This is a genomic window from Sphingomonas faeni (genome assembly GCF_024273235.1).
GTDB classification, from domain to species: Bacteria; Pseudomonadota; Alphaproteobacteria; order Sphingomonadales; family Sphingomonadaceae; genus Sphingomonas; species Sphingomonas faeni_A.
Window position 1 is genome coordinate 56,602 of the sequence record NZ_JANBVH010000016.1, and the last position, 49,827, is coordinate 106,428.

At 66.5% G+C, this 49,827-nt stretch carries 47 protein-coding genes (1 of these 47 only partly in view); 19 read left to right on the top strand and 28 right to left on the bottom strand.

The window, feature by feature from the left end; translation table 11 throughout:
• From NLI89_RS10595 to NLI89_RS10605, 3 genes are all read left to right on the top strand, one after another.
• Positions 1-1,559, top strand: partial view of a transglycosylase domain-containing protein gene (locus NLI89_RS10595; protein WP_254687030.1) — the 3' portion only. It extends 601 nt beyond the left edge of the window; 1,559 of the gene's 2,160 nt are visible here — the last part of the coding sequence; the start codon falls outside the window, past its left edge; it ends in the stop codon at positions 1,557-1,559.
• Between the two features lie 177 nt (positions 1,560-1,736).
• Positions 1,737-2,738 (top strand): threonine aldolase family protein, encoded by a 1,002-nt coding sequence (locus NLI89_RS10600; RefSeq protein ID WP_254687031.1) that lies wholly within the window; start codon positions 1,737-1,739, stop codon positions 2,736-2,738.
• The gene (locus NLI89_RS10605) at positions 2,735-3,667 is read left to right on the top strand and encodes a DMT family transporter (RefSeq protein WP_254687032.1); all 933 of its coding nucleotides are present in this window, start codon (positions 2,735-2,737) and stop codon (positions 3,665-3,667) included. Before NLI89_RS10600 ends, NLI89_RS10605 begins: the two co-directional genes overlap by 4 nt.
• On the opposite strand, the gene NLI89_RS10610 is transcribed toward NLI89_RS10605, so the two are convergent.
• Positions 3,580-4,416 (bottom strand): NAD(P)-dependent oxidoreductase, encoded by an 837-nt coding sequence (locus NLI89_RS10610; RefSeq protein ID WP_254687033.1) that lies wholly within the window; start codon positions 4,414-4,416, stop codon positions 3,580-3,582. The two genes, NLI89_RS10605 and NLI89_RS10610, sit on opposite strands and share 88 nt — an antisense overlap.
• Positions 4,417-4,420: 4 nt before the next feature.
• Positions 4,421-6,139: a M28 family metallopeptidase gene (locus NLI89_RS10615; RefSeq protein ID WP_254687034.1), complete on the bottom strand. Its 1,719-nt coding sequence runs from the start codon at positions 6,137-6,139 to the stop codon at positions 4,421-4,423.
• A gap of 106 nt (positions 6,140-6,245) precedes the next feature.
• On the opposite strand from NLI89_RS10615, the gene pepN reads away from it, so the two are divergent.
• The gene (gene pepN / locus NLI89_RS10620; protein WP_254687035.1) at positions 6,246-8,834 is read left to right on the top strand and encodes an aminopeptidase N; all 2,589 of its coding nucleotides are present in this window, start codon (positions 6,246-6,248) and stop codon (positions 8,832-8,834) included.
• Positions 8,835-8,973: 139 nt separating this feature from the next.
• On the opposite strand, the gene NLI89_RS10625 is transcribed toward pepN, so the two are convergent.
• Positions 8,974-9,423 (bottom strand): nucleoside deaminase, encoded by a 450-nt coding sequence (locus NLI89_RS10625; protein ID WP_254687036.1) that lies wholly within the window; start codon positions 9,421-9,423, stop codon positions 8,974-8,976.
• Positions 9,424-9,462: 39 nt separating this feature from the next.
• Positions 9,463-9,681 carry a hypothetical protein gene (locus tag NLI89_RS10630; RefSeq protein WP_055874129.1) on the bottom strand — a complete coding sequence of 73 codons (219 nt, stop codon included), beginning with the start codon at positions 9,679-9,681 and terminating at the stop codon, positions 9,463-9,465.
• Positions 9,682-9,841: 160 nt separating this feature from the next.
• Here NLI89_RS10630 and rpmB point away from each other — a divergent pair, with 160 nt between their 5' ends.
• Complete coding sequence (gene rpmB / locus NLI89_RS10635; RefSeq protein ID WP_055874131.1) at positions 9,842-10,141, top strand: 50S ribosomal protein L28; 300 nt, start codon at positions 9,842-9,844, stop codon at positions 10,139-10,141.
• 324 nt (positions 10,142-10,465) lie between these two features.
• On the opposite strand, the gene NLI89_RS10640 is transcribed toward rpmB, so the two are convergent.
• Positions 10,466-11,491, bottom strand: coding sequence for an esterase-like activity of phytase family protein (locus tag NLI89_RS10640; RefSeq protein WP_254687037.1), 1,026 nt, complete (start codon positions 11,489-11,491; stop codon positions 10,466-10,468).
• A 155-nt stretch (positions 11,492-11,646) separates the two neighbouring features.
• On the opposite strand from NLI89_RS10640, the gene NLI89_RS10645 reads away from it, so the two are divergent.
• Positions 11,647-12,033 carry a glycine zipper 2TM domain-containing protein gene (locus NLI89_RS10645; RefSeq protein ID WP_254687038.1) on the top strand — a complete coding sequence of 129 codons (387 nt, stop codon included), beginning with the start codon at positions 11,647-11,649 and terminating at the stop codon, positions 12,031-12,033.
• 291 nt (positions 12,034-12,324) lie between these two features.
• On the opposite strand, the gene NLI89_RS10650 is transcribed toward NLI89_RS10645, so the two are convergent.
• The 6 genes from NLI89_RS10650 to lgt form a co-directional block, all read right to left on the bottom strand.
• Positions 12,325-12,843, bottom strand: coding sequence for a phosphoribosyltransferase (locus NLI89_RS10650; protein ID WP_254687039.1), 519 nt, complete (start codon positions 12,841-12,843; stop codon positions 12,325-12,327).
• Positions 12,844-12,963: 120 nt separating this feature from the next.
• Positions 12,964-14,310, bottom strand: a complete 1,347-nt coding sequence (locus NLI89_RS10655) for a cystathionine gamma-synthase family protein (RefSeq protein WP_248522490.1) — start codon at positions 14,308-14,310, stop codon at positions 12,964-12,966.
• A 76-nt stretch (positions 14,311-14,386) separates the two neighbouring features.
• A complete protein-coding gene (gene pgeF, locus NLI89_RS10660; protein WP_254687040.1) occupies positions 14,387-15,145 on the bottom strand; it encodes a peptidoglycan editing factor PgeF in 759 nt (252 codons plus the stop codon).
• Positions 15,146-15,322: 177 nt separating this feature from the next.
• Positions 15,323-15,835 (bottom strand): GNAT family N-acetyltransferase, encoded by a 513-nt coding sequence (locus tag NLI89_RS10665; RefSeq protein WP_254687041.1) that lies wholly within the window; start codon positions 15,833-15,835, stop codon positions 15,323-15,325.
• Positions 15,832-16,878, bottom strand: a complete 1,047-nt coding sequence (locus NLI89_RS10670) for a class I SAM-dependent methyltransferase (RefSeq protein WP_254687042.1) — start codon at positions 16,876-16,878, stop codon at positions 15,832-15,834. The genes NLI89_RS10665 and NLI89_RS10670 overlap by 4 nt, the downstream gene beginning before the upstream one ends.
• A 143-nt stretch (positions 16,879-17,021) precedes the next feature.
• The gene (lgt, locus tag NLI89_RS10675; protein ID WP_439144506.1) at positions 17,022-17,957 is read right to left on the bottom strand and encodes a prolipoprotein diacylglyceryl transferase; all 936 of its coding nucleotides are present in this window, start codon (positions 17,955-17,957) and stop codon (positions 17,022-17,024) included.
• Between the two features lie 37 nt (positions 17,958-17,994).
• Here lgt and NLI89_RS10680 point away from each other — a divergent pair, with 37 nt between their 5' ends.
• From NLI89_RS10680 to phbB, 4 genes are all read left to right on the top strand, one after another.
• Positions 17,995-19,698 (top strand): class I adenylate-forming enzyme family protein, encoded by a 1,704-nt coding sequence (locus tag NLI89_RS10680; protein ID WP_254687044.1) that lies wholly within the window; start codon positions 17,995-17,997, stop codon positions 19,696-19,698.
• 158 nt (positions 19,699-19,856) lie between these two features.
• Positions 19,857-22,046 (top strand): xanthine dehydrogenase family protein molybdopterin-binding subunit, encoded by a 2,190-nt coding sequence (locus tag NLI89_RS10685; RefSeq protein WP_254687045.1) that lies wholly within the window; start codon positions 19,857-19,859, stop codon positions 22,044-22,046.
• Positions 22,043-23,050 (top strand): ferrochelatase, encoded by a 1,008-nt coding sequence (hemH, locus tag NLI89_RS10690; RefSeq protein ID WP_254687046.1) that lies wholly within the window; start codon positions 22,043-22,045, stop codon positions 23,048-23,050. Before NLI89_RS10685 ends, hemH begins: the two co-directional genes overlap by 4 nt.
• Positions 23,051-23,083: 33 nt before the next feature.
• On the top strand, positions 23,084-23,806 hold the full coding sequence (gene phbB, locus NLI89_RS10695) for an acetoacetyl-CoA reductase (protein ID WP_128454995.1): 723 nt from the start codon (positions 23,084-23,086) through the stop codon (positions 23,804-23,806).
• A gap of 404 nt (positions 23,807-24,210) precedes the next feature.
• Here the strand turns inward: phbB and murA are convergent, their stop codons facing one another.
• Positions 24,211-25,494, bottom strand: coding sequence for a UDP-N-acetylglucosamine 1-carboxyvinyltransferase (murA, locus tag NLI89_RS10700; protein WP_254687047.1), 1,284 nt, complete (start codon positions 25,492-25,494; stop codon positions 24,211-24,213).
• 228 nt (positions 25,495-25,722) lie between these two features.
• On the opposite strand from murA, the gene NLI89_RS10705 reads away from it, so the two are divergent.
• On the top strand, positions 25,723-26,406 hold the full coding sequence (locus tag NLI89_RS10705; protein WP_254687072.1) for a Crp/Fnr family transcriptional regulator: 684 nt from the start codon (positions 25,723-25,725) through the stop codon (positions 26,404-26,406).
• A 150-nt stretch (positions 26,407-26,556) separates the two neighbouring features.
• Here the strand turns inward: NLI89_RS10705 and clpS are convergent, their stop codons facing one another.
• The 3 genes from clpS to NLI89_RS10720 form a co-directional block, all read right to left on the bottom strand.
• Positions 26,557-26,895: an ATP-dependent Clp protease adapter ClpS gene (clpS, locus tag NLI89_RS10710; RefSeq protein ID WP_254687073.1), complete on the bottom strand. Its 339-nt coding sequence runs from the start codon at positions 26,893-26,895 to the stop codon at positions 26,557-26,559.
• Positions 26,896-27,085: 190 nt separating this feature from the next.
• Entirely contained in the window at positions 27,086-27,535 is a 450-nt protein-coding gene (locus NLI89_RS10715; RefSeq protein WP_254687048.1) for a phasin family protein, read from the bottom strand.
• Between the two features lie 384 nt (positions 27,536-27,919).
• On the bottom strand, positions 27,920-29,632 hold the full coding sequence (locus NLI89_RS10720; protein WP_254687049.1) for a PHA/PHB synthase family protein: 1,713 nt from the start codon (positions 29,630-29,632) through the stop codon (positions 27,920-27,922).
• A gap of 220 nt (positions 29,633-29,852) precedes the next feature.
• Here NLI89_RS10720 and NLI89_RS10725 point away from each other — a divergent pair, with 220 nt between their 5' ends.
• Genes NLI89_RS10725 through NLI89_RS10735 form a run of 3 tightly spaced genes read left to right on the top strand, consistent with a single transcriptional unit; the run spans position 29,853 to position 32,270 of the window.
• Positions 29,853-31,061 carry an LL-diaminopimelate aminotransferase gene (locus tag NLI89_RS10725; RefSeq protein WP_254687050.1) on the top strand — a complete coding sequence of 403 codons (1,209 nt, stop codon included), beginning with the start codon at positions 29,853-29,855 and terminating at the stop codon, positions 31,059-31,061.
• Between the two features lie 7 nt (positions 31,062-31,068).
• A complete protein-coding gene (locus tag NLI89_RS10730; protein WP_254687051.1) occupies positions 31,069-31,845 on the top strand; it encodes a sulfite exporter TauE/SafE family protein in 777 nt (258 codons plus the stop codon).
• Entirely contained in the window at positions 31,845-32,270 is a 426-nt protein-coding gene (locus tag NLI89_RS10735) for an acyl-CoA thioesterase (RefSeq protein ID WP_254687052.1), read from the top strand. Before NLI89_RS10730 ends, NLI89_RS10735 begins: the two co-directional genes overlap by 1 nt.
• A gap of 127 nt (positions 32,271-32,397) precedes the next feature.
• On the opposite strand, the gene NLI89_RS10740 is transcribed toward NLI89_RS10735, so the two are convergent.
• On the bottom strand, positions 32,398-32,889 hold the full coding sequence (locus tag NLI89_RS10740) for a winged helix-turn-helix transcriptional regulator (protein ID WP_254687053.1): 492 nt from the start codon (positions 32,887-32,889) through the stop codon (positions 32,398-32,400).
• Between the two features lie 197 nt (positions 32,890-33,086).
• Here NLI89_RS10740 and NLI89_RS10745 point away from each other — a divergent pair, with 197 nt between their 5' ends.
• Positions 33,087-35,192: a RelA/SpoT family protein gene (locus tag NLI89_RS10745; protein WP_254687054.1), complete on the top strand. Its 2,106-nt coding sequence runs from the start codon at positions 33,087-33,089 to the stop codon at positions 35,190-35,192.
• Positions 35,193-35,239: 47 nt separating this feature from the next.
• On the top strand, positions 35,240-36,262 hold the full coding sequence (locus tag NLI89_RS10750) for a glycosyltransferase family 2 protein (protein ID WP_254687055.1): 1,023 nt from the start codon (positions 35,240-35,242) through the stop codon (positions 36,260-36,262).
• Between the two features lie 308 nt (positions 36,263-36,570).
• Here NLI89_RS10750 and NLI89_RS10755 read toward each other — a convergent pair whose 3' ends face one another.
• Together NLI89_RS10755 and NLI89_RS10760 are read right to left on the bottom strand one after the other, a co-directional pair.
• Positions 36,571-37,299, bottom strand: coding sequence for a class I SAM-dependent methyltransferase (locus tag NLI89_RS10755; RefSeq protein ID WP_254687056.1), 729 nt, complete (start codon positions 37,297-37,299; stop codon positions 36,571-36,573).
• Between the two features lie 15 nt (positions 37,300-37,314).
• A complete protein-coding gene (locus NLI89_RS10760) occupies positions 37,315-37,764 on the bottom strand; it encodes a GtrA family protein (protein WP_439144507.1) in 450 nt (149 codons plus the stop codon).
• 66 nt (positions 37,765-37,830) lie between these two features.
• Between NLI89_RS10760 and NLI89_RS10765 the strand changes: the two genes are divergently transcribed.
• On the top strand, positions 37,831-39,621 hold the full coding sequence (locus tag NLI89_RS10765; protein WP_254687057.1) for an AcrB/AcrD/AcrF family protein: 1,791 nt from the start codon (positions 37,831-37,833) through the stop codon (positions 39,619-39,621).
• 90 nt (positions 39,622-39,711) lie between these two features.
• Here NLI89_RS10765 and NLI89_RS10770 read toward each other — a convergent pair whose 3' ends face one another.
• The 6 genes from NLI89_RS10770 to NLI89_RS10795 form a co-directional block, all read right to left on the bottom strand.
• Positions 39,712-40,332 carry a MarC family protein gene (locus NLI89_RS10770; protein ID WP_254687058.1) on the bottom strand — a complete coding sequence of 207 codons (621 nt, stop codon included), beginning with the start codon at positions 40,330-40,332 and terminating at the stop codon, positions 39,712-39,714.
• Positions 40,329-41,204, bottom strand: coding sequence for a bifunctional methylenetetrahydrofolate dehydrogenase/methenyltetrahydrofolate cyclohydrolase FolD (gene folD / locus NLI89_RS10775; RefSeq protein ID WP_254687059.1), 876 nt, complete (start codon positions 41,202-41,204; stop codon positions 40,329-40,331). The genes NLI89_RS10770 and folD overlap by 4 nt, the downstream gene beginning before the upstream one ends.
• Positions 41,205-41,215: 11 nt before the next feature.
• Positions 41,216-41,512 (bottom strand): DUF167 domain-containing protein, encoded by a 297-nt coding sequence (locus NLI89_RS10780; protein ID WP_254687060.1) that lies wholly within the window; start codon positions 41,510-41,512, stop codon positions 41,216-41,218.
• Positions 41,509-41,811, bottom strand: a complete 303-nt coding sequence (locus NLI89_RS10785) for a YggT family protein (protein ID WP_093398362.1) — start codon at positions 41,809-41,811, stop codon at positions 41,509-41,511. Before NLI89_RS10785 ends, NLI89_RS10780 begins: the two co-directional genes overlap by 4 nt.
• A gap of 293 nt (positions 41,812-42,104) precedes the next feature.
• Positions 42,105-43,022 (bottom strand): acetylglutamate kinase, encoded by a 918-nt coding sequence (gene argB, locus NLI89_RS10790; RefSeq protein ID WP_187503857.1) that lies wholly within the window; start codon positions 43,020-43,022, stop codon positions 42,105-42,107.
• A 353-nt stretch (positions 43,023-43,375) separates the two neighbouring features.
• Entirely contained in the window at positions 43,376-44,035 is a 660-nt protein-coding gene (locus NLI89_RS10795; protein ID WP_254687061.1) for a queuosine precursor transporter, read from the bottom strand.
• 139 nt (positions 44,036-44,174) lie between these two features.
• Here NLI89_RS10795 and NLI89_RS10800 point away from each other — a divergent pair, with 139 nt between their 5' ends.
• Positions 44,175-45,440 (top strand): NupC/NupG family nucleoside CNT transporter, encoded by a 1,266-nt coding sequence (locus NLI89_RS10800; protein WP_254687062.1) that lies wholly within the window; start codon positions 44,175-44,177, stop codon positions 45,438-45,440.
• A gap of 223 nt (positions 45,441-45,663) precedes the next feature.
• Here the strand turns inward: NLI89_RS10800 and NLI89_RS10805 are convergent, their stop codons facing one another.
• The 3 genes from NLI89_RS10805 to NLI89_RS10815 form a co-directional block, all read right to left on the bottom strand.
• Complete coding sequence (locus tag NLI89_RS10805) at positions 45,664-46,218, bottom strand: fasciclin domain-containing protein (protein WP_254687063.1); 555 nt, start codon at positions 46,216-46,218, stop codon at positions 45,664-45,666.
• 83 nt (positions 46,219-46,301) lie between these two features.
• Complete coding sequence (gene dapF, locus NLI89_RS10810; RefSeq protein WP_254687064.1) at positions 46,302-47,240, bottom strand: diaminopimelate epimerase; 939 nt, start codon at positions 47,238-47,240, stop codon at positions 46,302-46,304.
• Between the two features lie 270 nt (positions 47,241-47,510).
• Positions 47,511-47,975, bottom strand: a complete 465-nt coding sequence (locus tag NLI89_RS10815) for a DUF6456 domain-containing protein (protein WP_254687065.1) — start codon at positions 47,973-47,975, stop codon at positions 47,511-47,513.
• Between the two features lie 98 nt (positions 47,976-48,073).
• On the opposite strand from NLI89_RS10815, the gene NLI89_RS10820 reads away from it, so the two are divergent.
• Positions 48,074-48,637 (top strand): helix-turn-helix domain-containing protein, encoded by a 564-nt coding sequence (locus NLI89_RS10820; protein ID WP_254687066.1) that lies wholly within the window; start codon positions 48,074-48,076, stop codon positions 48,635-48,637.
• A gap of 709 nt (positions 48,638-49,346) precedes the next feature.
• Here NLI89_RS10820 and NLI89_RS10825 read toward each other — a convergent pair.
• Positions 49,347-49,766 (bottom strand): globin domain-containing protein, encoded by a 420-nt coding sequence (locus NLI89_RS10825; RefSeq protein WP_254687067.1) that lies wholly within the window; start codon positions 49,764-49,766, stop codon positions 49,347-49,349.
• Positions 49,767-49,827: the final 61 nt, after the last annotated feature.

Genomic DNA, 49,827 nt, shown 5'->3' on the forward strand with positions numbered 1-49,827 from the left:
CGACGCGAAAGATCCGCGAGGCGATGATCGCCTTCTGGCTCGAGGCCTGGCTGTCGAAGGACGAGATCCTCTCGCGCTATCTTTCGAACGTCTATTTCGGCGACAACACCTACGGGATCAGCGCGGCGGCCAAGCATTATTTCGGCCGTACCCCCGACAAGCTGAACGTCGGCCAAGCGGCGATGCTCGCCGGGTTGGTCAAGGCCCCGTCACGACTGGCGCCGACCTCGAACCTCGAAGGCGCGCGCAAGCGGCAGGCCGTGGTGGTCGGCGCAATGGTCGATGCGGGCTTCCTCACCAAGGCCGAGGGCGATGCCGTCCGGCCGCAGCGCGTACTCGGCAGCCGCCCCTCGCAACTTCCCAACGGCACCTATTTCGCCGACTGGATCCTGCCCGAGGCGCGCGACCAGGCGGGCGAGGTAAAGACCGAGACGACCGTCCAGACTACGCTCGATCCCCGGCTGCAACGCGCCGCTGAGCGGACCGTCGCGCGCGCGGGCCTGCGACAAGCGCAGGTCGCTTTGGTGGCGATGCGTCCCGACGGCCGTGTCGTCGCGATGGTCGGCGGCAAGAATTACCGAAAGAGCCCGTTCAACCGCGCGACCCAGGCGCGCCGCCAGCCTGGCTCGACCTTCAAGCTGTTCGTCTACCTCGCGGCGATGCGCCAGGGGATGACCCCCGATTCGACCATCGAGGACAGCCCGGTGACGATCGGCGACTGGTCGCCCAAGAATAGCGACGGTCGCTATCAGGGGACGATCACGTTGCGCCAGGCGTTCGCGCGCTCGTCCAACGTCGCCGCCGCGCGGCTCACGCAACAAGTCGGCGTCAAGGCGGTGATCAAGGCGGCGCGCGATCTCGGTATCTCGACGCCGATCCCGAACGAAGCGACGATCGGGCTCGGTACCTCGACCGTGTCGCTGCTCGAACTCACCGCCGCTTATGCCGCGATCGCGCGCGAGCAATATCCGGTCCAGCCGCGCGGCCTTGCCGACGTCCGCGAGAAGGGCTGGTACCAGTCGCTGACCGGCGGCGCGACCGAGATGCCGTCGAAGATCCACGACGAGATGCTCGACCTGCTCGCCGCGTCGATCCGCGACGGCACCGGGCGGCAGGCCAACCTGACCGTCGACGCGTTCGGCAAGACCGGCACGACGTCGGACAACAAGGACGCGCTGTTCGTCGGCTTCGCCCGCGATCTGGTGGTCGGCGTATGGGTCGGCAACGACGACAATTCCTCCAACCCGGGGCTGTCGGGCGGCGGCATCCCGGCGCGGATCTGGCGCGACTTCATGCAAAGCGCGCTGGGGATCGCACCGGTTGCCGCGCCGCCACCGCCGGTCGAGGAGATCGACCCGGATGCGTTGCCGTCAGGGGATGAGGACAATGCGATATTGCCGCTGGGCGGCGAGATCGAGGGTCTCGGTTTCAACCTGAAGATGGGCGAGGACGGCACGATCTCGGTCGGCCCCTCCCGCCGCGACCGGGAAGAGGGCCCGCCCCCACGCGACGACCGCCGGCCTCCGGAGGAAGAGCCGGGGCCTTACGAGGGGCAATAGCGCTCTCCGTTGATCAAGATAGCGGTTCCCCCGCGAAAGCGGGGGCCCAGGATCACGAACGCTACCCCCTGTAACCCTGGGCTCCCGCCTTCGCGGGAGAACAAGAACGCGAGCGCTATCGTCCGAGTGACGGAAGCCCCCGTTGACGCCACCACCGCATCGCAGCATGTCTCACCCATGCGCTTCTTCTCCGACAACGCCGCCACGATCCACCCGCAGGTCATGGCCGCGATCGCCGCCGCCGACACGCTCGACACCGCCTATGCCGGCGACGCGTGGAGCCAGCAGCTCGACGGCCGCCTGTCCGACCTGTTCGAGACCCCAGTCGCGGTGCTCTGGGTCCCCACCGGCACCGCCGCCAACTGCCTCGCCCTCGCCGCCCTCTGCCCCCCGCACGGCGGCATCGTCTGCCACCGCGACGCGCACATCCAGAACGACGAGGGCGGCGCGCCCGAATTCTACACGCACGGCGCGAAGCTCTTCCTCGCCGACGGCGACGGCGCGAAGCTGACCCCCGACACGATCCGCACCGTCATCGACGCGATCCCCGACGACGTCCACCGCGTCCAGCCGCACGCGATCTCGATCACCAACGCCACCGAATATGGCCGCGTCTACCTGCCGCACGAAGTCGCCGCGATCGGCGCGCTGGCAAAGGAGCGCGGGCTCGGCTTTCACATGGACGGCGCGCGGTTCGCCAACGCGATGGCGCGGGTCGGATGCTCCCCCGCCGACATGACGTGGCGCGCGGGCGTCGACGCGCTGAGCTTCGGCTTCGTCAAGAACGGCGCGATGAGCGCGGAGGCGCTGGTCTTCTTCAAGCCCGACCTCGCCGCCGTCACGCAATATCGCCGCAAGCGCGCCGGCCTGTTGCTGTCGAAGGGGCGGTATCTCGCCGCGCAGATCATCGCCATGCTCGACGACGACCTCTGGCTCGCCAACGCCAGGGCCGCCAACGACGCCGCTGCCAAATTGGCCGCCGCCGCTGGCGACCGCCTCGTCCACCCGGTCGAAGCGAACGAAGTCTTCCTCCGCGCCACCCCCGAGGAAGCCGCAGCCCTCCGGGCGAAGGGCTTCGACTTCTACGACTGGGCTGCCGGCGAGATCCGCCTCGTCACCGCGTGGGACAGCCCGGCGGACGCGGTCGCCCTGCTCGCAGACGCCATCCGCGAGCTGTGACCGGCCCCACCGACCCACCCCAGTCGACGATCCAGTCGACCCGCGCGGCCGTGCTGATTCCGTTCGGCATCGTCACGCTGATCTGGGGCTCGACCTGGCTCGTCATCCGCGACCAGATCGCGGTGGTGCCGGCGAGCTGGTCGATCAGCTACCGCTTCCTCGTCGCCGGCATCGCGATGGCGATCTATGCGGGCGTAAAGCGCGAGAGCTTCCGATTCGATGCCCGCGGCTACGCGTTCGCGGCGGTGATCGGCATCGCGTTGTTCACGTTCAATTTCAACTTCGTCTACCGCGCCGAGCAATACGTCACCTCGGGACTGGTCGCGGTCGTGTTCGCGCTCCTGCTGGTCCCCAACGCGATCTTCGGCCGCATCTTCCTCAAGCAACGGCTCGGACGGCAGCTGATGTTCGGATGCGCGGTGGCGATGGCGGGGGTCGCATTGCTGTTCGTCAACGAGGCGCGGGTCGATCCGCACGGGCCACGCTCCGCGACTATCGGCATCGTGCTGACGCTATGCGGCGTGATGGCCGCGTCGGTCGCCAACGTCATCCAGGGCAGCGCGTTCGCCAAACGCTATCCGATGGCGCCGACGCTGGCGATGGCGATGCTGATCGGCGCGTGCCTCGACGCCGCCTTCGCCTGGATCACCACCGGGCCACCGGTGTTCGAGCCGCGCTTCGGCTATGTCGCCGGCATCCTCTATCTCGGCGTGTTCGCGTCGGCGCTCGCCTTCCCGCTCTATTTCAACGTCATCCGCGCGATCGGCCCGGCCAAGGCGGCCTATTCGGGCGTGATCGTGCCCGTCATCGCGATGCTGTTATCGACGATCTTCGAGCGCTATCACTGGTCGACCCTCGCGGTCGCCGGCGCCGTGCTGTCGGGCATCGGACTCGTCATCGCACTCAGCGCGCGCAGGCCGGCGCGGTAGTCGGGCCAAGCGGGCGTCCAGCCGAGCACCCGCTTCGCCTTGCCGTTCGCCACCCGCCGGTTCTCGTTATAAAAGCCGCGCCCCATCGCCGAGAGTTCCTCGAGCGTCACGAACGGCGGCGCGGGCATCCCGAGCAGCATCGCCGCGAACGCCACCACGTCGTTCTGCGATGCGGGCACGTCGTCCGCGATGTTGTACGCCCCCGCCGGCGCGTCGAACCCGGCGATCACGCCCGAGACGATGTCGTCGACATGCGCGCGGCTGAACACCTGCCCGGGACGATCGATCCGGTGCGCCTTCCCGTCGCGCACCCGATCGAGCGGCGAGCGGCCGGGGCCATAGATTCCCGGCAACCGGAACGTCCGCGCGCCAATCGCAAGCCAGTCCGCATCCGCCGCCGCCCGCGCGCTCCGGCGGCCACCGCCAATCGGCGCCGTCTCGTCCACCCACGCGCCTTGCGCATCGCCGTACACGCCAGTCGACGACAGATAGCCGAGCCAAGCGCGCGTCCGCAGCAACAGCGAACCGTAGCGGCCGAGCACCGGGTCCGCCTCATGCTCGGGCGGCACCGACGACAGGATATGCGTCGCCGCGGCAATCTCCGCCGTCACCGCATCCGTATCGTCGAACCGGATCGTATCGCCGCGACCGTCGCGCGTCGTACCGACGACATGCCAGCCATCCGCCGCCAGCCGCTCCGCGATCCGCGACGCGGTGTACCCCAGCCCGAAGATCAGCAGCCGGCTCATACGATCAGTTCCCCGTTCCGGTAGGTGCCATCGGCCCCTTGTAGAGCGTCCCGAAATAATCGCCCGCATTCCACACCGGCCGCTGCGCCCCGTCGGCGATCTCGCGCGCGATCCGGTAGTTCGCATCGACGAACCGCACGCCCTGATCCCACAGGATCGGCTGCGTCAGGTCGTCCGACGGCTTGTGGTAATTGTTCGCCATGAAATAGGCGACGGCGGCCTTGCCCGGCCCCTTCTGACCCGGCCACAGGAAGACCGCCGGGATGCCCTTCTGGACGAAGCGGAAATGGTCGGAACGGACGAAGATGCCCTCCTCCGGCATCGGATCGGGCGACAGGCCGACTCCGATCGTCGCCACCGCCTTCTGCACGATCGGGCCGATCGTCGAACGCTCGGCGCCAAATACCACCATGTCCTCGAACTTGTAGGTCAGGATCGGCATGTCGAGGTTCACGTCCGCGACGATCGAGGTCAGCGGCACGGTCGGGTGGTTGGTGAAATAATCGCTGCCGACCAGCCCCTTCTCCTCGCCGGTGACAGCCAGGAACATGATCGTCCGCTTCGGCGCCTGCCCGCTGGCCGTGAAGCGCTTGGCCTCCTCGATCAGGCTGGCGATGCCGATCGCGTTGTCGAGCGCGCCATTGTTGAGCGCGTCGCCCTTCACAGGCTTGGTGATGCCGATGTGATCGAGATGCGCCGACAGCACGACGACCTCCTTGCCGACCACCGGATCGCTGCCGGGGATCACGCCGACCACGTTGCTGCTCGCGGCGGGCACGAAGCCCGTCTTGGTCGCAACCGTCAGCGTGCCAAGCAATGGCATCGACTTGAACTTGGCGTTGTCGCTGTCCGCATGCTTGACGATCCGGCTCCACGGCGTCTTCGCACCGGCGAAAAGCTTGGCCGCGCCCACCATGCTGACCGTGCCGAGCGACGGCGCACCGGGCGCATCGACCCTACCGGTCCCATCCGGGTTCGCCCACGTCATCCGCGGCGTTGCATAAGAGTCCGCCAGCTTGGCGAAGGTCCGCACCTTGGCCGAGCGCGGGCTCTCCAGCGTAATCACGCCGACCGCGCCCTTGGCCTGCGCGATCGCCGCCTTGGTGCCGCCCGACCCGAAGAACGCGCGCTCCTCGCCACCGAACCGCGCGGGCGAGCCGCCGAAATAGGCGACGATCTTGCCGCGCACGTCGACGCCCTTGTAATCGTCCTGGCCATATTGCGGCGCATCGATGCCATAGCCGACGAACACCACCGGCGCCGACACGCTCGTCTCTGCCTTCGCGCCGTTTGCGGCGGGCACATAGTCCTCACCGAAGACCAGCGGCTGCGCGGCCCCGCGACCGGTCCAGACGAAATCGCCCTTGCTCGCCGCCTTGTACGACACCAGCGGCACTTTCTGGAGATAGCCGCCCTGATCGCCACCGGGACGAAGGCCTGCCGCATAGAATTGCGCGGCGACATATTGCGCGGCAATGTCGAACTCGGGGCTGCCAGCCTCGCGCCCCTTCATCGCATCCGACGCGAGGAACAGCACATGCGCCTTCATCGCCGCCTGGTCGGCCGGCAGTGGGGCCGCAAGCTTTGCGTTCAGTTCGGCAGCGTTCGAAGCCATTGCCGGCGCGGCCTGAGGTGCAGGCGCGGGCGCAGTCTGGGGCGCGGTCTGCGCCAGGGCGGACGTAGAAAGCGCGAGCAACGCGAGCGCGCCGAGAGGACGATACATCCGGAAATCCTTGCAAAGGGAACGTGTTGCCCGGGCGTAGCATCCACCGTCACCCGCGCAAGCTTTGGCTGGCGATAGGCGGCCGCGGCCCTATATTCGCCAGCATATGCTCGACATCCAGAACAGTCTCGCCCACCCGCTCGTCATTCGTCGCGAGGAGTATACCCCGCCGGAATGGCTGGTCCCCGAGACGAAGCTGGATTTCGACCTCGATCCGGCGACCACGCGGGTTACTGCGACCTTGTCCGTCACGCGCAACGGCGATCACACCGCGCCGCTGCGGCTCGACGGCGCAGGACAAAAGCCGCTCTCGGTCACGGTCGACGGCGTCGCGATCAACGACTGGCGGATCGATGGCGAACAGCTCGTCATCCCCCTCGCCGGCACCGCGCATATCGTCGAGACGCAAGTCGAGATCGCCCCCGATCGCAACACGCAACTGATGGGGCTCTACGCCTCGGGCGGCAATCTCTGCACGCAGTGCGAGGCGGAAGGCTTCCGCCGTATCACCTATTTCCCCGACCGCCCCGACGTGCTCAGCGTCTATTCGGTCCAGATGACCGCCGACAGGAAGCACTTCCCGGTACTGCTCGCGAACGGCGATCCGGTCGCGCAGGGCGATCTCGACGACGGTCGCCACTGGGCGACGTGGCATGACCCGTTCCCCAAACCCTCCTATTTGTTCGCGCTAGTCGCCGGCGATCTAGCCGTGAACCGCAGCAGCTTCACGACGATGTCGGGGCGCAAGGTCTCGCTCGGGATCTGGGTGCGCGAGGCCGACCTCCCCAAGACCGACCACGCGTTGAAGGCGCTCGAACTCGCGATGGCGTGGGACGAGACGACCTATGGCCGCGAGTACGATCTGGACGTGTTCAACATCGTCGCGGTCGACGACTTCAACTTCGGTGCGATGGAGAACAAGGGCCTCAACATCTTCAACTCGCGCTACATCCTGGCCGACCCGGATACCGCGACCGATTATGATTACGACGCGATCGCCGCGGTCGTCGCGCACGAATATTTCCACAATTGGTCGGGCAACCGGATCACCTGCCGCGACTGGTTCCAGCTGTCGTTGAAGGAAGGCTTCACCGTCTACCGCGACCAGGGTTTCTCCGCCGACCAGGGCTCGCGCGCGGTCAAGCGGATCGAGGACGTCCGGGGCCTGCGCGCCTCGCAATTTCCCGAGGATTCCGGGCCTCTGGCACATCCGGTGCGCCCTGAATCGTACCAGGAGATCTCGAACTTCTACACCGCGACGATCTACAACAAGGGCGCCGAGCTGATCCGGATGATGGCCGCGATCCTCGGACCGCAGGGCTTCCGCGCGGGCACCGACCTGTATTTCGATCGCTACGACGGCACGGCGGCGACCTGCGAGGATTTCGTCACCTCGATGGAAGAAGGCGGTAACGTCGACCTCACCCAGTTCCGCCTCTGGTATTCGCAGGCCGGCACGCCACGCGTCTCCGCCAGCCTTTCACAGGACGGCGGTCGCGCGACGTTGCGCCTCGCCCAGCAAGTCCCCGCGACGCCGGGCCAGCCGGTGAAGTCGCCGATGGTGCTACCGTTGCGGATCAAGCTGTTCGGGGCGGACTCCGGTGCGGCGCTGACCGACGAACGCCTCGTCCTGTTCGACGACACGCTCGACACGATCGCGTTCGAAGGCCTCGCCGAGCGCGCGGTTCTCTCCATCAATCGTGGCTTCTCCGCACCGGTGGTGGTCGAGAGCGACCGCACCGCCGCCGAACTCGCCTTCCTCAGCGCGCACGACGACGATCCGTTCGCGCGCTACGAGGCGATGCAGCAACTTATGCTCGATACGCTCGTCGCGTCGGTCGAAGGCCGCGCGGACCATGAGAGCGTGATCGCCGCCGTCGCCAACACGCTCGATAATCCGGACCTCGATCTGGCGTTCGTCGCAGAGGCCGTGTTGCTGCCGTCGGAGAGCTTCATCGGCGACCAGATGGCCGTCGTCGATCCCGACGCGATCTTCCGCGCCCGCGAGGCGCTGCGTCGCGATCTCGGCACGCGGCTCGAAGAGCAATGGCGGCAGGCTTACGCGCGTGGCGAGGGTCAGCCCTATGCCTATACGCCAGAGGGCAAGGGTCTCCGTCGCCTGCGGACGGTAGCGCTCGGCTATATCTCCGCGAGCGGCGCGGACGATGCGGCCGACCTAGCCTTCGCCCAGTTCGATTCGGCGGACAACATGACCGACCGGATGGGCGCCCTGACGACGCTCGTCAGCAGCGCGTCCGACCTCCGCACCACCGCGCTCGACATTTTCTACAGCCAATATTGCGACAATCCGCTCGTCCTCGACAAATGGTTCCAGGCGCAGGCGCAGTCGTCGCGCGACGATACCGGCGCGGTCGTCGCCGGGCTGGCCGAGCATGCCGACTTCACGCTGACCAACCCCAACCGCGCCCGCTCGCTGATCGGCGCGTTCGGCGCGAACCAGCGCGCGTTCAATACCGCGGACGGGAGCGGGTACAGGTTCCTCGCGGACCAGCTGATCGCGCTCGACCGGCTGAACCCGCAGACCGCGGCGAAACTCCTGCCACCGCTGGGTCGGTGGCGTCGGTTCGATGCGGCGCGCGCCGGGTTGATGCGCGCGGAACTGGAGCGGATCGTGCGGACGCCGGGGCTTTCGAAGGACCTGTTCGAACAGGCGTCCAAGAGTTTGGAAGGCTGAACTGAATCTGATCCTCCCCTGCAAGGGGAGGTGGCGCGAAGCGACGGAGGGGTGACACCCTATCGACGGCGCGTCACCCCTCCGTCAGCGCAATGCGCTGCCACCTCCCCCTAGCGGGGGAGGATCATCGGCACTGCCCCTACCGACGACTCGCAAAGAACTCCCGCAGGATGCCCGCCGCCTCGGTCTCGGCGATCCCCGCATAAACCTCAGGCCGGTGATGACACGTCGACTGGCCGAAAAACCGCGGGCCATGCTCGACCGCCCCGCCCTTCGCATCCGCCGCCCCATAATAGAGCCGCGCGATCCGGGCATGCGCGATCGCCCCCGCGCACATCGCGCAAGGCTCCAGCGTCACCCAAAGATCGCACCCCTCGAGCCGGTCACTCCCCAGCGCCAGAGCCGCCGCGCGAATCGCCTGGATCTCGGCATGCGCGGTCGGATCGGACAGTGCTCGCGGCGCATTGGCGCCCACCGCGATAACCACCCCATCCTTCACGACGACGGCGCCGACCGGGACTTCCCCGGCCAGCGCCGCATCACGGGCCGCGTCGAGCGCGCGGCGCATGGGTTCGGGGACGGGGAACATGGCCTCAGGCCCTGCCCCGCCGTCCGCGTCGCGTAAAGCTCAGTTCGGCGCCTGGCTGTTGGCCGGCTTCTCGACGTTGATCGTCGGCACCGCCACGGTCTTGTTCTCGGTGCCGAGCGTGACCTTGGCGACGTCGGCCTGGAACTTCGGTGCCTGGACGACGCCCTGGCGGGTCTGGTCGATGTTGATGATCCCGAAATACATCAGGCCGACCACGACCAGCACGACGATCGCGACGAGTGACAAGAGCGTACGCATGAGACATCCCCTTTTTTCGAACAGTTCGATAGCGTAACAACGTCGCCGAGCGCTGCCGGTTGCACAACGTGTTTTACGCGCAATCGGTTGACGAAAGCCGGCGTGCCAGCTATCCGCGCGCCTTTCCGGGGTTCGTCCCGACACTTGAATAGGTAATCACATGTCGCGCATTTGCGAACTGACCGGCAAGGGCCGGATGGTCGGGAACAACGTCTCCCACGCCAACAACAAGACCAAGCGCACGTTCCTGCCGAACCTGCAGAACGTCACGTTGCTCTCCGATTCGCTCGAGAAGGGCGTCAAGCTGCGCGTCTCGACGCACGGCCTGCGCACCGTCGAGCATAACGGTGGCCTCGACAACTGGCTGGTGAAGACCTCGGACGACAAGCTGTCGCTCCGCGTTCGCCGCCTGAAGCGCGAAGTCGTCAAGAAGATCGCAGCCTCGGCCGTCGCCGCCTAACAGCGACGATTGAAGCTTGCCGCTGTATAGCGGCGGGCAAGACGATCGCCGCGGCCCGCCCTGCACACCGCAGGGCGGGCCGTCGGCGTTTGTGGGTGCTGGGATTGCTGGGATTAGCGCGTGATCTCCAATCCGTACCTCCCCTCGGCCGCCCCCCTCTGCCGCCCCCGCCCCCACCCGTCACCCCAGCGAAAGCTGGGGTATCCCAATTGACACGCGCCGCGACCCGAACGGGGAGATCCCAGCTTTCGCTGGGATGACGGCTGAGGGGCGGGGACGACCGGTAATGTGGCAGGACTGGCGGCAGCTGACACTGGCTCGTCGCTACCGATCCAACCGAAACTTCAGCAGCAACGTCCGCTGGAGAAACATCTGGTTGTCATCCGACACGATCCACACGATCGTCGCGCCGTTCTCCTCCGTCGTGTCGATCCCCTCGAAATTGTCGTGGATCAGCGGCGCATCGATCGTCGCGATCAGGCGTCCGCGCGCGATTCGCCCCGCCGCCACATCCCGCGCCGCCACCCGCGATATCCGCGCCGAGAACGTGAACGGCAGGCGAAACCCACGATCGAGCACCAGCAGGTCACCATTCGGCAACGCGGTCACGTCCGAAGGATCATACCGGCCATAAGGCTCGTAGGCGAAACGCGGAGGCGGCGCGGCACCAGTCGGATCGCCCGCGAAGATCAACGCCTGCCGCGTCTGCAGTCGCGCCTTCTCCGACCCGGTCCAGTCCGATCGACGGACATGCGTCTCCTCGCTGATCACGACGAATCGGCCATCCGGCAGCCGCGCCATCGATTCCGGCCCCCCGTTCGCCGGCCATTTGCGCATCGCGTCCGGCGCCACCCGCGCCTCGTACCGCACGAACCCCGGCGCATAACGCCAGATCGTGTTGCCATCCTCGAACCCGACCCAGACCCTGCCCGTCGCCGGATCGATCGCCATCGATTCGCTGTCGCGGTCGCGCTTTTCCCAGCCGATGCCCGGCCCGGCGGGCAGGTTGGCCAAGACGATGCGGTGCGGGCGCCAGTCCTGCCCCATGTCGAACTGCACGACATTGCCGCCGTCGCTGAGCAGCGTGAAGCGATTCCCGGTGACCGCGGCGGCGACGTCGAGCGACGAGAACCCGCCGAACGCCCGGTCGCGGCTGGCTAGCGCCACGCCACCGAGATAGGTCAGCCCCCCGACCCGCACGTGCCGCGGATTAGTACGGTCTAGCATCACGCGCGTTGCGGTGAGCTGCGCGCGATCACCGAGCAGGTCGAGCCGCGCCTCGCCCGACCAGGTCGGCACGACCACGCAGACGCTCACACACACGAACAACAAGGTGAGCAAGAGCCGCATCGGGTCCTCATAGGGCGTCCGGCGATCCGCGGAAGCATGAACCGCGGATAACGGAGGCATTCAGGCTCGGCTCAATGCGAATCACCCATAAGCGTCTCATCGAGGATGGAAGCACGGCAGACGCCGCCGCCGAAATCCCCAACGGGAGACGCACGATGTTCAAGACTTTTACCCTCGCCGCCAGTGCCCTCGCATTGGGTGCGACCGCCCTCGTTCCCGCCACGGCCGATGCGCAGCGCTGGGGCTCGCGCTACGAGCGTGGCTACGATGGCTATCAGGGTGGCTACCGCGACAATGGCTACGATCGTGGCTATCGCCAGTATCGCGGCAACGATCGCCGCTACAACTACAACCCCCGCAATCGTCGCGGTTGCGACAACAGCGGTGGCACGATCGTCGGCGCACTCGCCGGCGGCCTGCTCGGCCACACCATCGCCGGTCGCGGTGACCGGACGCTCGGCGCAGTGCTAGGCGCAGCGGGCGGTGGCCTCGCCGGCAATGCGATCGATAGGTCGGATAACCCGCGATATTGCCGGCGCTAAGCCCGGCAACGGGCCGGTGCTCGCCGCAAAGCGGCCGAGCACCCGCCGGCCCGGACGGCGGGCAGGCCCAGCCCGGCCCGACCGACGACGGCTTCGCCGACGTCGCGCCCGCTCAGGCCACCACACCAGTTTCCCAGTTCCCTCGCGTAGCGTATCGAGGGCGAGGGCCGGCTTCCCGTTCGGAAGCCGGCCCTTTGTTCGTCCACTGTTTTCCTGCGAACGCAGGAATCCAGGATTACTCGGCCCAGCGCCCGCAACCCTGGGCTCCTGCGTGCGCAGGAGAACGAGACGTCAGGCGATCCGCTCAGGCACCTCCGCCGCATCCTCGGCAATCGCGGCAGCCGGCGCGACCGCCTCCCAAGGGAACACGAACCAGTCCTTGGTCACCGCCCGGTCGATAATCCGCGCGCTATACTCGATCCGCTCCGCCGAACTGAGGTTATCGATCAGCATAGCGAACCGCACCGCGCCCTCGACCGCCCCCGCCGCAGCCAGCGCCCCACGTAAATGCGTGATCGTCCGCCCGGAATCATTGATATCGTCGAGAAACAGCAGCCGCTCGCCATTGCGCGTGCGCGCGGCCAGCTTCACCAGCGGCTCGTCGGCAAAGTCCTTCACCTGGCTGGAATAATCGACCGACAGCGTCGGCAACCCGATCGCGTGGCTGAGGAACACCGCCGGCACGAGCCCGCCGCGACCGATCCCGATGATGAAATCGGGTTTCCAGTCGGTATCCTCGGCCAGCTTGGCAGCGAGGATGTGGATCGCGGCGACGAACTCGTCCTGCGGGATAGGGGTGAAAATCGGCATTCTTAGGTGTTACCGGCTTGCCGTTGCGAGAGCTAGCCGTTCTCCTGCGAAAGCAGGAGCCCAGGGTTAAAGGTGCAGCGATCGTAACCCTGAACTCCCGCGTTCGTGGGAGAACGCTACTCAGATCGTCTCCAGCGCCTGCTCGAAATCGGCGATCAGATCGTCCGGATCCTCCACCCCGATCGAAATCCGGACGAGGTTATCCGTAATCCCCAGCGCCTGCTTCCGCGCATCGGGCACCGACAGATGCGTCATCCCCGCCGGATGGCTCGCCAGAGTCTCGGTCCCGCCGAGCGACACCGCGAGCTTGGCGATCTTCAAGGCGTCGAGGAACGCGAAACTCTCGCGCTCGCCGCCCTTGAGGTACAGCGAGAAGGTCGAGCCACCGCCGGTGCAATGCCGGCGATAGATGTCCGCCTGCCGCTCCATGCCGGGCTCGTCCTCTAGGAAGCCGAGATACGCGACCCGCTCGACCTTCGGATGATGCCGCAGGAAGCCGCAGACCTTCGCAGCGTTCTCGCCCGCCCGGCTCATCCGCAGTTCGAGCGTCTCCAACGACCGCAACAGCATCCACGCGGTGTTCGGATCGGTGATCGTGCCGATCGTATTCCGCATCGTCCGGATCGTGTTGATATGCTCCTTCGTGCCGAGCACGCCGCCCGCCACCAGATCCGAATGCCCGCCGACATACTTCGTCAGCGAATACACGACGATATCTGCGCCATGCTTGAGCGGCTGGAACCAGAGCGGCCCGAGGAAGGTGTTGTCGATCGCGATCGGCGGTTTCTCGCCCTTGAAAATGGCGTCACGGCTGGCCGCGACCGCCTCGACATCGACCAGCGCATTCGTGGGGTTCGCAGGGCTTTCGAGGTAGATCAGCGCGACGTTGCCGGTCGCCGCCTCGGTCATCACCGCATCGATCTCCTCGCGCGTCGCGCCCGCCGGGAAGTCGAGCCACTTCACGCCGAACTTACCGAGCACGCGGCCGATCAGCGTCTCGGTCGCGGCATAAAGCGGCCCCGAATGGACGATCGTATCGCCCGGCTTGACCATAGCGAGGAACAGCGTGGCGATCGCCGACATGCCCGACGAGAAAGCAAGCGCGTCCTCCGCCTCTTCCCAGACGCCGAGGCGATCCTCGAGGATCTCCTGGTTCGGCCCGTTGAAGCGCGAATAGACGAGTCCCTCCGCACCGCCCGGACGCTTGCCGGTGACGCCTTCGAAGTGACGCTTGCCCGCCGCCGCGTTGGGGAAGACGAAGGTCGAGGTGAGGAAGATCGGTGGCTTCAGCGAGCCTTCGGACAGCGCGGGGTCGTAGCCGTGGCCCATCATCAGCGTCGACGGCTTCAGCTTGCGCCCACCGATCTTCTCGACCTCGGGCTTCGGCGCGACGCGTGCCGCTACGCCGGTCAGGTCGGCTTCGGTTTCGGCGGGGATGGCGCCGGCGTTATTCGGGGTATCGGACATCATATGCTCCTGCGTGGCCCGTCTGGCGCGGGCCGATGTGCCGAGCCTAAACGAGCCATGCGGGATTTGGGACCCGCTACAGGCCGATGATGCTGATCTGGCGACCGTAGGAGGGCTCGCCGCGATGGGTCGCGCGGCGATAGCTGAAGAAGCGATCCGCGTCGGTATAGGTATCGAGCCCGAGCGCTTCGATCCGCCCGATCCCCGCCACCGCGAGCCGGCTGACGACATAGGCCTCCAGGTCGAACTGGTAATGATCCGCACGGCCATCCGCAAAAAAGCGCTCGTTCTCCGGATCCGATTCGCAGAACCGGCGAATGAACGCCTCGTCGACCTCGTAACTCGCGCGCGAGATGCACGGCCCGACCGCGGCGACGATCCGGTCGCGGTGCGCACCGATCGCTTCCATCGCGAGGATCGTCGCATCGGTCACGCCGCCCAGTGCGCCTTTCCAGCCGGCATGCGCTGCGGCGACGACGCCGGCCTCGCGGTCGGCGAACAGTACCGGTGCGCAGTCCGCGGTGAGAATTCCGAGCGCGAGGCCGGGCCGGTTGGTCACCAGCGCATCGGCGTGCGGGCGGATCGCGTCGTCGAACGGCTCGATCACGGTGACGGCGTCGGCGGAATGGACTTGATAGAGCCCGACGAGTTTCGCGCCCGGCAGGACGGCTTCGGTCGCGCGACGGCGGTTCTCGGCGATGTTCGCCGGATCGTCGTCCGAGCCGATGCCGACGTTGAGGCTTGCATACGCCCCGGTCGACACGCCGCCGCGACGGCCGAGAAAGCCGTGGGGCACATCCCCAAGCGCCTTCGCGCGGATGACGTCGATGGTCATATCATATTACCCAACATCAAACATAATCCCCACCCCGGCGGAGGCCGGGGCCCAGTTGGGAAACGTTGCTGACGACAGACAGCAAGCTGTTACTGCGACCTTTCCAACTGGGCCCCGGCCCCCGCCGGGGTGGTGTAGTCTGCCCAATGTCGTCGCATTCCCATGCGCTACCAACCATCACAACACGAGCCGCATGATCCGATCATCGTCGGGCTGCTTCCCGACCATGAACACATACCGCCCGATCTCGACGAAGCCGTAGCGTTCATAGAACCGGATCGCGCGCGCGTTATCCACATACACGCTGAGGATCATCTCGGTCCGCGCGTCGGCACGTGCGACATCGATCGCCCAGCCCATCAACGCCGGGCCGACGCCCGCGCCATGCTGGTCGCTACGGACATATAGCTGGTGGAGTTCGATCGCGGTCGCGGGCCATTCGCCGGGAAAAACGACCGGTCCGATCTTGGCGAATCCGACGATCTTGCCCGCCTCGTCCACCGCGACTCGCACCGTGAAGGCAGGGTCGGACAGTTGCGCCGGCAGCCCCGTCTCGCCGAACGTCTGGTCGAGGAACGCGGCGAGGTCTTCGGGGCGATACAGCGTGCCGAACGTATCCCTGAACGACCGCTTCGCCATCGCGCCGAGCTCTGGCCCGTCCGCCGGCACGGCATCCCGGTAAACGATCACGCGAACGCCGCCGGGGTCGGCCAAGACGGCGCGGTGACCGCAAGCGCTTTGAAGAGCGTCCCCATGTCGTCCATCAACCGCCGCCGATCCACCCCCAGCGCTTCCGCACGATCGGGCGATGCCTTGGCGAGCGCCGACGTCCGCGAATCAATGCCGAGCGCACCGAGCAGATCGCGCTGTGTCACCGGCCCCCACGCGAGCGCGCCCTCGGTCTGCGCGGCGGCGGCGAGCGTGGTGAAGTCGACATGCGCGGTCAGGTCGTGCTCGCCGGGCGCCTCGAACGGATTGGCGAAGGCGTGTCCGCGCACCGCCTGCAACGTGTCGCCGAGCGCCGGCCCCTCATAGCCATAGTCGACCGCGATCAGCGCCCCGCCCTGCGCCGCGATCCGCTTAGCAAGGCCGCGGATGATCGTGACGGCGGCAGGCGAGGTTTCGAGAATCGAACCGGCGGGGGCCTCGCGAAACGGCTCGGGAATCACCGCGTCGGGCAGCGGCTTGCCCGCGATCGGCAGGAACAGCAGGTCCTGCGCGGCGACGAGACGCTCGTGCCACTGCTCGCGCTTGACGAGCTGGCGGATCGGCAGCGCGTCGAAGAACTCGTTGGCGACGACGATCAGCGGCCCATCGGTGGGGAGCGTGTCGATCGTATCGTGCCACGTCGCGGCGGGAACGCGCTCGGCCTGGGCCTTGCGGAGCGCCGGGCTGGTCTCGACGAAGTGCACGAGCGGCGCGAGACCCGCCTTCGCCATCGCCCGCAAGGCGTCGGCAGCCAGCGTGCCGCGGCCCGGCCCGAGTTCGACCCACGCCACGTCCGGCCGCCCGGCGCGGTCCCAAAGGTCGGCACACCACAGCCCGACAAGCTCGCCGAACATCTGACTGATCTCAGGCGCAGTGGTGAAGTCACCCGCCACCCCCAACGGATCACGCGTCGCGTAATAATGCGCGTTCGCGGCGGCCATATATTGCGCGACGGGTATCGGACCCGCGAGCGCGATCGCTCGGGCAAGGCGTTCCGGGAGGGCTGCTTCGGGCGTGTCGACCATCGTGAAAACTCTCTACCACCCCGGCGGAGGCCGGGGCCCAATTGGGAAGGTCGATGTAACGACGCGCAGCGCATGTCACCACGGACGTTCCACTTGGGCCCCGGCCTTCGCCGGGGTGGTGCTTCTATGCGAAGTACGCTGTCCTAAGCGACGCTCTGCGACCCGGCGATCGACTCGACCCGCACGCGGCGTTTAGCCGACGTCGCCACCAGATAGGCGCCACCGATAATCATCGGCACGCACAGCCACTGCCCCATATGCAGCCCGGTCGACTCGGCAAACGCCCGCAACTGCGAATCGGGCTCTCGGAAGAACTCCGCCGTGAACCGGGCGAGGCCGTAGCCCAGGACGAACAGCCCGACGAGCTTGCCCGGGTCATAGCGCGCCTTGGTCTTCCAGAACGCGAACCATAGCAGCGCGAACAGGACTATGCCCTCCAGCCCCGCCTCGTACAGCTGGCTCGGATGCCGCGCCGGCTCGACCATCCCGAACGGCACGGTGCGCTCGAAGATGATCCCCCACGCGACGTCGGTCGGCTTGCCCCACAGCTCGCCATTCACGAAGTTCGCCAGCCGCCCGAAGAATAGTCCGAAGGGGACGCAGCACGCGATATAATCGTGGACGCGCAACCAGTTGAGCTGGTGCTTCCGCGCGAACAGGATCAGCCCGATCGACGTGCCGATCACCCCGCCGTGGAACGACATGCCGCCGTCCCAGAGCCGGAAGATGCGCAGCGGATGGAGGAACATCTCGGGCGCGTAGAAGATCACATACCCCAGCCGCCCGCCGAGGATGATGCCGAGCGTCGCGTAGAATACCAGGTCGTCGGCATGGCGCCGCGCCATCGGTGCGCCAGGCTGTGCGAGCAGCTTCAGCAGATACCACCAGCCGAGCAGGATCCCGCCGATATAGGCCAGGCTGTACCAGCGCAGCGTGAAGAAGCCGATCGAGAAGACGTCGGGGTGCAACCCCAGATCCTCGAAGCGGATGTGACTGCCGACGGCAGGCGCTACGGCACCCGCAGCGGCGGTGATGGTCGACAGGATCAAAGGCTTTTCCCCACGCGTTCGCCCCTGCATAAAGGCCGATAACGATAAGACCAAGTAGGAGAGCGATATGCGGACCGAGCTGGACCTGGCTATGGATTCGACGATGGCCGCGCTGACTGCGCCCGACGGCATGCTGGCGCTCGGTTCGGTCGAGCGGTTCGGGGTAAAGCTGCCGACGATCGCCGCCGCCCCGCCCGCGCTCAGCTATTATTTCGCGCACTACGCCAACGAGCACCGCGACGCCGTCTTCCTCGTCTCCGGCGACGAACGGCTGACCTTCGGCGAGGTCTACGCCGCGGCCGAGAGCACCGCCCGCGCCCTCGTCGGCGGGTACGGCATCGCGAAGGGCGACCGAGTCGGCATCGCGATGCGCAATTCGCCGTCGTGGATCGTCCTCTACATGGGCATCGTCATGGCCGGCGGCGTCGCGACGTTGCTCAACGGCTGGTGGCAGTCGGAGGAACTGGAAACGGCGATCGGCGAGGTCGATTGCTCCCTCGTATTCGCCGATCCGCCCCGCGTGAAGCGACTCGCGCAGATCGCGGGCCTGCGCGCACCGGTGGTCGAGATCGACGATTCGCGCCCGCTCGACGCTGCCCTCGCAGCCGTGTTCGCAAAGGACGATCACGCCGCAGACCTCCCGCCGCTCGGGCCGGAGGATCATGCGACGATCCTGTTCACCAGCGGCTCGACCGGCCAGTCGAAGGGCGCACTCTCAGAACACCGCGCGGTCGTCCAGGGCATCTTCAACTATCTCGGCCAGGCGATGATGATGCTCGGCATCGCCACCGCACAAGGCAATCCCCCGGTCGGCCAGCCGGTCACGCTGCTGACGATCCCGCTGTTCCACATCACCGGCGAAGTCCCCGTATTCCTCCAGAGCTTCGCGATGGGCCGCAAACTCGTGCTGATGCCGAAATGGGATGCGGGCGAGGCGATGCGGCTGATCGAGGCGGAGGGCGTCACCTATTTCGTCGGCGTGCCCTTGATGAGCTTCGAAATCCTCAACCATCCGGACCGCGCCAAATACGACCTGTCGACCGTCACCGATTTCGCCGCCGGTGGCGCGCCGCGCCCGGTCGATCACGTCCGCCGCATCGACGCGGAAATGGGCGGCCCGGATGGCAAGGGGGGCGCACCGTTGATCGGCTACGGCCTGACCGAGACCAACGCGGTCGGCACCGGCAACTGGCGCAGCAACTACCTCGCCAAGCCCAATTCCGCCGGCCGCCCCAGCGCGCCTTTGGTCGATCTCGCCATCCTCGACGATGCCGGCCACCCGGTCGGCCAGGGCCAGCGCGGCGAGGTCTGCATCCGCTCGATCTGCAACTTCAAGGAATATTGGAACCGCCCGGACGCGACCGCCGCCGCGTTCACGTCGGACGGCTATTTCCGCACCGGCGACATCGGCTATCTCGACGAGGACGGCTATCTGTTCATCGTCGACCGCAAGAAGGACATCATCATCCGCGGCGGCGAGAACATCTCGTGCCAGGAGGTCGAGGCGGCGCTGTACGAGCATCCTTCAGTCGCGGAGGCGGCGGTGTTCGGGTTGGCGGACGAGCGGTTCGGCGAAGTCCCCGGTGCGGTGGTCGTGCCGCAGGACGGCGAGGCGCTAACGGCGGACGAACTATGCGCGTTCCTCCACCAGCACATCGCCGCGTTCAAGGTGCCGCAGCGGATCTGGATCTCGGACGCGCCGCTGCCGAGGCTCGGGACGGAGAAGATCGACAAGGTCTCGCTGAAAGCCACGTACCGAGCGCTGGCCTAACGTCCCTCGCCCCTACGGGGAGAGGGAGGGAGGAGCCGTAGGCGACGGAAGGGAGAGGGGAGTGAGACTCCCGGCACGGTCCCGGAGACCCTCTCCCCCTCATCCGACGCTGCCGCGCCACCTTCTCCCCGCAGGGGAGAAGGATTAGAGGCCAAGGCATGACGATCAACAGGCGTGGCCTACTCATCAGCGGTGGCGCGGGGATCGGCCTCGTCGTCGCCTGGGGCCTCTGGCCACGAACCTACGCCCCCAACCTCGTCGCCAACCCCGGCGAAACCCCGTTCGGCGCCTGGCTCAAGATCGGCACCGACGGCCATATCACCGTCGCGGTCCCGCAGGTCGAGCACGGTCAGGGCGTCTACACGACCCTCCCCCAGATCGTCGCCGACGAACTCGGCGCGGACTGGCGCACGATCGGCGTCGAGCCCGCCCCCCTCAACCCGCTCTACGCCAACACGGTCGGCACGCACGACCTGTTCGAAGGCCTGCTCGACCGCCTCCCGCAAGCCACGACGCAGCCACCGATGCTGACCGGCGGGTCCAGTTCGATCCGGATGTTCGAGCAAGCCTGCCGAGAGGCCGGCGCAGGCGCCCGCGCACTGCTCTGCATGGCGGCGGCCAAACGCTGGGACGCCGATTGGACCCAGGTCAACGTCGAGGCCGGCTTTTGCACATACCAAGCCAAGCGCATCCGCTTCGCCGAACTCGCCGAGGACGCCACGAAGTTCACGCTCCCCGATCCCCTCCCGCTCGGCATCCAGGGCGCGGGCAAGCTGGTCGGCAAGTCGGTCCCCCGTCTCGACACCCCCTCGAAGGTCGACGGTTCGGCCAACTTCGCCGGTGACGTCCGCCTCGCCGACATGGTCCACGCCGCGATCCGCCAGGGTCCGGTCGGCAGTCGCTTGGTCAAGGTCGACCGCGCCGCCGCCGACCGTATCCGCGGCGTATTGTCGGTCGTCGAGAACCCACGCTGGGTAGCGGCCGTCGCGACGACAGGGTGGGCCGCACAAAAGGCGCTCGACGCGCTCGCGCCACGGTTCGAGAACGACGCTCCGCTCCCCGATACCAGGTCGATCGACGCAGCCCTGGACGCTGCGCTCGCGCGTCCCGGCATGCGGATGGCGGAGACCGGAGACGTCGCCGCGACGTTCCAGAGCGCCAAACTCGTCACCGCGACCTACCGCGCCGGTCTCGGCCTGCACGCAGCGATCGAGACCCGCAGCGCGACCGCCTCCTTCTCCAACGGCCGCCTCGAACTCTGGCTCGCAACGCAAGCGCCGGGGCTTGCGCGAGCGGCGGCGGCGCGCGCGGCGAACCTCAGCGAGGAGGCGGTCGTCGTCCACCCCATGCTGATCGGCGGATCGTTCGGTGCCGCACTCGAACACGACGTCGCCGAACAGGCTGCGGTGTTGGCGGTGAAACTTAGGCGCCCGGTCAGCCTCGTCCGGTCGCGCGGCGAGGACTCGCTCCACGACCACTACCGCGCACCCGCAGTCGCGAAGATGGCCGCCCGCCTCGCCCCCAACGGCGCGATCATGGGCTGGAGCGCAAACATCGCAGCCCCCTCCACCGGCGCCGAGATGGCACGCCGCATGATACCGGGCCTCGCGACCGAAGCCGCGCTGATCGGCACCAAAGGCGACCGCTACGCCGTGGCAGGCGCATCGCCCGTCTATCGCATCCCCGCCTATGCGATCGACCACCACCCCGCCGAGATCGGCATCCCGACCGGCCACCTCCGCGGCGGCGCGCACGGCTACACCGCGTTCTTCACCGAATGCTTCCTCGACGAACTCGCGCGCGCGGCCCAGTCCGAACCGATGTCGTTCCGCATCGGCATGCTCGGCGGCGAACCACGACTCGCCCGCTGCCTGTCGACCGCGGCGGCGCTCGGCGGCTGGAACGGCGGCGTCGCGGGCAGCGGCCAGGGCATCGCAGCCCACGCCTTCCGAGGCAGCTACATCGCCGTCATGGCCGAGGCGCACATGGGCGCGGACCAGCGCCCGGTGGTCGACCGGCTCGTCGCCGCGGTCGATTGCGGCGCGCTGATCAACCCCGACATCGTCCGCCAGCAGATCGAGGGCGGTCTGATCTTCGGCATGGCCTCCGCACTCGGCGCCTCGACCGGCTTCACCCGCGGCCTTGCCGACGCACGCGGGTTCGACACGATCGCCCTGCCGCGCCTCGCCGACACCCCCGACATCACCGTCGAGTTGATCCGCAGCGAGGAAGCCCCCGGCGGCGTCGGCGAACTCGGCGTCCCCGCGGTCGCGCCCGCGATCGCCAACGCGCTCTATGCGTCAACAGGCTTCCGCATCCGCAATTTGCCTTTAAGACCAGCGTCATGACCCTGCCCCCCGATCACCCCCCGATTCCCAAGCCCAAGATCGGCGTGTTGCTGATGAACCTCGGCACGCCCGATGGCCCCGATGCCAAATCGGTGAAGCGCTATCTCGGCGAGTTCCTGTCCGATTCGCGCGTCGTCGAAATCCCGCAGATCGCGTGGCAGCCGATCCTGCGCGGCATCATCCTCAACACCCGCCCGAAAAAATCCGCGCACGCCTATGCGCAGGTCTGGCGCGACGATGGCTCGCCGCTCGCCGCGATCACGCGGTTGCAGGCGGCAGCGCTGAAGGATGCGTTCGGACCGGAAGTGCTGGTCGATTGGGCGATGCGCTACGGCAATCCATCGATCGCGGACCGGCTAACGGCGATGAAGGCGGCGGGCTGCGAACGCATTCTACTCGCGCCGCTCTACCCGCAATATTGCGCAGCAACGACCGCCACCGCGAACGACAAGGCGTTCAAGCATCTCGCCGGGCTTCGCTGGCAGCCGGCGGTTCGCACGCTGCCGCCATACTATGACGACACGCTCTATATCGACGCACTGAAGGACTCGCTCGAAGCGGGCCTCTCGGCGCTCGACTTCACCCCCGACGCAATCGTCGCCAGCTTCCACGGGATGCCGAAGCGGACGTTGCAGCAGGGCGATCCGTATCATTGCCACTGCCAGAAGACCGCACGGCTACTCGGCGAGCGTATGGGCCGCGACCTGACGATCGCGTTCCAGTCGCGGTTCGGGCCGCAGAAGTGGCTGGGGCCGGCGACCGACGAGACGCTGGTGGCGCTCGCCAAGGCCGGCAAGACCAAGATCGCGATCTTCGCACCGGGCTTCTCCGCCGACTGTCTCGAGACGCTGGAGGAATTGTCGATCCGCGGGCGTGAGAGCTTCGAGGAAGCGGGCGGCACGCATTTCGCCTATCTCCCCTGCCTCAACGACAGCCCCGTCGGCGTGGAAATGTTGCGCAGCATTTTGGCGCGCGAGCTTGAAGGATGGGTGCGGGCTGGCTAGCCTCCGGCAAAAGGCTGAACCTAGGAGAGACTGATGGCACGGGTCGCAATTGTAACCGGTGGTACGCGCGGAATCGGCGAAGCGATCAGCCTCGCATTGCAGGAGATGGGCCTGACCGTAGCGGCAACCTATGCCGGCAACGACGAACGAGCCCGCGAATTCACCGAGCGCACCGGGATCAAGGCGTACAAGTGGGACGTCGCCGATTACGACGCGTGCCAGGCGGGTTGCGCGCAGGTCGCCGCCGATCTGGGCGATGTCGATATCGTCGTGAACAACGCCGGCATCACCCGCGACGGCACGATCCTGAAGATGACGTACCAGGATTGGAAAGAGGTGATGGACACCAATCTCGGCGGGTGTTTCAACATGGCCAAGGCCGTCTTCCCCGGCATGCGCACGCGCAAATGGGGGCGGATCGTCAACATCGGCTCGATCAACGGACAGGCCGGGCAATACGGCCAGGTGAACTATGCCGCGGCGAAATCGGGCATCCACGGCTTCACGAAAGCCTTGGCGCAGGAGGGCGCGCGCGCAGGCGTGACGGTGAACGCAATCGCGCCGGGGTATATCGATACGGACATGGTGGCGGCGGTGCCCGCCGACGTGCTGGAGAAGATCGTCGCGAAGATCCCGGTCGGGCGACTGGGCCAGGCGACCGAGATCGCGCGCGGCGTGGCGTTCCTGTGCTCGGAAGAGGGCGGGTTCGTTACCGGCTCGACGCTGAGCATCAATGGCGGGCAGCACATGTACTGACGGGCGCAGGCAGCGCAAAGCGCAGCCGATGCCCGCAAGCAAAGCGAAGCGGGCAGCGCCCGGCACGGCCGGCGGGTCGGCAAGGCCGAACCCGTCCGACGGCGGCTTTGCCGGCGGCGCTGAGTAGATGTCTACCGGATTACCAAGGACGGTCTTGCTTGATCCTGGGCCCCCGCCTTCGCGGGGGAAGTAGGAAGGGAAGCGCTGCTCAAACCGAAGCCAAGAGCTCCCGCTACAAACAAACATGCCACCACAAAACGCCCGGCAACCTACTCCCTCTCCCCTCCGGGGACAGGGTCGGGGTGAGGGGCAGCCAAGCAGTGCATCGCCCGGAACAGCCCCTCACCCAACCGTCTCCCCGGAGGGGAGAGGGCTACCCCGGCTCAAATCAAGACAGCGAGCCGTTACCCGTCGCTAGCACGCTCGATATCCGCCCCAACCGCGCTCAGCTTTTCCTCCAACCGCTCGTACCCCCGGTCGAGGTGATACACCCGGCCAACCGACGTCTCGCCATCCGCCGCCAACCCGGCCAAGATCAAGCTCATCGACGCCCGCAGGTCGGTCGCCATCACCGGCGCCCCCACCAGCTTGTCGACCCCGCGCACCACCGCGGTCCGCCCGCGCACCTGGATATCCGCCCCCATCCGCGCCAGTTCGGGCACGTGCATGTAGCGGTTCTCGAAGATCGTCTCGGTCAGCACGCTGGCGCCGTCCGCCTTGCACAGCATCGCCATGAACTGCGCCTGCATGTCGGTTGCGAACCCGGGGTATGGCGCGGTCGACAGCGTCAGCGGCTTCAGCACGCCATCGGATGCGACACGCACACCGTCCTTGGTCGGCGTCACCGACACGCCCGCCTCGACCAGCGCGTCGATCGTCGCGCCCATGTCCGGGATCGCCACGCCGACCAGTTCCAGGTCGCCGCCGGTAATCGCCGCCGCGCACGCGTAACTGCCCGCCTCGATGCGGTCGGGCATCACCGCATAGGTCGCGCCATGGAGCCGGTCGCGGCCTTCGATCGTCAGCGTCTCGGTGCCGATCCCGTCGATCGACGCGCCCATCGCGACGAGGCAGTTGCAGAGGTCGACGATCTCGGGCTCGCGCGCGGCGTTCTCGATCACCGACGTCCCCTTGGCGAGCACTGCCGCCATCACGACGTTCTCGGTCGCGCCGACCGACACGATCGGGAAGCGGAAGCGTCCGCCCGGCAATCGTCCACCCGGCGCGATCGCCTTCACATAGCCAGCCGCCATCTCGAGCTCGGCACCGATCGCCTCGAGCGCGCGCAGATGCAGATCGATCGGCCGGTTGCCGATCGCGCAGCCGCCCGGCAGCGACACCGTCGCCTCGCCGCCACGCCCGAGCAGCGGCCCGAGCACCAGGATCGACGCACGCATCTTCCGCACGATATCGTACGGCGCCTCGGTCGAGGTGAGGTTACCTGCGCGGATCGTCATCACCCGGCCGAAATCCTCCGGCCGCGTACCCTGGATCGCGGTCGACGCGCCAAGCTGGTTGAGCAGATGGCCGAAGCCGTCGACGTCCGCCAGCCGCGGCAGGTTGCGCAGCGTCAGCGGTTCTTCGGTCAGCAACGCGCACGGCATCAGCGTGAGCGCGGCGTTCTTCGCACCGGAAATGGGCAGGCGCCCGGACAGGCGATTGCCGCCACGAATGAGAATACGGTCCATCCCGGGTGTCTATCGCGGCTGGCGGTCCGCGCAAGGGGCCCGCACGCCGCGACATGCCGGGAGGCGACGAGCGGAGCCAAAGTCCGGGTCGCGCTAATGCTCGCGCTTGATCGACTTTAATGCGCGGGAATCATAGCTTTGCTCTGTGTCTCCACCAACATGGGGGACCATTTCAGAGTGCCGGACAGCTGCTTCGCCGACCGCGTCGGCGATCTCATCGACCTGTCGATGAACGAAAGGGCTGCGCTAGCGCGGTTTGAGGAGCGCCCGCGCGAACTGCGTCGTGGTGCGATCCTGCTGCGGGAGAACGACCCGCAGTCCGAACTCTTCATCCTCCAGCGCGGCATGGCGATGAGCTATGTGCTGCTCGACGACGGCAGCCGCCAGATCCTCCGCTTCCTCTATGCCGGCGACATGCTCGCGGTGTCCGCGCTCGTCTATCGTGACTCGCCCGAGACGGTGGTCGCGCTGACCGATTGCACGGTGTGCCCGTTCGATCGCGCGGCGATGACCGCACTGGTCACCGATCATCCGCGGCTGTCGGCGATCATCATGGTGATGAACCAGATGGAGAAGGTGGCGCTGACCGACCGCCTCGCCGCGCTCGGCCGCACCTCGGCGAAGGCACGGATCGCTGCGCTGCTGATCGAGATGCGCAACCGGATGCGGCTGCGCGACCAGGCGCTCGGCAACAGCTTCACGCTCGGCCTGACCCAGGAGGAGATCGGCGACGCCACCGGGCTCACCGCGGTGCACGTCAACCGGATGCTGCGGCAACTGGAAGAGGACGGCCTGATCCGCCGCGAGAACGGCCGCGTGACTCTGCTCAACGAGGTGCAATTGGCGCAGGCGGCGAACTACATCGACCGCTTCGACGGCCTCGACCTGCGCTGGTTGCCACCAGCGCGATAGACTCTCGATCCTCCCCCGCCAGGGGGAGGTGGCTGGCCCTTGCCAGACGGAGGGGGAGGACACGGAGCGGAGGTTGGCGCTTGCCGCCCCCTCCGTCACCTTCGGTGCCACCTCCCCCTTGCGGGGGAGGATTAGCTCAAGTCCAACGGCTCACGCCTTCTCGAGCGTGCACTGCAGCGGATGCTGGTTCTGGCGGGCGAAATCCATGACCTGCGACACCTTGGTCTCGGCCACCTCGTAGCTGAACGTCCCGCATACCCCGACGCCCTTCTGGTGCACATGCAGCATCACGCGGGTCGCCGCCTCCATGTCCATCCGGAAGAAGCGCTGGAGGCACAGCACGACGAATTCCATCGGCGTATAGTCGTCGTTGAGCATCAGCACGCGGTACGGCGTCGGCTGTTTGGTCTTCGCGCGCGTCTTGGTCGCAACGCCGGCACCAGTGCCGTCATTGCCATCCTCGCCACCATCGTCGCGGCGCTCGGCCATCATCGCGGCCAGCTTCAATTCGGGGGTCAACACCATGCTGCCAAAATATGGCATGCCGGGGGGCAAGGGCAAGGGGGCGCCCGCACACCCCACGCGAAATCCGCACGAAATCCGCAAACGAAAAGGGGCGACCGTCGCATGACGGCCGCCCCTTTCGTGTCGCACTACCCGAAGGCGGCGCGCAATCGACTTACGCCGAGATCTTCATCTTGTCGGTCGCGACTGCAACGCGGTTCGAGATCGGCTGCGCGAACTCGCCGAACATCTTCAGCATCCGCTCGGTCGAGCGCGAACCCTCGGCGATCATCGTGTCGAACGCGGTGCGGGCATAATCGCCCTGGAGCTTCATGAACTCGGTCGGCGACTTGGCGGCGGCGAGCGTCTTGGCGGCTTCAGTCGCGCTCTCGAACGAGGTCTTGGCGTACTCGGCCGCTTCCTGGCCAAGCGCCTCGACGTTCTTCGCGGCGATCTTCGACGATTCGACCAGCGCCTCGATATTGCCCTTGCCGAATGCGACGAAATCTTCCGCCATCTTCGCCGACTTCTCCATCGCGCCCTTGGCCTGCTCGGTATACTCGGCGGTATTCGCGCCCGTGAAGAGGGCCTTGGTCTTCTCGGTGATGCTCTGGATCGTTTCCATCGTGGCGTCCTTTGTTTCGCTGGCTAGGGTTTCTCTAGCTGGGATCCCCGTCGGCGCGGTGGCCGGAATCGGGGCGGGAATGTCCGGGTGCGGCGATACAAAAGCAGCCGCGAGAGGTTGAGGTGCCGACGTCTTGGCGATCGGCTCGGGCGCCGGTTTCGCCGGCTTGGCGACAGTCCGGGGGGAGGCTTTGGCGGTCGCGGCCTTCACGGCAGCCACCGGTTTCGCGGCGGCGGCAGGCTTCGAACCGGCCTTGGCCGTCCGTTTCACGATATCCACCATCCACGCACCTCTCTTCGGAGTTATGTCGCGGTCTTTGTACACGATTCGTGGCGCCGCACAATTAAATTGTGCAGTGCACCATGACGTTAACGGAAGGTAGCGCTATCGGGTTTTGACATACTCACCCGGAGCATCGCCGAGTGCCGCAAGCGCCCCCGCGCCGGGTTGCCTGACCCCTTCCGCGGCAACGGTCTTCGGATCCAGGGCGCGCACCCAGGCGATCCAGTCGGGCCACCAGCTTCCCTTGGTCTCCGTCGCCCCCGCGACGAAGTCCTCCAGCGTCGTATGCGCCGCGGGATTGGTCCAAAACTGATACTTCCCCGCAGCCGGCGGATTCACGACTCCGGCGATGTGCCCCGACCCCGCCAGCACGAACTTCAGCGGGCCCGCGAACAGCTGCGTCAGCTTCCAGACGCTTTCCGCCGGCGCGATATGATCCTCGCGCCCGGCCTGGACATAGCTTGGCGTCTTGACCTTGGTGAGGTCGAGCGGCGTGCCGTCGACGCTGATCGCGCCCGGCTGCACCAGCAGATTGTCGCGGTACAGGTCGGTCAGATAGCTCAGATGCCATTTCGCCGGCAGGTTGGTGGTGTCGCCGTTCCAGTGGAGCAGGTCGAACGGCACGTAATCCTGCCCCAGCAGGTAGTTCTGCGTGACGTAGTTCCAGATCAGGTCGCGCCCGCGCAACAGGTTGAACGTGGTCGCCATATAGCGCCCGTCGAGGAACCCCTCGGGCGACAGCGACGCGACCATCTTCAGCTGCTCGTCGTCGATGAAATGCTGCAACTCGCCCGCCTGCGCGAAATCGACCTGGGCTGTGAAGAACGTCGCACTCGCCACCTTTTCCGCCTGCCCGCGTGCGGTCAGCAGCGCGAGTGTCGCGGCGAGCGTGGTGCCCGCCACGCAATAGCCGATCGTATGCACCGCCGGCACGTCGAGCATGTCGCGGACGGTGTCGATCGCCTCGACCTGCGCGCCGACATAATCGTCCCAGATCACGTCCTTCATGCTCGCATCGGCGGATTTCCACGACACCATGAACACGGTGATGCCCTGCTCGACCGCCCAGCGGATGAAGCTCTTCTCGGGCGTCAGGTCGAGAATGTAGAACCGGTTGATCCACGGCGGGAAGATGACGAGCGGCGTCGCCAGCACCTTGTCGGTCGTCGGGCTGTACTGGATCAGCTCGTAGAGCGGCGTGCGTTTCACCACCTTGCCGGGCGTCATCGCCAGGTTGCGGCCGAGTTCGAACGCACCGTCGGGGGTATGCGTCACCTGCCCGCGGGCAAGATCCGCCATCATGTTCTGCAGGCCTTTCAGCAGGTTTTCGCCGCGCGTTTCGATCGTCTTTTCGATCACTTGCGGGTTGGTCAGCGCGAAATTGGTCGGACTCATCGCGTCGACGAACCCCTTGGTCGCGAACCGCAACTGCTCCTTCTGCTTGGGGTCGAGCCCATCGACCGCCTCGACGCCGCGGAGCATGTGGTCGCCGATCAGCTGATAGCTCTGGCGGATCAGGTCGAACACCGGCTCGCGCCACTGCGGCGCCTTGAAACGCTTGTCGGTGACGGGGGCGGGCTCGGGCGCCTTGGCGGGATCGAGAAAGCGCTGCCACAGCGTCAGGCTATCGGTCCAGAAATCGCGTGCGCGCTCCAGCGTGGCGGGGTCGGTGAAGCCCGGGATCGCGGGAATTGCTTCGGGCCCGGGCTGCATCGCCGCCAAGCCCTGCTCCATCATCATCTGCTGCGCACGCCCCATTACCCAGGTCCAATGCTGGAGATCGGGCAGGCTCGGGGTAGGAGGAGTTTCGGCCATGACGTCCTCTGCTTTTTCCGGAGCTTAGCCGAGCGATCGGCCAAGCGGAAGCCAACCCTCGTTCCGTCACCCCAGCGAAAGCTGGGGTATTCCCGTAGTCGAAGGGTACGGCCCGAACCGGGATACCCCAGCTTTCGCTGGGGTGACGGCAATTGGGGATTGGGGTGACGCCTCCCCTCACCTGCGGTACAGCACCCGCTCCTCCAGCTAGAGGCTGATCATGTCCGAAGACTTCTACCGTATCAAACGCTTGCCCCCCTATGTCATCGCCGAAGTGAACGCGATGCGGGCGGCGGCGCGCGCGGGCGGGGAGGACATCATCGATCTCGGCATGGGCAATCCCGACCTGCCGCCGCCCGAGCACGTCATCGAGAAGCTCGTCGAAGTCGCGCGCAAACCCAGCGCGCACGGCTATTCGCAGTCGAAGGGCATTCCCGGCCTGCGAAAAGCCCAAGCCAACTATTATGGTCGCCGGTTCGGCGTCGACGTCGATCCCGAAACAGAGGTCGTCGTCACGATGGGCTCGAAGGAAGGCCTCGCGAGCCTCGCCACCGCGATCACCGCGCCGGGCGACGTCGTGCTCGCGCCCAACCCGTCCTATCCGATCCATACCTTCGGCTTCATCATCGCCGGCGCGACGATCCGCGCGGTGCCGACCACCCCCGACGAGGCGTATTTCGAGAGCCTGGAGCGCGCGATGGCGTTCACCGTCCCCGCACCGTCAGTGCTGGTGATGGGCTATCCGTCGAACCCGACCGCCGAGGTCGTCGACCTCGCCTTCTACGAGCGCGTCGTGGCGTTCGCGAAGAAGCACAAGCTGTGGGTGATCTCCGACCTCGCCTATTCGGAGCTGTATTTCGACGGCAAGCCGACCCCCTCGATCCTCCAGGTGCCGGGCGCGAAGGACGTCGCGATCGAGTTCACCTCGCTCAGCAAGACCTATTCGATGGCCGGCTGGCGGATGGGCTTCGGGGTCGGCAACAAGACGCTGATCGCGGCGATGACGCGGGTGAAGTCGTATCTCGATTACGGTGCGTTCACGCCGATCCAGGCCGCCGCCTGCGCTGCGCTCAACGGTCCGCAGGACATCGTCGAGCGCAACCGGCAACTCTACCACAAGCGCCGCGACGTGCTGGTCGAAAGCTTCGCGCGAGCTGGGTGGGACATACCGAGCCCTCGTGCGAGCATGTTCGCCTGGGCCCCGCTCCCGCCCGCCCTCGCGCATTTAGGTAGCCTTGAGTTCACCAAACAATTGCTGACTCACGCGCACGTCGCGGTCGCCCCAGGGGTGGGCTACGGCGAAAACGGCGAGGGCTATGTGAGGATCGCGATGGTCGAGAACGAACAGCGGCTCCGCCAGGCGGCGCGCAACGTGAAGAAATATCTCCAGTCGATGGGCGTCAACACGCCTGCGCGCGGCGCCGGCTGACCGCTTAGTGGATATCAATCCGTTATATTCGGTGGCCGGCGTGCTCGTCGGCCTTCTCGTAGGGCTGACCGGCGTCGGTGGCGGGTCGTTGATGACGCCGCTGCTGGTGCTCGTCTTCGGCTTCCACCCGGCCACCGCGGTCGGCACCGACCTGCTCTACGCGTCGGCGACCAAGACGGTGGGGACGACGGTGCACGGCTGGCGCGGCACGGTCGACTGGCGCGTCGTGCGACGGCTGGCGACCGGCAGCGTCCCCGCGGCGATCGCGACGTTGCTGGTGCTCAACCATCTCGGCGAGAAATCGTCCGACACCGGGCACGCGATCAGCGTGGTGCTCGGCATCACGCTGATCCTGTCGGCGGTCGCGACGTTCCTCCGCGGCAAGATCGTCGCATGGCTGACCCCGCGGATCGGCACGGTCGGCGGTGAACGCCAAGCGATGCTGACGATCCTGCTCGGCGCAGTGCTCGGCGTGCTCGTATCCCTCACCTCGGTCGGCGCCGGCGCGCTGGGCATGACCGCGCTCCTCATTCTCTACCCGACGCTGCCGATCAACCGGCTGGTCGGCTCGGACATCGCGCACGCGGTGCCGCTGACGCTGCTCGGCGGGATCGGCCACTGGATCCTCGGCTCGGTCGATGTCGACCTGCTCGTGTCGCTGCTGATCGGCTCGATCCCCGGCATCATCGTCGGCAGCCTGATCGCCACGCGCGTCTCGGACCGCGTACTGGTCCCGGTGCTCGCGACCGTGCTGGCGATCGTCGGCGTCCGGCTGATCTTCTGATGCGGCCCGGCTTTGCCTTCTCGACCAGGTTCCGCGTGCGCTATGCCGAGATCGACGGCCAGCGCATCGTCTTCAACTCGCGCTATCTCGAATATGCCGACGTCGCAGTCACCGAGTTTTGGGAATGGACCGGGATCGCCGAGGCGCTGCCGGAGATCTGGCCGACCACCGAGTTCAACGTCCGCCGGACCGAGATCGATTACCTCAAGCCGTTCCGCCTGGGGGATACGGTGGAGGCGTTCGTGCGGATCGAGAAGCTCGGTACGACGAGCCTGACGAAGCGCTTCGAACTGGCGCATGCGGAGACGGGGGAACTGCACACGGTGATCACTATGGTCAGCGTCCACGTCGATCTGGAAACAGGCCGCCCCGTGCCCCTGCCCGACGCGATCCGAACGCTGCTGGAGTCGCTACAAAGCCACTAACACAACGGTCCCCCCTCCCTGAAAGGGAGGGGTTGGGGGTGGGTCGGCCAATTGGCGAGCGAAAGCACCAGCCCCAAGCCGACCCACCCCCAGCCCCCCCCTTCCAGGGAGGGGAGCAGAAGGGGCCCTACTCCGCCGCCTCGGCCGCCCCCTCCGCCGCCACGCCATCCTCGGCAACCTCCCCAGGCAGCGCCCAGATCAAATCCCCCTTGCCCAGCACCCGCCCGTCATGCGCCCGCACCGAGACCGGCTGCAAAGGCCGTCGATCGCGCGCGTCGACCAGGATCGGGAACGCCGGCACGCACGTCTCCCACCGCTCGCCCCATTGCCGCAGCGCGATCATCGTCGGCAGCAGTGCGAAACCCTTGTCGGTCAGTCCGTACGCGATCTTGCGCCGGTCCTCCGGAATAGGCTGCCGCGCCAGGATCCCGTGCTCGACCAGCCGCGCCAGCCGGTTCGCGAGGATATTGCGCGCGATTCCCAGCTCAGACTGGAACTCCTCGAAATGATGCAGGCCGTTGAACGCCGCGCGGAGAATCAGGAACGACCAGCGCTCGCCCATCGCCTCCAGCGCGGCGGGCAGGCTGCATTCCAGCAATGGTTCGCGCAATTTGCCCATCACGTCATCCTCGTCCGCGGGCGAGCGTACCGCATAAGCCGCCGAAGCGAAACACGCCGGTTATCCTGCGTTATATGCCGCTGCTCCGACGAATGGCTGACGCACCTCTCGGGGGCACCCGCCAGATCGCCCACTAGATCACAGTGATGCGACGCTTTTTGTTGCCAAAAGTCCCCGCCCGGCCCCATCTATGGCGGGTGCTGCGCCAATATGAACTGGTCGATCGCGTCCTCGACTACGATCCCGACGCCGACGAGGCGCTGCTGAACCGCGCCTATGTCTTCTCGATGCAGGCGCACGGGAGCCAGAAGCGCGCGAGCGGCGATCCGTATTTCAGCCACCCGATCGAGGTGGCGGGCATCCTCACCGACCTGCACCTCGATGCGGAGACGATCGCCACCGCGATCCTCCACGACACGATCGAGGACACGGTCGCGACGCCCGAGGAGATCGAGCGGCTGTTCGGCGCCTCGGTCGCGCGCCTCGTCGACGGCGTGACGAAGCTTTCGAAGATCGAAGCGCAGACCGAGAACGAACGCGCCGCCGAAAACCTGCGCAAGTTCCTGCTCGCGATGTCCGACGACATCCGCGTGCTGCTGGTGAAGCTTGCCGACCGCCTGCACAACATGCGGACGCTGCATCACATCGCCAAGCCGGAGAAGCGCCGTCGCATCGCCAAGGAGACGATGGACATCTACGCGCCGCTCGCCGAGCGGATCGGCATGTACGAGTTCATGCGCGAGATGCAGTCGCTGGCGTTCGAACAGCTCGAGCCCGAGGCGTCCGAATCGATCAACCGCCGCCTCGAACAGCTGAAAAAGGGCGACGGCGACCGCATCGCCAAGATCGCGTCCGGGCTGAAGCTGGTCCTGTCGCGCGCCGGGGTCGACGCGGAGATCTCGGGGCGCGAGAAACACCCCTATTCGATCTTCCGGAAGATGTCCGAACGCCACATCAGCTTCGAACAACTCTCCGATGTAATGGCCTTCCGCGCGATCGTCCCTACCGAGCAGGATTGCTACCGCGCACTTGGGATCATCCACCAGCGCTGGCCGATGGTGCCGGGGCGGTTCAAGGATTACATCTCGACGCCCAAGCGCAACGGCTATCGCTCGCTGCATACCTCGGTGATCCATGCGGACAGCGCCCGGATCGAGATCCAGATCCGCACGCCCGACATGCATGCGCAGGCCGAGTTCGGGCTGGCGGCCCACTGGGCGTACAAGCAGCAGATCAACGGCAGCGACCGGCAGGTCAGCTGGATCCGCGACCTCGTCGAGATCCTCGATACCGCTGAGAGCCCGGAAGAGTTGCTCGAACACACGCGGATGGCGATGTACACCGATCGCATCTTCGCGTTCACGCCGAAGGGCGAGCTGATCCAGCTGCCCAAGGGCGCGACCTCGATCGACTTCGCCTATGCCGTGCACACCGATCTCGGCGACCAGGCGGTCGGCGCGAAGGTCAACGGTCGTGTCGTGCCGCTGTCGACGGTGATCGAGAATGGCGACCAGGTGCAGATCCTGCGCTCGAAGGGCCAGTCCCCGCAGCCACAATGGCTGAACGTCGCGACGACAGGCAAGGCGCTCGCTGCGATCCGCCGGCATCTGCGGCAGAAGGAGCGCGTCGAACAGACCGCGCTCGGCCAGACCCTGTACGAGGATATCGTCACCCGCCTGCCCGCGCAGATCGGCACCGATGCACTCAGCCATGCCCTTAAACGACTGAAGCTGCCCGACGAATCGTCGCTGATGGTCGCGATCGCGCGGCGTACCTTGTCCGATGCGGCGGTGATGGAGGCGCTGATGCCGGGCTCGGCGGGCGCCGACGTGACGCACGCGCTGGCACCGCAATCGAGCGCTATCTCGATCAAGGGGCTCACGCCCGGTGTCGCCTACGACCTCGCGACGTGCTGCCATCCGGTGCCGGGCGACCGCATCGTCGGATTGCGCCGGCCGGATGCGGGGATCGAGGTGCATGCGATCGACTGCCGTGTGCTCGCCGAACTCGCCGAGCGCTCGGAGAACGAGACCGACTGGGTGGATGTCGCATGGGGCGACGAGACCGAGGGCGCCGTCGCGCGCATCTCGGTAATGGTGAAGAACGAGCCGGGCTCGCTCGGCATCGTCTCGACGATCATCGGCGGGCACAAGGCGAACATCATCAACCTGCGGCTCGATACGCGCGACAAGAGCTTCCACACCAACGAGATCGACGTCGAGGTGCACGACGTGCAGCAACTGATGCGGCTGATGGCTGGGCTGCGTGCGGCGGATGCGGTGCACACCGTGGAGCGGGTGTAGAAACATCCGACGATGACGGCGGGCGCGGCGGGCGCTAGACGGGGGCGATGAACCGTCCGTCCCTTTCGATCGTCGTACCCTGCTATAACGAGGCGGCGTGCCTCGACATCCTGCACGCACGCATTTCCGGCGCGGCGAAAGTCGCGGTCGGCGACGATTACGAGATCGTCCTGATCAACGACGGCTCGCGCGACGACAGCTGGGGCGTGATGCAGCGTCTCGCCGCCGCCGACCCGCGGCTGGTGGCGATCAACCTCTCGCGCAACCACGGCCACCAGTTGGCACTCACCGCCGGGCTCGATCTGTGCGCGGGCGAGCAGATCCTGATCATCGACGCCGATCTCCAGGATCCGCCCGAACTGCTGTCCGACATGCGCGCCGCGATGGCGGCGAGTCAGGCGGACGTGGTGTATGCGGTGCGCCGCCAGCGCGCGGGGGAGACGGTGTTCAAGAAGGCGACCGCCGCCGCGTTCTACCGCATGCTGACGCGGATGACCGACACGCCGATCCCGCTCGATACCGGCGATTTCCGCCTGATGAGCCGGCGTGCGCTCGACGCGTTCCTGTCTCTTCCGGAACAGGCCCGCTTCATCCGTGGCATGGTCGCCTGGATCGGCTTCAAGCAGGTGCCCTTCCCCTACGATCGCGCCGAGCGGCTAGCGGGCGAGACGAACTACCCCCTCGCGAAGATGATCCGCCTGGCGTTCGACGCCGTCACCGGCTTCTCGACCGCACCGCTGCGCTTCGCCAGCCATGCGGGGCTCGCGCTGACCGGCGTGTCGCTGCTCCTGTTCGTCTATATCGCGATCGGTTGGCTGTCGGGCAGCGCGGTGCAGGGCTGGACCTCGACGATGCTCGTCACGGTGTTTCTCGGCGCGGTGCAGATGTTCGTGCTGGGGATGATCGGCGAGTATCTCGGGCGGCTGTACGTCGAATCGAAGCGGCGCCCGCTGTACATCGTCGCGGACGTGGCGGGCCCGATCCAGGGGAAGGCGACCTTGGGGTTTCGTGCGGAACCGGTGGACGTGGTGCGACCGCCTGACGGCTCCCTCCCGGGCCGTATCGACTGATCCTCACACCACCCCGGCGGAGGCCGGGGCCCAACTGGAGAGGTCGCAGTAACGAAGCGCCGTGCTCAGCTAGCGAGGTCCCCCAATTGGGCCCCGGCCTTCGCCGGGTTGGTGCTTCCTCAAAAATTCAGGAATCCAAGAGGCGTATCCCCCGCCCCCTCGTACTGAAATCCCCGCCGATCCTCCCCCGCCAGGGGGAGGTGGCGCGAAGCGACGGAGGGGGAGGACACGGAGCACGGGTCGGCGCCTGCCGCCCCCTCCGTCTGGCAAATTGCCAGCCACCTCCCCCTGGCGGGGGAGGATCAGCCTTACCGCGGCACTGCCAGGGTCACGATCGAGACACCCGGCGTCATCGGCATGCGGCCGACCAGATGGCGTTCCAGGCGGAAGATCTTCTCGAACAGCGCATTTACCAGCTTGGGTGGCGGGGAGTCGTCGCTGTCGTCGCGGCCGGAGAGGCGGCCGGCGATCCGCGCCGCCGCTGCCAACGGGAACAGCAGCGAGTTGAAATAGCCGAGCTTTTCCGGTTTCAGGCCAGCGGTCTCGATCGCCGTCTTGAGCGTCGCCTTCGAGTAACGCCGGTGGTGGTGGTTCACGACGTCGTGCGCGCTCCACAGCCAGGCATGCGCGGGGACTGCGATCAGGATCTTGCCGCCGGGGGCGAGACAATCCGCCATCGCCTTCAGCGCGGCGACGTCGTCCTCGATATGCTCGACCACGTCCAGCACCGCGATCAGGTCGTAATGCTTTCGCGGCACGTCGGGGAGTTCGGGCAAGGGCGCCGCGCCGACCGGCTTGCCGAGCCGCTCGCTGGCGATCTCGCGCGCGGCGGGGTCGATCTCGATCGCGTCGATCTCGCCGAATTCGGCCAGCATCGGCAGGTTATGCCCGGTGCCGCAGCCGATCTCTAGGATCTTCGCATCCTTCGGCAACGCGCCGTACCGCGTCAGGTAATCCGCCAGGATGTCGCGACGGGCGCGGTACCACCAGTGCGTGGAATCATGGGCGGCCATCCGGTCGTAGACGATGCGGTCCATTACTTGTCGGCCATTTCAGTTGAAAACCCAGAGACGGTTGAGCACGAACGTCACGATCGCGGCAAGGAAGACGGCGGGGATCAGCGGGATCCACGGATGCAGATGGAGCAGCGCGGTCCCTATCCAGGTAATCACGGCATTGAGCGCCAGCCCGGAGCCCTGGACGATCACGAACTTGAAATGCCGCCCTGCCCCCGGTTCCTTCGCGTGCCCCTTGAAGCTCCAGCGGCTGTGCAGGAAGAACCCGACGACCACCGCGACCGCGAACGCGAACGGCACCGCGGCGACCGCCTGGCGTGGCGGAAAGACATAGGCGGTCAGCGGCAGGTAGACGAGCGAGTACACGACGCTGGAAATGCCGCCGGCGATGCCGAAGCGCACGAGCTGGCCGAGCACGCCGCTCGCCCGCATCTGCTCCATCTGTCGCCAAATCGCCTGCATGCCCGCCTTGTTCTTTACCAACACCGCGATAGAGCGACGCTTGAGATATGCCCGCGCATCTAGAGTGCGTGCGGGCTGGAGGAAAGCGTTTTGGATCAGGCACCACCACCTCAGCGGAACACGCTGCTAGACGCGCTCGATCGGCACTGGATCGCGCTCACACTGCTCGCCTGGGTGGCGGTGGCGGCGTGGTCGGTGTTCGATCGCTGGGGGCAGATCCGCTGGCTGTCGCTCGGCGACACCGACGACAACATGCGGCTGATGCAGGTCCGAGCGCTGCTCGACGGCCAGGGCTGGTACGATCTGCGCAACTACCGGATGAACCCGCCGGTAGGGTTCGATATCCACTGGAGCCGCATCGTCGACCTGCCGATCGCAGCACTGATCCTGTTCTTCCGCCTCTTCACCACCAACAGCTGGGCGGAGCGGCTGGCGTGCGGGATCGCGCCGCTTCTGCCGCTGTCGATCGCGATGCTGGGGATCGGCGCGACCGTGCGACGGTTGATCAGCCCCTATGCGTGGCCGCTGGCAGTCGTGATCATGGTCGGTGCGACCGGCACGATGCTGATGTTCATGCCCGAGCGGATCGATCATCACGGCTGGCAGCTCGCGATGCTGAGCCTGACGGTGGCGGGGCTGTGCGATACGAACGCGCGGCGCGGTGGCGCGATGGTCGGGCTCGCGAGCGCGGTTTCGCTGTCGATCGGGCTCGAGCTGTTGCCGTATGCGGCGATGGCGGGGGCGATCATCGCCTTGCGTTGGGTGTGGGACCGGTCGGAGGCCGAGCGGCTGTCGATCTATGCGCTGACGCTTGGTGGCGGCAGCACGCTGGGTTTCGCGCTGTTCGCGTCGAACGCCAACCAGGCGATGCGGTGCGATGCGCTGACGCCGGTGTGGTTGAGCGTGATGATCGCGGCGGGGATGTTGCTGTTTTTGCTCGCGCGGTTCGGGCCGGCGTCGCGGGGGGCTCGGCTGGCTCTGGCGGTTGTGGCGGGTGCGGCGATCGTGGTGGGCTTTGCGCTGGTGTTTCCGCAGTGCCTGGGGCGGCCCGAGGGGATTTCGCCCGAGTTGCAACGCAACTGGCTGGACAATGTCCGCGAGGCTAAGCCGATCTACAAGCATAGTTTCCGGGTGGGCTTCGCGCTGGCGACTCTGCCGATCATCGGATTGATCGGGGCGATCCTGGCGGCCTGGCGAGCGCGACGGGATCCGCGCGCGGTTGGCTGGGCGGCGGTGGCGCTGTTCACTGCGTTCGCGTGTGCGATGCTGTTGTGGCAGGTCCGCGCAGGGCCGGCGGCGCAGTTGCTGGCGATTCCGGGGGCGACTGCGCTCGGGTGGCTGATCCTGCCGCGGTTGCTGGGTAACCGGTCGGTGGCGGTCCGGGTGATCGGCACGGTGGGTGCGTTCCTGATCGTCTCGGGGCTGTTTGCCGGGATGTTGATCCAGTATTTCCCGATCGACCGGCCGAAGCCGTATGAGAAGCGCGTCAACTCGGCGACCGGCAACTGCCTGCGCACGACCGTGCTGCTCGCGCTGAACAAATATCCCACGCAGACGGTGTTCACCTTCGTCGACATGGGGCCGCGGCTGATCACGATCACGCATCACGATGCGATCGCGGGGCCGTATCATCGCAACGGCGATGCGATCCTCGACGTCCAGCATGCGTTCGGGGGGACGCCGGACCAGGCGCATGCGATCATCAAGCGGCACGGCGCGACGATGCTGTTGCTGTGCCCGAATGCGGCGGAATCAACCAACTACAAGGCGCGCAGCCCGAAGGGGTTTTACGCGCAGATGGCGAAGAACGAGGTGCCGGCGTGGCTGACGCCGCTGCCGCTGCCGGCGAAGTCGCCGTTGCGGTTGTTCAAGGTGGACTGACCTCCCGTCATCCTGACGAAAGTCAGGATCCAGAGCCATTGGCGATACCGCTCTTGGCTCTGGATCCTGGGTCGAGCCCAGGATGACGAATCAGCGCAACACCACCGACAGGCCGTCGAGCACGAACTGTACCGCGAGCGCCGCCAGCAGCACGCCGAGCAGGCGCGTGATCACCGCCTCGATCTTCGCACCGAGGATCCGCATGATCGGCCCCGCCGCGAGCAGTGCGACCAGCGTCAGCAGCAGGATCGTCACCATCGCGCCGAGCACCACAAGCGAGCGTTCGATCCCGCTGTTGCGGCTCATCAACAGCATCACCGACGCGATCGAGCCGGGGCCCGCAATCATCGGCATCGCCATCGGGAAGATCGAGACGTCCTCGACCTCGGGATCGCTCGCCACCTTGGCGGCGCGGTCCTCGCGGCGCTCGGTGCGCTTTTCGAACACCATTTCGAGCGCGATCAGGAACAGCATGATGCCGCCGGCGATGCGGAAGCTGGCGAGGCTGATGCCGAGCCCTTTGAGCAACGCCTCGCCGAACAGTGCGAACACGAACAGGATCAGCGCGGATACCCCGACCGCACGGATCGCCATCGCCCGCTTCTGGAGGGACGAAGCGCTTGCCGACAGACCGGCATAGATCGGCGCGCAGCCGGGCGGATCGATGACCACGAAAAAGGTGATCAGCGACGAGATGTAGAGTTCGATCATAGCGCGGACTCCTCGATCGCGACGCCTTCGCGACGTCCTGCGGAGACCAACGTGTTGCGGAGCAGGCACGCTATCGTCATCGGCCCGACACCGCCCGGTACCGGCGTGATCGCACCCGCGACCTCGACCGCGCTGGCGAAATCGACGTCGCCGACGAGGCCCGCGTCGGTGCGATTGATGCCGACGTCGATGACGGTCGCGCCGGGCTTCAGCCAGTCGCCCTTGATCATCTGCGGGATGCCGACCGCGGCGACGACGATGTCGGCGCGGCGGATATGCGCGGGGACGTCCTTGGTGCGGCTATGGACCACGGTAACCGTGCAGCTTTCGCGGAGCAGCAGTTGCGCCATCGGCTTGCCGACGATGTTGGAGCGGCCGACGACGACCGCCTCCAATCCGCTCAGGCTCGGCAGCACGCTCTTCAGCAGCATCACGCAGCCGAGCGGCGTGCAGGGGACGAAGCCCGGCAGGCCGGTTGCGAGGCGGCCGGCGTTGATCGGATGAAAGCCGTCGACGTCCTTGTCGGGATCGATCGCCGCTATCACCGCCTGCTCGTCGATGTGCTTGGGCAAAGGCAACTGCACGAGGATACCGTCGATCGTCGGGTCTGCGTTGAGCGTCGCGACCAAGGCGAGCAGGTCTTCGGCGGGCACGTCAGCGGGGAGCCGGTGCTCGATGCTTTCCATCCCGGCCTCGCGCGTCGCCCTGCCCTTCGATCGGACATAGACGTTCGAGGCAGGATCCTCGCCGACCAGCACCACGGCGAGGCCGGGCGCGCGGCCCGCCTGCGTCCGAAAGGCGGTGACGCCGTCTGCGATACGGGCCCGGAGGCCGGCGGCGAAGGCCTTGCCGTCGATGATGGTCGCGCTCATGCCCGCGGTCCTTAAAGACCGGCGGCGATTTCCGCCAGCACAGTGGCGTCCCCGGTGATGTGCAGGCGCTTCAGGCGGGCGGTGTCCCCGGCGACGATCGTGACGGCGCGCTTGGGGACGCCGAAGGTCTTGGCGACGAGCGCGACCAGCCCGGCGTTCGCGGCGCCATCAACGGGGGCGGCTGCCAGCCTCGCGGCGAAATGCTCCGCGGTTCCGGCTGCCAGCGCATCGCGACCGCCACGCGGAGTCACCCGGACGGCGATCGCGAGGCCGTCATCGACCGCGCGCCAGGCTGTCGGCCCGATCAATAGGCCGCGACGAGGTAGTTCTGCGCGATGTTCGGGATGACGATGTTGGTCAGGATGTAGAGGATCAGCAGCACGACGAGCGGCGACAGATCGAGCGCGCCGAAATCGGGCAGGATGCGGCGGATCGGACGATACAGCGGCTCGGTGATCTTCTGCAGCGCGTTCCAGACCGTGCGGACGAAATCACTGTGCGTGTTGATGACGTTGAACGCGATCAGCCACGACAGGATCGCCTGGATGACGATGACCCACCAGACGAGGTTGAGCAGCAACTGGACGATCTGAAGAAGGGCGATCAAGGCAAGGGTCTCCGCTGGTGTATTGCCGATATAAGGTGGCGGGGGGAGAACGAGAAGGGCTGCTTAGGCGATAGTCCCCCCGGCCCTACTCCGTCACCCCAGCGAAAGCTGGGGTATCCCAGTTGGTGAGTGCGCGGCTCGAACCGGGAGATCCCAGCTTTCGCTGGGATGACGGATGTGGGGGCGTGACGGAGGGGGAGAAAAGCGACGACCGCTGTTCCGTGTCCTCCCCCTCCGTCACCTTCGGTGCCACCTCCCCCTTGCGGGGGAGGATCGTGGGGTTGGACGGCCCCCTACCGCGCGCGCCCGTTCGCGCTGACCAGCGTGCCTGCGCCCTGTTTGGTGAAGATTTCCAGCAGCATCGCGTGGGGGACGCGACCGTCGATGATCACCGCGGCATCCACGCCCGATTCGACCGCTGCGACGCAGGTGTCGAGCTTGGGGATCATGCCGCCCGTCACCGTGCCGTCGGCGCGCAGTTCGGCGATCCGTGCGGGGTCGAGATCGGTGAGCAGTTCGCCCTGCTTGTCGAGCACGCCGACGATATCGGTCAGCAGGAAGAACCGCGCGGCGCCCATCGCGGCGGCGATCGCGCCGGCCATCGTGTCGGCGTTGATGTTGTAGGTGTGGCCGTCCGCACCGATGCCGATCGGGGCGATCACCGGGATGATGTCGGCCTTGATCAGCGTGTCGAGGATCGTCCGATCGACCGCGATCGGCTCACCGACGAAGCCGAGATCGACGTGCCGTTCGATCCCCTGGAGCTTGTCGGGCTCGCGGCCGTGGCCGACTTTCTGCGCGAGGACGAGGCCTGCGTCCTTGCCCGAGATACCGACCGCGCGGCCGCCGGCCTGACCGATCCAGCCGACGATTTCCTTGTTGATCGAGCCCGCGAGGACCATTTCGGCGATCTGCGCGGTTTCGGCATCGGTGACGCGCAGGCCGTCGACGAAGCGCGATTCGACGCCCAGCCGCTTCAGCATCGCGCCGATCTGGGGGCCGCCGCCGTGGACGACGACCGGGTTGATGCCGACCGCCTTCAGCAGCACCATGTCCTCGGCGAAATCGCGCTGCAGCTCGGGGTCGCCCATCGCGTGGCCGCCGTATTTCACGACGAACGTCTTGCCGGCATAGCGCTGCAGATACGGCAGCGCCTCGGTGAGCGTTTCCGCCTTGGCGAGCAGGGCGGGATCGGGCGTGTGATCGGTCATGCTCGCGCTTTAGCCAGTCGCAGGCGGTTCGTCATCCGGGGAACGCGTGTGCGTGGCGTGGCGTGGCGTGGCGTGGCGTGGCGTGGCGTGGCGTGGCGTGGCTTGGCGTGACACGAGACATCCACGCCCGCCCCATCCGTCATCCCAGCGAAAGCTGGGATCTCCCGGTTCGAGCCGCAGCGCCAGCCAACGGGGATACCCCAGCTTTCGCTGGGGTGACGGGCTTGAGGGGTGACGGGCTTGAGGGGTGACGGGCTTGGGGAGCGAAGGGCTTGGGGAGCAATGGTCTTGGGGGCCGTGGGGTTGGAGGGCGACGGCTCAAAGGATGACAGGCCTAGGATGCAGCCTTCAGATCATACCCGGTCCAGCCGCCGGCCCAGTCGCACGAAGAAGGTGATCAGGAACGGTACCAGCACGATCGACAGCACGACTTTCGTGAGCATCTGCCCTTCCATCAGCGCCAGGATCGGCCGTTCGCCGAGGAACGAGATGGTGATGAACAAAATGGTATCGATGATCTGCGAGATGATGCTCGCGATCATGCCGCGCAGCCATACCAGCTTGCCCTCGCCGCTGCCGACCTGTCCCGACAGTTTCGAGAAGATCAGCACGTTGAGCGTCTGCGAAATGCCGTAGGAGATCAGCCCGGCGATCATCATCCGCGAGCTCTGGCCGACCACGATCGGGAACGCGTCGACCGCGGGCGGGTACATGCCCGGATCGTGCGGCAGGGCGAGCACCAGGTGGATCAGCGCCGCCGATACCAGCAGCGGGATAAACCCGAGGCGCACCAGGAACGTCGCGGTTTTCTGGCCGTGCAGCTCGGAAATCGCGCTGCTCAGTACCACCAGCAACAGGAAGCCGAAGATGCCCGCCTCGACCGCAAGTGGGCCGAGCGCGACCTGCTTCACCCCCAACACGCCGGCGATGCACACCATGCCGCCGTACAGGACCGAAAAAACGAAGAGCGAACGCGGGAACGCGGCCGGGGAACTGGGGGGAGACTTATCCATCGCCGGGGACGCTAGCGAAAACCGCCACGCCGTCAAATGACTAGACCTCAAATGACTGGCGAGTGCGGCGCTCGCGTGTCATGTCGGTCGCTTGCGCGGCCGGGGGGCGGCGCGTGTCAGTCAAAAATGCAGGGCGTCCATGGAAAGACTAGTCATCGGCCTTGCTGGCATCGCCGTCATCCTCGGCATCGCGGTGCTGCTGTCGAGCGACCGCCGTGCGATCCGCCTGCGGATCGTCGGCGCGGCGTTTGCGTTGCAGGCCGGGATCGCCGTGCTCGTCCTGTATTCGAGCTTCGGCAAGGTCGTGCTCGGCGAGATGTCGGGCGGGGTCGCCAACCTGCTCGGCTATTCGCAGAAGGGCACCGAATTCCTGTTCGGCAAGATGGCGACGCCCGAGATCGGCGGACAGAGCTTCGCGATCGCCGCGCTGCCGGTGATCATCTTCTTCGCCAGCCTGGTCTCGATCCTCTATTATCTCGGCATCATGCAGTTGGTGGTGCGCTGGGTCGGCGGCGGGATCGAGAAGGTCATCGGCGTCTCGAAGGTCGAATCGCTGTGCGCGGCGGCGAACATCTTCGTCGGCCAGAGCGAATCGCCGCTCGTCATCCGGCCGTATCTGGCGGGGCTGACCCCGGCGCAGTTGTTCACCGTGATGACCAGCGGGATGGCGGGTGTCGCAGGCACGATCCTCGCGGCCTACGCGTCGATGGGCATCCGGATCGATTACCTGCTGGCCGCGAGCTTCATGGCCGCGCCGGGCGGCATCCTGATGGCGAAGATCATCATGCCCGATCGCGTCATGCCGCCCGAGGGCGAACTGGCGCTCGGCGATTTACCGGGGGAATCGTCCGCCGGCGAACCGATGCCGCAGGCGACGCACGACGAGGAAAAGCCCGCCAACCTGATCATGGCCGCCGCCCAGGGCGCGCAGACCGGGGTCCGTCTGGCCGTCGCGGTCGGGGCGATGGTGCTGGCGTTCGTCGCGCTCGTGGCGCTCGCAAACGGGCTGCTCGGCGGGCTCGGCAACATGATCGGGCTGCCGGGGCTGAGCTTCCAGGGGCTGCTCGGCTATGTCTTCGCGCCGATCATGTTCCTGCTCAACGTGCCGTGGAGCGAGGCCGGGATCGCCGGCGGATTGTTCGGGCAGAAGATCGTGCTGAACGAGTTCGTCGCGTATATCTCGCTCGGCACGCAGCAGGGGCTGAGCGACCGAACGATCGCGGTCATCACCTTCTCGCTGTGCGGGTTCGCGAACTTCTCGTCGATCGCGATCCAGATGGCGGTGACCGGCAGCCTCGCGCCGAACCAGCGGCCGATGATTGCCAAGCTCGGCCTGCGCGCTCTGGCGGCAGGAAGTCTGGCGAACCTGATGTCGGCCGCGCTAGCAGGCCTGCTAATCGGCTGATCGTGCATCCTCCCCTGCAAGGGGAGGTGGCAGCCGGTTGGCTGACGGAGGGGTATCGCCCTCTCGATAGCGTACTACCCCTCCGTCTGGCTACGCCAGCCACCTCCCCTCGCAGGGGAGGAGAGTCGCCCGGAAACGCAATCGGGCCCGCCACCTTTCGACGACGGGCCCGACGAAGCTGCCTCTTGGGGGGATCGAGGCAGCTATCTCGCGTGACGGCCGATTACGGCAGCATCACCGTGTCGATGACGTGGATCACGCCGTTCGACTGCATGACGTTGGCGATCGTGACGCGACCCTTGTGGCCCTTGCCGTCCATGATGCCCCAGCCGCTGCCGACCTTCTTGAACATCAGCGGCTCGCCCTGCACGGTGGTGTAGGTCGCAGTGCCGCCGTTTGCCTTCGCCTTGGCGGCGATGTCGGCGGCGGTGATCGTGCCGGGAACGACGTGATAGGTCAGCACGGCGGACAGCTGCGCCTTGTTCTCGGGCTTGAGCAGCGTGTCGACGGTGCCGGCGGGCAGCTTCTTGAACGCGGCGTTGGTCGGCGCAAACACCGTGAACGGACCTGGGCCCGACAGCGTCTCGACCAGGCCGGCGGCCTTCACCGCGGCGACGAGCGTGGTGTGATCCTTCGAATTGACCGCGTTCTCGACGATCGTCTTGGTCGGATACATCGCGGCACCGCCGACCATGGGATTGGTCTGCGCGGCGACGATCGCGCTGCCGCTGACGGCGATGGCGGCGGCGACGATCGCGGTACGAAACACGTGATTCACGGCATGCTCTCCTGCACTGCGCCGGTCGGCCGACGCTTCTGCGGAAAGATACGGCCGGATCGGGAGAATGATGCAGCCGTGTTTCAGATCGTTGCGACAAGCCTGTCCCAGGCCGCAATCTCTTCGTCATGCCGGGTCGTGACGACCAGGTCGCTTGCCGTCGCCGTCGCGAGATCGACGTCGATCGAGCCGGTCCATTCGAACGTCGCATTGCCCGACAGCGTGACCATCGCCGCCTCGCTCGCCTCGGCGCGGACGAGGCCGCCCTTGTTGAAGACGGTCGTCGGCGTGTCGTATGCGATCCGCCCGGTCAGGCACGCGGCATAGGTCGACGCCGCCATCGCGCTGCCGCAACTGTCGGTGAGCCCGACCCCGCGCTCGAAGGTGCGGACGAACAGGTCGGCGCCACGGACCTCGACGAAGCTTACGTTGGCGCGATTGGGCAGCCAAGCGGGTGCGGCCTCGCAGGCTTCGCCTACGCGGACGAGTTCGGTTTCGTCGATCGCATCGACGAACGTCACGAGATGCGGATTCGGCATGGCGACGGCGGTGAAGGCGCGGTCCGTCGGCAAGTCGGGGATCGGCGTGTCGACGATGCGATCCGCGCCAGCCTCCATCGGCCACGCGGTGACGTCTAGCGACGCCGGCCCTGCGATCTCGCGTACCGTGAACACACCTGCCGCGATGTCGACATCGTGCACGACGATTGCATCGCTGGTCTTGAGCAACGCCGTTGCGGTCTCGACGCCGGTCGCCGCGAACCCGGCGCGCGCGACGCATCGCAGGCCGTTGAGGCACGTCTCGGACTCGCTGCCGTCGGCGTTGAACATCCGCATGCCGAACGCGTGGGTCTCGTCGCCGCCGGTGAGCAGGAGCAGGCCATCGCCACCGACCGGCCCACCCCGATCCGCGAGGGCGCGCGCGACGACTGCCCAGGCTGCATGGTCGAGCGTGGACGCCCGTGCGTCGATCAAGGGGAAGTCGTTGCCGGAGCCGTGGCATTTTATGAGATCGAAGCGCATGCCTGCAACTTAGTGCTGCGGGGCGGGCAAAGCGAGTGCGGACGGGGGCGAGGTTGAAGGTTGGTTGCTGAGAGGATTTTCATAAAAGTCTTAGCCGGCAGCGGCGACCTCGCGATCCTCCCCCGCCAGGGGGAGGTGGCGCCGAAGGCGACGGAGGGGGAGGACACGCAACGGCAATTACCCTTTCCTCCCCCTCCGTCTGGCAAGCGCCAGCCACCTCCCCCTGGCGGGGAAGGATCGCGAGGTTGAGCAACCGATCCCAGCCCCGCGCTAACTTATGCCGTAATAAGCAGCGAGCCGGTCGAGCGCGAGCGTCAGGACCAGCCGCCCCGCCCGCGCCGGCCAGTGCAGCGCCTTTTCTGCCGATGGCAGCCCCTCCCCCGCGCAGACCACGCGCCACAGGATATCCGCCAACCCCGGCCCCGCCGCCGCGATCGCATTGTCGAACCGTCGCTTCGCCGCGATCTGCGCCGATGCCGGATCGAGCCCGTCATGCCCGCCCCCATCGACCCGCTCCGCCCAGCGCATCGTCACGCTCGGCGCGATCGAGGCCCGCTCGTAATCGGCGCGCAGCTGCTCTCCTGCTGAGAATTGCCGCGCATCGACCAGCCCGCGCGACCGCAACCACCCGAGCGGCGATTCGGCCAGATTGACGGTCACCATGCGTCCACGCCGCGCCCCCGATGGCTGCGGAACGCCCTCCGCATCGATCGATCGTTCCACCAGCTCGCGCATCCGCCGTCTCCCTCTGCCGCTCCACATCACCTGCGCCGGTTGCCATATCGTCATGGTTGTAGGACAGAGGAATAACCCATCTGGTTTGGAGCCGGCTAATGATCACCGCCATTCGCGAAGTCCGCCGCGCCAAGGGCCTGACATTGGAGGATGTCGCGCGGCGCTGTGTTCCGCCGACAACCGCGCAGACGATCGGCCGGCTCGAGACGGGCACGCGCACCGTGTCGGTCGGCTGGCTCAACCGGATCGCCGCGGCGCTGGGCGTCGAGGCGGCCGATCTCGTGACGCTGCCCGACCGGGTCGACCTGCCCGTCACCGCGATCCTCGACGGCCGCGGCGTCCACGCGCCGCGCCGAACCACGACCGTGCGCCCGCCCCAGGTCGCACCCGGCCAGATCGCGGTGACGGTAGCGGGCGGAATCGGCGACTACCGCGCGGGCGACGTGATCTGGTGCGCGATGCTGGCGCCGGAGAACTTCGCCACCGCCCTAAACCGCGACGTCCTCGTCCCGCAACCCGCCGGGCGGCTCGCATTCGGACGGATGATCGGATGCAAGGGCAGCGTGATTCTCTTGCCGCCGGGCCCGGGCACGCCGCCACAGACGATCAAAAACCCTGCCTGGATGGCCGTCGCGATGCGCCTCGTCCGCGATCTTCAGTGAAACCGTGGGGGTGTTGGGCGATGACCCTACCACACTGAATTAGTAAAACCGGTTAATAATTGAGTATTGTACCCCCAAAGGTCCCCCCTCCGCAACATCGGCACGTCCGGCATACCTTTGCGTTAATATCGACGACCTTGCCTAAAGTCGTGGTGTCGCTGAACAGGCCCCCGAATACTAAGACGCGAACACACTTAGTTTAGACGTTAGGTCGTAAGGGGATCGGCTTCCAGATCGCGTGGAGGAAGCGTCGCGTGCTGTTCGAGTTTCATGAGCAGCGGGTGCGGCGGGTTGGCCTCGACAAGGGCACGTTGCAACATCAGCATTTCAGGCCGTCTTCGCGCCGAGCCTTACGCGCAGACCATGCGCGATCTGCATAGCGGTCAGCCAATTCGGCATGCGCTACCCGGGCGGTATCATCTGCAGCATTTATACTAGCGAGCCGTTCCTCGGCCTCGCGTACCAAGCTGTGCTCTAGTCGTATTTGGGGATCATGCCAAGCGCTCGGCTCTGTAAGCGAGAGTTATACCCGACGTCGTCATCGGGCTCGCGGCATGGTCGATGGCAATAACTGAAGTCAACACAGGTTACATGAAATTGCTAATCCGACATAATCCAACACTTGAACTGGGAAAACATGGTAGAGTTGACGTGTAGATAAGCGTCGCGTGTAAAGGTTTTTGCTGGCCGATTCTGCCGTATGCGCCGACTAGCTTTCAGGATACGCTGCGGATATCATAACACCAGCAGTTTCGGTATAGACCAGCTCCCAGGCCTGACGGGCTTCAAGGGTAAAATCCTCCCCCAAAATCTCTGAAAATGTATCGATTAATGTCGTTCCGACCGCAGCATATTGATATGCCCTTACGCCGTACTTGACATGCTTCTTCGCTAGATCGATCAACGTCGGCCTTAGTCGCGGAAGATCCGCAACATTCTCAACCAGAACATCAATTGTTTTTGAGAAAACGAATATTTGATGCGTCATATCGTCAGGAAAAAGCGCGCGTGCAAAGGGATGGTTCAGCAATAGTCGATGATAAAATAGCTCGGAATACGAATGCGGGAAAATTGATATCTGGGCATAGCTGTGCGTCACAAGTCGCGCCTGCTCAACCGTCAAAGGCATCCCCCCCTCCCCTAGCGGATGAATCTGTTGCACTGGCGATTATTTCGACTGATGCGTAATC

Bases quoted from the DNA above. Each gene is read 5' to 3' on its own strand.
- rpmB (WP_055874131.1), top strand. From the start codon at position 9,842: ATGTCGCGCATTTGCGAACTGACCGGCAAGGGCCGGATGGTCGGGAAC.
- NLI89_RS10705 (WP_254687072.1), top strand. From the start codon at position 25,723: ATGAACGAAAGGGCTGCGCTAGCGCGGTTTGAGGAGCGCCCGCGCGAA.
- NLI89_RS10715 (WP_254687048.1), bottom strand. From the start codon at position 27,535: ATGGAAACGATCCAGAGCATCACCGAGAAGACCAAGGCCCTCTTCACG.
- NLI89_RS10725 (WP_254687050.1), top strand. From the start codon at position 29,853: ATGTCCGAAGACTTCTACCGTATCAAACGCTTGCCCCCCTATGTCATC.
- NLI89_RS10680 (WP_254687044.1), top strand. From the start codon at position 17,995: ATGCGGACCGAGCTGGACCTGGCTATGGATTCGACGATGGCCGCGCTG.
- NLI89_RS10815 (WP_254687065.1), bottom strand. From the start codon at position 47,975: ATGCGCGAGCTGGTGGAACGATCGATCGATGCGGAGGGCGTTCCGCAG.
- NLI89_RS10750 (WP_254687055.1), top strand. From the start codon at position 35,240: ATGAACCGTCCGTCCCTTTCGATCGTCGTACCCTGCTATAACGAGGCG.
- NLI89_RS10655 (WP_248522490.1), bottom strand. From the start codon at position 14,310: ATGTCCGATACCCCGAATAACGCCGGCGCCATCCCCGCCGAAACCGAA.
- NLI89_RS10685 (WP_254687045.1), top strand. From the start codon at position 19,857: ATGACGATCAACAGGCGTGGCCTACTCATCAGCGGTGGCGCGGGGATC.
- NLI89_RS10615 (WP_254687034.1), bottom strand. From the start codon at position 6,139: ATGTATCGTCCTCTCGGCGCGCTCGCGTTGCTCGCGCTTTCTACGTCC.
- hemH (WP_254687046.1), top strand. From the start codon at position 22,043: ATGACCCTGCCCCCCGATCACCCCCCGATTCCCAAGCCCAAGATCGGC.
- phbB (WP_128454995.1), top strand. From the start codon at position 23,084: ATGGCACGGGTCGCAATTGTAACCGGTGGTACGCGCGGAATCGGCGAA.
- NLI89_RS10610 (WP_254687033.1), bottom strand. From the start codon at position 4,416: ATGAGCCGGCTGCTGATCTTCGGGCTGGGGTACACCGCGTCGCGGATC.
- pepN (WP_254687035.1), top strand. From the start codon at position 6,246: ATGCTCGACATCCAGAACAGTCTCGCCCACCCGCTCGTCATTCGTCGC.
- murA (WP_254687047.1), bottom strand. From the start codon at position 25,494: ATGGACCGTATTCTCATTCGTGGCGGCAATCGCCTGTCCGGGCGCCTG.
- NLI89_RS10820 (WP_254687066.1), top strand. From the start codon at position 48,074: ATGATCACCGCCATTCGCGAAGTCCGCCGCGCCAAGGGCCTGACATTG.
- NLI89_RS10625 (WP_254687036.1), bottom strand. From the start codon at position 9,423: ATGTTCCCCGTCCCCGAACCCATGCGCCGCGCGCTCGACGCGGCCCGT.
- NLI89_RS10770 (WP_254687058.1), bottom strand. From the start codon at position 40,332: ATGATCGAACTCTACATCTCGTCGCTGATCACCTTTTTCGTGGTCATC.
- NLI89_RS10800 (WP_254687062.1), top strand. From the start codon at position 44,175: ATGGAAAGACTAGTCATCGGCCTTGCTGGCATCGCCGTCATCCTCGGC.
- folD (WP_254687059.1), bottom strand. From the start codon at position 41,204: ATGAGCGCGACCATCATCGACGGCAAGGCCTTCGCCGCCGGCCTCCGG.
- NLI89_RS10630 (WP_055874129.1), bottom strand. From the start codon at position 9,681: ATGCGTACGCTCTTGTCACTCGTCGCGATCGTCGTGCTGGTCGTGGTC.
- dapF (WP_254687064.1), bottom strand. From the start codon at position 47,240: ATGCGCTTCGATCTCATAAAATGCCACGGCTCCGGCAACGACTTCCCC.
- NLI89_RS10825 (WP_254687067.1), bottom strand. From the start codon at position 49,766: ATGCCTTTGACGGTTGAGCAGGCGCGACTTGTGACGCACAGCTATGCC.
- NLI89_RS10735 (WP_254687052.1), top strand. From the start codon at position 31,845: ATGCGGCCCGGCTTTGCCTTCTCGACCAGGTTCCGCGTGCGCTATGCC.
- NLI89_RS10640 (WP_254687037.1), bottom strand. From the start codon at position 11,491: ATGCGGCTCTTGCTCACCTTGTTGTTCGTGTGTGTGAGCGTCTGCGTG.
- NLI89_RS10600 (WP_254687031.1), top strand. From the start codon at position 1,737: ATGCGCTTCTTCTCCGACAACGCCGCCACGATCCACCCGCAGGTCATG.
- NLI89_RS10795 (WP_254687061.1), bottom strand. From the start codon at position 44,035: ATGGATAAGTCTCCCCCCAGTTCCCCGGCCGCGTTCCCGCGTTCGCTC.
- lgt (WP_439144506.1), bottom strand. From the start codon at position 17,957: ATGCAGGGGCGAACGCGTGGGGAAAAGCCTTTGATCCTGTCGACCATC.
- clpS (WP_254687073.1), bottom strand. From the start codon at position 26,895: ATGGCCGAGCGCCGCGACGATGGTGGCGAGGATGGCAATGACGGCACT.
- argB (WP_187503857.1), bottom strand. From the start codon at position 43,022: ATGACCGATCACACGCCCGATCCCGCCCTGCTCGCCAAGGCGGAAACG.
- NLI89_RS10755 (WP_254687056.1), bottom strand. From the start codon at position 37,299: ATGGACCGCATCGTCTACGACCGGATGGCCGCCCATGATTCCACGCAC.
- pgeF (WP_254687040.1), bottom strand. From the start codon at position 15,145: ATGACCATCGACGTCATCCGCGCGAAGGCGCTTGGGGATGTGCCCCAC.
- NLI89_RS10670 (WP_254687042.1), bottom strand. From the start codon at position 16,878: ATGGTCGACACGCCCGAAGCAGCCCTCCCGGAACGCCTTGCCCGAGCG.
- NLI89_RS10650 (WP_254687039.1), bottom strand. From the start codon at position 12,843: ATGCCGATTTTCACCCCTATCCCGCAGGACGAGTTCGTCGCCGCGATC.
- NLI89_RS10740 (WP_254687053.1), bottom strand. From the start codon at position 32,889: ATGGGCAAATTGCGCGAACCATTGCTGGAATGCAGCCTGCCCGCCGCG.
- NLI89_RS10645 (WP_254687038.1), top strand. From the start codon at position 11,647: ATGTTCAAGACTTTTACCCTCGCCGCCAGTGCCCTCGCATTGGGTGCG.
- NLI89_RS10720 (WP_254687049.1), bottom strand. From the start codon at position 29,632: ATGGCCGAAACTCCTCCTACCCCGAGCCTGCCCGATCTCCAGCATTGG.